This window comes from Collinsella sp. AF38-3AC, assembly GCF_003474365.1.
Taxonomy (GTDB): Bacteria; Actinomycetota; Coriobacteriia; order Coriobacteriales; family Coriobacteriaceae; genus Collinsella.
On the sequence record NZ_QROM01000007.1, the window covers coordinates 57,672 to 104,313 of the forward strand.

The following is a 46,642-nucleotide window of genomic DNA, read 5'->3' on the forward strand; positions in this document are numbered from 1 at the left end:
CCTCCCTGTCATTGAACAACCTTGTCTGAGCCATCATACAGAACACCCACGGCAGCTCTGTCTGCAACGGGTAAAAAGTCATATTGTCCCGAACATGAACGACGCGTGGTCGTGAAGCTTTATCGCTCAGGTCAAATACGCCTGCTAACGACGCTCCTCCGTCGGTGCACCCTCGACGATCGCAATGCCCGCCGATGCACCCAACGCGCTAGCGCCGGCCTCGATGAATGCGCAAGCCTCTTCGTAATTATGAATACCGCCCGCCGCCTTGATTGCCACGGAATCGCCGAGCACCTCGTGCATCAGCCGCACGTCCTCGAGCTTAGCGCCGCCAAAGCTTCTACCAGTCGATGTCTTAAGGAATCCCGGCTTAGCCTCCAGCGCAATCTCACACACACGGTGCTTGGCGGCATCGTCGCCGTCCAGTTTGCACATCTCGACGATCACCTTCTCAGTGATGCCATGCGCGCGACAAAAATCAGCAATGGCAGTCATCTCGCGCTCGATGGCATCAAAATCGCGGTTCTCGACCGACTCCTGATTCAAAACGTAGTCAATCTCGGTAAAGCCGCACGCAGCGTATTCCTCAAACCTCGCAAGCTTCTCCTCAAGCGTCATAGTGCCCTGGGGAAAGTCGATAGCACCGGCAAGGATAATGTCAGAGCCCTCGAGCATTGCGCGACCCGTCTCGTACTCCTGCAGGTTCGCAAATACACAACGGAAGTTGTACTTTAGTGCCTTCTCGACATACTGCTCAAATGTGTCCTCGGGAGCGTCGATATAGTCGATGTATTTATTGATGGGTTTGGCAAGCGTCATGCTGGGCCTCCTTGTTCAGGACCGACAACCGATTTGTGGTTTCACGCGAAATACCACGTCCAATGTACGCCCGATACGCAAGGACAGCGTCCGCATTCCGGCAAGCGGTATGAAATTAGCTGTAGAAGTATATCTACGGAAAGCGAATGGCGCCGCATGCGGATGCCGACAGCAAGACATCCCCCCTCAATACACCCTCATGCCCCTTTACTGTTTGCGACCAGAAATGATGGGCTGCACAGCGTCGTTAGCGGTCGAATTCGACCTCTGACGACGTCACGCGACCCATCGTATCTGGCCGACAACAGAAAAGGGGCCCGTATCCCAACGGATACGGGCCCCTTTCGGCCATGACCTATCTCAGCAACAAAGACTACTTGCGGTGAGCGCGGTAGAACTCGATCGCACTATCTTATCCGAGCCGGGGCACGTTCGCACAGCGCGCGCGTGACGGTTGCAAAACCACCCCATTTGAAACAAACGCAAAAAAGTACTTGCAAAGACACGTTCCGACATATAAGTTGATAAAAGACCGCCGTTGCGGTTTTAAGTAGATCGAGCATATGAAGTTTCAGTTTTTATCGTGTAAGAGAAAGAAGATCGGCAAAGTACAGCCCCAAACGCAATGACAACTTAATGAGGTAACTGCCACATGTGAGGCACCCAGGGCATTGCTGTCTCGATTTTGAGCACGATGCCTTCCGCCTTGCGTGGGCCGTTCCATCCCGCCCCTGCAGCAACTGCCTCACGGGCTCATTGAAAACCGCATAGCACCCCAACGTCAGCACATCACCCACGGCAAGCACATCACTCACGACAACCAACACATCAACAAACAGCACGAACATCAACCGATTGGAGAAGCTATGACAAACCACCACGCCGAAGGCGGCGATAAGAAAAGCATTCTGGATGCCCGCATTGAGCGAGCATATGCAAACGAATATGACGCCGCCTTTGCCGCCGCGACCATCAAGAACTACGCGTCGCTACCGCTCGCGACGATCTTGGCCGACCACCCTCAACTGCTGAAGCGCTGCACAAAGATCATGGGCGACCCCGACATTCGCAAGCTGACAGACCCCTATGCCCCAAAACGCGACAACGATTCGTACGTTCTTACCGTAGGCTGCCTAGCCCATATGCTTACGGCGCTCGACACGAAACTCAAGCTCGAATGGGAACCCGACGAGCGTCATGAACTCGAAAGCAAGCGGAACACCCTGCGCACCGCACTGTTCCTTCCGTTGGACGGCCTCAAGCGCTGCAACGTCGAGCTCAATACACAGGTACGGCAAAAGCCCGGCACCGCGGGGCAGAAAACTCCAAGACCCCATGCGGCCGTCGTCGACCGCAACCGATATAACCGCATGACCGCGCACTTTTCCGCCGAGGGAGCAGCCATAAGGACGCTGATCGACCTGCTGTGCCTCCTGAGCATCAACGAGCTATTTGAGGGCTATCTCGCCCTTGTTCCCGCGACGGCACCCAAGTCGGTAGCAAAGATCATCGAGACCTGCAGACGCCAGTTTGAGCGTCATCGCAATGGCAGCGAGATGAACGCCAGCATCGCGCAGTACTACGCGGCTCATTACAAAAATGACGGATGCACCCCCGTCGAGCATCAGCTGCAGCTCGCCTACACCACGCCCGTCGCAACGCTCTATCGCTTTGGAGCCCTTGGCGCTTGCGAGCCGCACGGACAGGCAGTCTGCCCCGCAACCGAGCTCGATCTTAGGCTCGGACGAACCCTGTAGCCCGCCAGCCCCTCCGCGGGCAACAATCCTATTCCACAACACAACCAACAGAAAGGAGTCCTCATGGACACCAATCATTCCCCCATCATCAGCCCCCTCACCATGCGTGAATCCGCCCGAGGTATCACGCTCACCAGCATTTACGATGAGATGCTCGCCCGTCGCGAGCTCTCCGTCATGGGAAACATCGAAACCCCGATGGCCCACGACCTATGCCAGCAGATCCGCCTGCTCGATGCCACCGACCCCAGCCGCCCCATCACCATATTTGTCGCCAGCGCCGGCGGAAGCGTGCGATCGGGTCTTGCGATCTATGACGCCATGCGCCTCGCATCGTGCCCTATCCGCACCGTCTGCCTGGAATTCGCCGCGTCCATGGGCGCCGTGATCTTTATGGGCGGCGACGATCGCCGTATGGCGCCCCATGCAGAGCTCATGATTCACGACCCGCTGATCCCCCAGGGGGCAGGCGGCTCGGCACTTGCGCTGCAGGAAACCAGCCGGCGTCTCATGCAGACCCGCAAGACCCTCACGCAAATCCTCTCGGACCGCAGCGGCCTCACGCCCAAGCGCATCCAGTCCCTCACTGCAAAAGACACCTACCTTTCGGCCGAGCGCGCCGTCGAGCTCGGCTTTGCCCACGAAATCCTCTCGACCACCAAGGAGGTCGCCCATGTCTAACCTCGCCAGCCGTCTCGCCGCATCTGAGTCCGCATCGTCCACCATCCTCGCCAAGGATCGAACGCTTTCCTGCGACACCCGCCAAACGGGACTCAACAACAACGCACTTGTGATCGGCCCCTCGGGAGCCGGCAAGACCCGAAACGTCCTCAAGCCCAACCTGCTGCAAATGAACGCAAGCTACATCGTGCTCGACACCAAAGGCACGCTCTGTCGCGAAGTGGGACCCGTGCTGGCAGCCCACGGTTACCGCGTGCAATGTCTCAACTTCGCCGACCTCAACACCGTCCCGGCCCTTGCGCCCGGCATCGAGCGCTGCGGCTACAACCCCCTGAGGCACATTCGCCGCAAGGCGGACGGCAGGCCCAACCAGCAGGACATCCTCTCGGTGGCAAAGGCCATCTGCCCCATCGAGGACAACAACCAGCCTTTTTGGGATCATGCGGCGGCAAACCTGCTGTCGTGTCTTGTCGCCTACGTCACCGAACAGCTACCCGCCGACGAGCAGACGATCAGCTCGGTCATCAAGCTGATCGAGCACCTGCAGGACGGTGCCACGGGTCGATTGTTTGACGGCCTGATCACGACCGACCCCCAAAGCTATGCCCTCTCGCTATGGCGGCGCTACGCCATTACGCAAAATGCCGAGCGCATGCACGCGAGCATCGTCGGCATCCTTGCCGAAAAGGTCATGTGTCTGGGATTCGACGGTGCGGCACAGCTCTATCGTGAGTGCCATCAGGTGGACTTCGCTTCCATGGGACACACCCCCTGCGCCCTGTTTGTAACCGTGAGCGATATCGACCGCAATCTCGATCCGCTGACCGGCCTCTTTATTACGCAGGCGTTTATGGGCCTCATTCGCGAGGCCGATAGGCAGCCCGACGGCAGCCTGCCCGTGCCCGTGCGCTTTATGCTCGATGACTTCGCAAATCTGCAGATCCCCCAGATCGACAACGTGCTCTCGATTATCCGAAGCCGCAACATCTGGGCAACGCTGCTGCTGCAGTCGACCAACCAGCTCGATGCGCTCTATGGCGAGGCACGCGCACGCTCCATCATGGGCAACTGCGACACGCATCTGGTGCTGGCGTTCCAGGATCCCGAGAGCGCCCGGGTGTTTTCCGACCGCGCCGACGCACTGCCCAGCACGCTCATGGCGACGCCGATCGATCGCTCGTGGCTCTTTGTGCGCGGCCACACTCCCGAACAGGTCGAGCGCTTTAGGCTCGAAGACCATCCGCTCTACGGGGAGCTGCCCGAGGCGCATCGAGGCCATGTGGAGACCGAGCTCTAGACGCGGGGCCCTCGCAGCACGCGACGCTCCGGCGAAGATCCTTAAAGGCCGTGCGCCCCGGAGCCACGGCAAAGCAAAGGGGCCCGCATCCGATGGGATACGGGCCCCTGACTATAAGGCGCGATGCGTTAACAGCAGCGACTACTTGCGATGCGCGCGGTAGAACTCGATGAGCGCCTGGGTCGAAGCGTCCTGCTCGGCCTTGGCGGCGTCGTCATGGAAGGCCGGGGTAATCTGCTTGGCAAGCTGCTTGCCCAGCTCGACGCCCCACTGGTCGTAGGAGTCGATGCCCCAGACCGTGCCCTCGACAAACGTGATGTGCTCGTACAGGGCGATGAGCTCACCGAGTGCGAACGGGGTCAGCGTGTCGCCGAAGATCGAGGTCGTCGGACGGTTGCCCTCAAAGCAGCGGGCCGGGACGATCTGCTCGGGCGTGCCCTCGGCGCGCACCTCATCGGCCGTCTTACCAAAGGCGAGCGCCTTGGTCTGGGCCAGGAAGTTGCCCAGGAACAGCTCGTGGACATCCTGGCCGCTGTCGGTTGCGGGGTTGGCAGTATTGGCGAAGGCGATGAAATCGGCCGGAACCACCACGGTACCCTGGTGCAGCAGCTGGTAGAAGGCGTGCTGACCGTTGGTGCCGGGCTCGCCCCAGAAGATCTCACCGGTGTCGGAGGTCACGGCGCTGCCGTCCCAGCGGACGTGCTTGCCGTTGGACTCCATGGTGAGCTGCTGCAGGTAGGCCGGGAAACGGTGCAGATACTGGCAGTACGGCAGCACGGCGTGGCTCTTGGAGCCGAAGAAGTTGACGTACCAGACGTTGAGCAGGCCCATCAGCGCGACGGCGTTGTTCTCGAGCGGGGTGTTGCAGAAGTACTCGTCGATGGCGTGGAAGCCCTCAAGGAACTGCTGGAAACGCTCGGGGCCGAGCACGACGATCAGCGACAGGCCCACGGCGGAATCAACGGAGTAACGGCCGCCGACCCAGTTCCAGAAACCAAAAGCGTTGGCGGGGTCGATACCGAAGGCCTCGACCTTATCGAGTGCGGTGGAGACAGCGACGAAGTGCTTGGCCACGGCCTCGGCGTTCTGCTCATCGGAGCCGTCGATGGCGCCCTGAGCCTTGAGCTGCTCGAGCATCCAGGTCTTGACTTCGCGGGCGTTGGTGAGGGTCTCGAGCGTGGTGAAGGTCTTGGAGACGATGATCACGAGCGTGGTCTCGGGATCCAGGCCCTTGAGCTTCTCGGCCTGATCGTTGGGATCGATGTTGGAGATGTAGCGGCAGTCGATACCGGCGTCGGCATAGGGACGCAGGGCCTCGTAGGCCATGACCGGGCCCAGATCGGAGCCGCCGATGCCGATGGACACCAGGTGCTCGATCTTCTTGCCGGTAACGCCCTTCCACTCACCGGAGCGCACGCGCTCGGCGAAGGCATACATGCGATCGAGAACCTCGTGCACGTCGGCGACGACATCCTGGCCGTCGACGATGAGCTGGCCCTTCTCGGTTGCCGGGCGGCGAAGCGCGGTGTGCAGGACGGCGCGGTCCTCGGTGGTGTTGATGTGCTCGCCGGAGAACATGGCGTCACGGCGCTCCTCGAGCTTCACCTCGCGGGCAAGATCGCACAGCAGCTTGACGGTCTCATCGGTCACCAGGTTCTTGGACAAGTCGAAGTGCAGGTCACCGGCATCAAAGCTCAGCTTGTTTACGCGCTCTGCATCGGCAGCGAACCATGCCTTAAGGTCGATACCCTCGGCCTCGAGCTTCTCCTGATGGGCCTCGAGCGCCTTCCAAGCGGCGGTCGACGTAGCGTCGATAGGTGCGGCAACAGTTGCCATAAAGTCCTCCTCAACATACGGGCGCATACCTCCATGCGCCCGGATAATCAGATGCCCCTATTCTAGCGCAGGTCAAGACCGTAATCAGCGAGCGTTGCCAATCCGCCCCCAAACGGCGACCGACCAAAAAGGGACAGGTTTCTTTTGGCAGGTCAAACGCTTTACCTACCAATATTAACCTGTCCCTTCCTGGCAGATATTAGGCCGCGGTGCACACGCTGCCGAGCAACTCGCGAAGAGGAGACCCAATGCCCTCAAGCAGTTCAGGAGCGATAATGGCAAAAACGGGAACCTCGCCGGCTCCCGCGACGGCAGGCACCTTGCCCTCCGAGACAATACATCCATAAGGGACAAAACCGTCTTCGCCGGTATCGAGCGCCGCCATGCGACGCGCGAGTTCGCGCGCAAAGCCGGCAGTATCGGCATCGCCGATCGCCAGGACAAAGTCCACGCCTTCGTCGGTCGCCAGGGCCACGGCTTCGTCGATCAGCTCGTCTCCCCCGTCGCCCTCAACCGAGCCACAGCGAAAAAGCACGCGCTCGAGCAGAGCTCGATCAAGCGAGCCGAGTGCCGCCGAGACAAGCTCATCACGCGTATGCTTGTCACCGCCCAGCACGACCAGCACCTTGGTGCCGCCGTAGTGAGCGACCAATCGTCCACACCAGCGAGCCACGTCTCCATCCGCAACAAGGCGCGTCGGCATACCAAACCCATAATTGACCATCTTTCCCACAACCCTTCCGTGCGTATAGGCGGTATCAATCGTTAGGCTCATGCTACGAAGCGAGGTTTTCCGAGCTGTTTCGCGCTCTTTAGAGCTGCGTTAAAACCCCGATGCAACCGCACGACCATACCTGCCAAAAAGGGACAGGTTTTGACGATGTCCGCGCAAGCGGGTATTATCGAACAGATATTCGATAAGAACATGTGTTTGATGGGAGGGCACGGATGGCGCACGAGCAGCACACCTACATCTGCATCGACCTCAAGACGTTTTATGCCAGCGTCGAGTGCGTCGATCGTGGGCTCGATCCGCTCACCACCAACCTGGTCGTTGCCGACGAATCGCGCGGACGCACGACCATCTGCCTCGCCATCACACAGGCCATGAAAGACCTCGGGATACACAACCGCTGCCGTCTGTTCGAAATCCCCGACGGCATCGACTACATCAAGGCCGTACCGCGCATGCAGCACTACATGGAGGTGTCGGCGCAAATCTACGGCATCTATCTGGAATACGTGAGTCCGCAAGACGTGCACGTCTACTCCATCGACGAATGCTTTATCGACGTGACGCCCTATCTGGACCTCTATCACACCGATGCGGAAGGCTTCGCCTGCATGTTGCGCGACGAGGTCCTGGCACGCACCGGCATCACGGCGACGGTCGGCATCGGCCCCAACCTATTTCAGGCCAAGGTAGCGCTCGACATTACCGCCAAGCACGTACCCAGCCGCATCGGTATACTCGACGACAAGACCTTTCGCGAGGAGATCTGGCCCCATCGTCCCATCACCGATATCTGGGGCATCGGCCCCGGCGTGGCAGCCCGCCTCGAAAAATACGGCGTCTATGATCTGATGGGCGTCGCGGCGCTCGACGAAAACCTGCTCTACGACGAGCTCGGGGTCAATGCCGAGTATCTTATCGACCATGCCTTTGGGCGCGAGCCGACAACCATCGCCGACATCCAGGCTTATCGTCCGCAGGCGACCTCGACCACCACAGGACAGGTGCTCTCGAAGGGCTATGCCTACGAACAGGCCTACACCGTCTTGCGCGAGATGGTCGACAGTGCCGTGCTAGACTTGGTCGATAAGCACGTGGTCTGCGACAGCATTTCGCTCTTTGTGGGTTATGCGAGCGAACGAGCCGACATACGCCGCCTCGACGCCAGCGGTACAGCACAATATGTGGACGGATGCGGGCACTTGCGCTCGAGCACGTCGAGCATCGAACCTACCGCAACCGCCGGCCCCAAGCTCGCGCCCCGTGCGCCCAAGCCCGTCCAGCGCGATGACGAACGGCGCCGCTTGGTGCGCGAAGCGCAGGCAATCGATGGCATCTTTGTGGGAGAGCATGGCGGTAAACCGCGCGGTGGCTATGCCGCACTCTTTGCGCACTCTAACGCCTCGCGAAAGCTTCCCGAGCGCACCAATTCGTTTAAGAAGATCATGAGTTATTTCGATGAGCTCTGGGCGCAGACCGTCGATCCCAAACGACCGGTCAAGCGCATCAACCTGGGATTTGGCAACCTCATGCCCGAGGAATTTGCCACTATCGATCTGTTCAGCGATATCGAGGCCGATGAGCGCGAGCGCGACCTGGCGCGCGCCGTCCTGGCCGTAAAAGGCAAGTACGGCAAGAACGCGCTCGTCAAGGGATTAAGCTTTACCACCGGCGCCACCGCGCGCGAACGCAACGACCAAGTTGGAGGACACCGTGCCTAAACCCAAACAACAGCCCGTGCGCCCGCCGACCGCCTTCGAGCGCCTAGCGGACCCCGAGGGAAGACGTCGCTCCGCCGACCCCAAGCTCACCGCTAACGGCGCCGTCCGTGCCGGCCGGGCCGCGCAGTTTATGCCCTTTGCCGCCCTCACGGGATACTACGAACTCGTGCGCAAGCAGGAAATCACCGTCGAGCAAAAACGTGAGCTCACGGAAGAAAAAGCCCTCGAGCTTTCGCAAAAGCTCGAGGGCCTCAAACGCGGCGACTTGGTGCGCGTCACCTATTACGATACGTACGGCTATCGTAGCCGCACGGGCATTCTCGACGAAGCGTTACCCGCATTCAAGCTGCTCAAACTCAGGGATATCGCCATCAACTTCGACGATATCCAGGACATTGAGCTACGCGGACGAGCCTAGCGACGAGAACGCTTGCGCAAGACGAGAGCAATGCCAAGCACTGCGGCAGCTGCAACCAGCAATCCCAAGACCAGCGTGAGGGTCGAGTCGCCAGCGCGAGGCAGCGAGCCGTCCTTCGGAGTCTTCTTAGCGGTCGTCGTGACGGTGGTCGTGGTGCTGCTCGACTGGTCGTTGCCACCCGTCTGGCTGCCGCCAGGCTGATCGCCGCCACCCGGCTGCGAAGGATCGGTGGGTTCCGTCGGATCCGGAGTACCGGGATCAACCGGATTCTCCGAATTCTCCTTGCGCTGGATCCAGACCTGGCAACCATAGAACGGGTTGGCGGTACCAAGGCATAGACCCTGGTTGGTCACCGCAAAGGTGCGCAGACCATGGTTATACGGATCGTTAAAGCCATTGGTCGTCAGCGTCGTAAAGTTCACGCCGTCCTCGGTCACATACATATCAAAGCCGCGCTCGGCATCGCGCAGGTAACACATGCACGTAAGGACACTCTGCAACTTCTTGAGGTTCTCCTCGCTCAGCAGCTTATCGAGCGCATCCTGAATATCGCTCGGCAGCTCGGTGCCATAGGCATCCTCGTACTGCTGCTTAAGGCTCTCATAGCTATCGAGCATGTCCTGATACTGGTCGGCAAAGGACTTGAAGTACGCGATCTCGCCATCGATCTTCTGGACATAAGCGGCGTCGTCCTCAAAGTCCTGGGACATCGTCGCGGCCTGATCGCAAAGACCGCCCGCGGCATCCTCCAGCGCATCGCTCAGATCGCCAAAGCCCTTAGCAACCTCGGTCTTCTCGTCATCGACATCGACGGCCTTGTTTGAATCATCAACCTCAGCAGCTTCGTTCGAATCATCGACCTCGACGGCCTCGTTTGAATCATCGTCCGCAAGCGTGTTCACGGGAACGATGGGGTCGTCAGGCGATTTCTTGTCGAGCAGGTGATTGAGCAGGTCCCTAAGGCGCTGAACCTGAGAGTCCCACTCCTCGGGCGTCATATCGATAATGTCGCCATTGGAGAACTGGCCGATCGGCTCAAGCAGGCTCGCGGTATCAAAGGTACCGATATACAGCTTGCCGTCGAACTTCTGCATGCGCCAAATGTACTGGTTCTCGTTTCGGCCAAAGCCCGAAGTCAGGCCGGAAATACCGCCCTCGGGGAACATGTCGGTGCGATCGCCAACGACGAGCTCCATGTTCTCGTCCTTGTCCATGCGATAGATGTTAACCGACTGCTCAAGATTGGCATTCACAAACGAGCAGTCAACGCCACCCATGCTGCTCTTGCCGCCCTCTTCGGTGTTGGATTTGTTGAACAGGATGCGCTCGAGGGCAATCTCCTCGTCGTTGTATTCACCGATATAGAGGTAGTCGTTGTAGACGATGAGGTTGGCAGCGCCAGAACGGGTACGGGCAGGATCGATGCCAAAGCAGTACTTTGCACCGTCCGTCTTCTGATCGCCGACAATGGGAGTCCACGAATAGCTGCCGTCGGCATTCTTGTCGCCACGGACCATGGCAAACGACTGCATGGAATTATCATCGGGAGCGTTCTCGGGCGTACCGGTGCAGATGGTCGCATAGAGATGGCCATTGTACGAGACCATATCCCAAATGGCGCCGCCGTAGATGCTGTCCTGATAGCGAATCGCCGGATAGCCAAACAGCGTCTCCGAGTTGGCAATCTCGGTGAAGCTGTCCTGGCCCTTCGAGGGGTCAGACGACGTCAGGATTGTCGACACAAAATTACCGTTCGCGTCTTTACCCACATTACTGATGACGAGCTGGCCATCATGGACGCACATGCCGCGGATACCGGTAGAAATGCCCTGCTTGTAGGCAGCACCGTAATCCTGCATGCTCGAAAGGCCCTGATAGACAACTTTGTACTCATCCGTCTTAGGATCGATCTCGTATACAGCAGGCAGGCCGCCTTTGCCGTCATTGGTCCTGACGCTGCCGCAGAAATAGAGCTTACCCTTATAGCTCACGGCATTGCGGAACAAAGGAGCGACGCCGTTGAGCGATTCAGAGAGTAGCAGCTTGGTCTCACCGGTCTTGGTATTGATCTTGACCAAGATGCCGCCGCTGTCCTTGTCGGCCGTGCCATCCTCCTTCTGCTGTCCATAGAAGAAGGTACCGTTAAACATGGCCTCCAGCGTCAGGCGCATGGTTTCGACATCAAAGGAATCGCCCAGCGTGCTGTTCATGAGCGTCAGCGTGTTGCCCATCGCCGCATAGCAGGTGCCCACATAAAGCCAGTCACCATAGCTCGCAGCCGCCCAAGTGTAGCTCTGGCCGCGATCGCCTTCGTTGTTGGCCGTATTACCATCGGCGCCCGGAACGGCAACGGCACCGTTACCCTGGTAGTCGACGATGCCATCCGGCTGCGACGTTCCTACCGTAGGATGCGAGAGCTTCTCAAAGGAATACCCATTTCCCGCATTGTAGGTAACGGCACCCGATGCGTCTTCGGCGTGCGCCGGCAGCGGCGATACCAAGATAGCGGCAAGCGCTGCCACCAAGCCAAGTGTTCCCACTCGTCTCATAAGGTTATAGCCTCCCCTGTCCTAAAGCCCAGTTTTAGCATTCTTCATTTCTGTCCACGGTTAATTGCAATCTGAGCACAGCAATAATCAGTGTATAAATATACACCTGTAATTTTTTGGACGGGTTCATAGATGCTCGATTGGTAGCGAATTCCGCGCAAACCGTCACCAAACTCCACTTTTGCCGCATCTAAAGGTTATTTTTGCGCAAATTTTTGGATGCCGATAGTCACAATGGGCAGGAGGCTGGTACCCACCGGAGAGGGCAACGCCTACATTTTCATAACGTAATAGCCCGCACCCCTCACCGCCGTCTCGAGTGTGTCGCGATCAACCGGGCGCTTCGAGCGTACGCGTGCCGTGTGGTCCGCATACGTCACCGTTGCCCACACGCCGTCCAGCGCATTGAGGGCATTGGCCACGTTCTGAGCGCAGCCGTCACAGCTCATGCCGCCGATGAGCAGCTCATCGCTATAGGGATAGTGCGATGCATCGGTATCCACCACAACAACCTTTTTGGCCTTCTTGCCGCTCGCACCATCGCTGCAGCAACTCTTCCCGTGTGTCGAAGCGGCAATGCGACGCAGTCCAAAAAACATGCCGACGGCAATGACGGTCAGCACGATGAGATTCGCAGGGTTGAGCAAGTCACTCATGCGTTCCCCTTTCAGTAGCACTATCTAGATACCCCCATGGGGTGTCCTCATCTTAACCCAAAATCATGTCCGTTCGGTCAATTAGTTTTCCTCTTCAAACTTTTTTGTTGACCATGGCTTACTTTCGTGTATAAGTTTTCCTAGGCTAACAGTTTAGATCCGTAAGGAGCGACGTGACTCGAGCCATAGACATCCCAACGTTTCAGGCAGCAGTCGTGCGCAACTGCTCCCCCACGCTCGCGGGCATCAAGCCGGCATCGCTCTTTACCTATCCAGGCACCTACGCCCACGGGGACGGCTCGACCGCAACAGAAACCATCGCAGAACGCCGAGCACGCCTGCTCAACGTTATCGCCCAGTGCAACCGCGAGCTTGACCCGCTTGGCATCCACCTGAGTGTTTTGGTCTGGCGGCCCTGCGGAGCGCTCGTGTACGTGTACCGAGCCAAAAGCCTCACCACCTATTTCGCGGACCCTCGCGCCAAAACGGCGCTCGCCTCGGAAGGCTACGACACGAGAGACCTTTCGACATGCCTTGTGCATTTGGCATCACGCATCACGCTCGCGAGTAATAACGTCGCGGAATGCGCCTGTAGCCAGACTCGATGCGCACTACCCCAGCAAGCTAGCTGCAGCAACGACTGCACCTGCGAGTTTCCGCACGAAATAGGCTACTTCCTAGGATATCCCTACGACGACGTGCACGAGTTTATCGTCCAGCGCGGCGAGAACTATAAGGTCTTTGGGGCCTGGAAGGTCTACGCAAATGTCGAGCAGGCACTTGCGACGTTTGATGCCTACCGCGCCTGCACCCAATACTTCACCTTTGTCTATCAGCAGGGCTACAGCTTGGCGCAACTTGCCCAGGCAACCCGATAGAACATAGAAGCCGTGGCAACCTGCCGCACAACTGAAAGGACTCAACATGAGCAAGATCGCCGTCGTCTACTGGAGCGGCACGGGCAACACCGAGGCCATGGCAAACCTCGTTGCCGAAGGTGCAACCGATGCCGGCGCCGAGGCAGAGGTCATCTCCTGCGCCGACTTCTCCGCAGACAAGGCCGCTGGCTATGACGCTATCGCCTTCGGCTGCCCCGCCATGGGTTCCGAGGAGCTTGAATATGATGAGTTCCAGCCCATGTGGGATGAGGTCAAGGAGACCCTCGGCGACAAGAAGGTCGTCCTCTTTGGCTCTTATTCGTGGGCCGAGGGCGAATGGATGGACAACTGGAAGGCGGACGCCGACGAGGAGGGCGTCAACGTCGTCGATTCCGTCATCTGCTACGACGCCCCCGATGATGAGAGCGAAGCGGCCTGCCGCGCCCTTGGAGCCGAGCTCGCCTAGCGGCAATGAGCTCCGCCCGCAACGCGCATTGCAACAAAACACATTCGCGTCCCAACAAAAACGGGAGCCGGATCACATCCGGCTCCCGTTTTCTGCTATGTCAGTCATATAAAGCGGCTACGAGATATTGCCCAAGAACGCCTTGGTGCGCTCGCTCTTGGGGTGGTCGAAGACCTCGCTCGGCGTACCCTCTTCCACAATGACGCCGCCGTCCATAAAGACGACGCGGTCGGCGACATCGCGGGCAAAGCCCATCTCGTGCGTCACGACGATCATGGTCATACCGTCGTGCGCCAGGTCGCGCATGACGCCCAGAACGTCGCGCACGAGCTCAGGGTCGAGCGCCGAGGTGGCCTCGTCAAAGAGCATCACGTGCGGGTTCATCGACAGGGCGCGGGCGATGGCCACGCGCTGCTGCTGGCCGCCCGAGAGCTGGCTCGGCATAAAGTCGATGCGCTCGGCCAGGCCGACCTTGGTCAGCTCCTCGACGGCGATCTTCTCGGCCTCTTCCTTGCTGCGCTTGAGCACCTTTTGCTGCGCAAGCATGACGTTCTTTTTGACCGACAGGTGCGGGAACAGGTTGAACTGCTGAAACACCATGCCCAGGTGCGTGCGCACTTTGTTGAGGTCGACGCCCTTGGCACACACATCCACGCCCTCGACGACAATCGAGCCGCTCGTGGGATGCTCCAGGCGATTGATGCAGCGAAGCATCGTCGACTTGCCCGAGCCTGAGGGGCCCAAGACCACAACGACCTCACCCTTGTGCACATCCAGATCGATATCGCGCAGGACCACGTTGTCCCCAAAGGCCTTCTGGAGGTTCTTGATGCTGACGACGACCTCGTTCGAGTTATTGGTTTCGCTCATGATAGGACCTCCTTACAGACCGGCGATGTGATCGGCGGGCGTCGCGACAACCTGTCCGGCACTCTTGGTGGGACGCTTCTTTTTGGTTTCGGCCGTCCCCAGAAGCCTCGCCTCAAGACCGCTCACCAAGCGCGCAAGCGGCAGGGTAATGACCAGATAGAACAGGGCGGCAACCACATACGGCGTAATGGAGCCCGTCGTTGCCACGATGGTGCGGGCATTCATGACGATCTCGACCACGCCAACGGCGGCGAGCAGCGACGTATCCTTGTAGAGCAGGATAAACTCGCTGGTCAGCGTAGGCAGGACATTGCGGAACGTCTGCGGAATCATAACGTAGAGCAGCGTCTGGAAGGCATTCATGCCCAGCGAGCGAGCAGCCTCGTTTTGGCCCTTGGGGATCGACTGAATACCGGCACGGAAGATCTCGCACAGGTACGCAGACGAGTTCATGGCCATGACGATAACGCCCAAGACGTAGTCGTCCACCTTGACGCCGGCGAGCGGCAAGCCAAAGAACGCAATGTAGATCTGCAGGAACGCCGGCGTGCCGCGGATGATATTCACGTAGATGCCGGCAAGGCAGCGCAGGATGCGCGACTTGGAGATGCGCATGAGCGACAGCGCAAAGCCAAAGGGAATAGCCAACGGAAATGCCACGAGCACGATCGAGAGCGACATAAGGAAGCCCTTAAAGACGATCGGCAGGCTCTGGACCAAAATGACCGGGTTCAAGAACAGGCGGAGGAACATATTGGAGTTCCACGCCTCGACCCACGGCTGCTCTTTAAGGTCGGCCAAGAAGTTATCGAAGGCCGTCACGCCCTTGATCTCGACGGAAGGAATCTTGGAGACCTTCTTGGTCGAACCATCGGCGAGCGTATAGGTGCCGCTAAAGGCCTCGTCGCCGCCCTCGACGGGGAAGGTCACGCCGTAGACCTCGACGCGAAAATAGCTGCCAGCCGGCGCCGTCTCGCCAAAGTCGATTTTGAGCGTCTGGCCATCAGCCGTGCACGTGGGCTTCATGGGTGTGCGATCCATGAGGTCCTCGCCCGAGAGCATCGTCAATCGCGTGTCATCGGTACCAAACGTCGTGCCGTCGACAAACGTCAGCGAAAGACCGCTCAGCTCCTCGTCGGCATCGGCCTGAACTTCCCAGGTAATGCGTGTCTCGGTGCCGCCGACCACATCGCTGCCCGAACCGGTGTTGGGTCGGGCGGTAATCTTTGCGGTCTCAAGCGCTTGGGCAGTCGAGGGCGCAGATGCCCCCACGCACACCAGCGCGAGCGCCACGGCCATGACACAGGCTAGCTTTTGGAGCAAGGCGGGTAGTGAAGAACGCTGCTCAGCGGCCCCTTTGTTCAGTCGAGACAAGGTGGCTCCTATCGTAGAAGTTGCCGGCAAAAAGAGACGGAAACACTCTCCGTCGAAAGAAGCGCAAAGGCCCTCTCCGCTAAACGGAAAGGGCCCACACGCAATCAAGTATCTGTTTACTTGATGTTGTACTTAGCCATGAGGGCGTCAACGGTGCCGTCGTCGGTCAGGTCCTTGATGGCCTGGTTGATGTCGTCCTTGAGCTTGGTATTGCCCTGGTTGATGGCAATGGCGTACTCCTCGCCGGTGCTGATCTGTTTAACCGTGTGGCAGGTGTTGAACTGCTCGGCGGTCAGCTGGCTCGCAACGGAGCGGTTGGTGACTACGGCATCGCCCTTATCGGACTGCAGGGCGCTGAAGCACTCGGTAGCGTCCTTGTAGGGGACGATCTTGGCCTTGGGGAAGTTCTCCTGGGCAAAGGCCTCGGCGGTCGAGCCAGACTGGACGATAATGGTAGCGTCGGCGTTGTTGAGCTTCTCGCTGTAATTGTCGGCCGTGATGTCGGTGTTATCGACCTTGGTCACGATAGCCTGATCGTCCATGTAGTAGGAATCGGAGAAAGCGACTTCCTTCTCACGCTCGGGCGTGTCGGTGATAGCCGCAATGGAGACGTCATACTTGGTGCCCGAAGCGACGCCGGGGACGAGCGTGTCGAAGTCGTTGTTGACGTACTCGACATCCAGGCCCAGCTTGTCGCCGATAGCCTTGATGAGCTCAAGGTCAAAGCCCTGATAATCGCCGTTGTCATCCTTGTACTCAAACGGAGCGTACTCGGCAGAGGTGCCGACGGTCAGCGTACCGTCCTTGACGAGCGCGTACTCCTTGGAGCCGTCGACCTTCTCGACCTTAGCGTCGTCAGAGCTGCTGGAACCGGCATCAGAACCAGAGGTGGCGTTGGACGAGCCGCAGCCCGTCAGTGCGAGGGCGAGCGCCATGGCGCCCGTGGCGGCAAATGCGCCAAGCTTCTTCAGCTTCATAATCAGTCTCCTTCCAGTGACCCCGTTTGATTCAGAGGTCTGCAAAAACTGTTGGCTATTATGCACCCGCTTGTAGGAATCTGCAATGAGAAAACTGATTGAAACAAGCCCATAACGTGAATGAAACACCCACTTTGTGGCTGTTAATTACTGCGCAAAGACCTTAAGAGTTTTATTTCAGCCGCATAACCTGCAAGTTCGTTCGGTGTCTCCAAAATGAAAGGCAACGCACGCAGACGGTCATTCGATACAATATTCTGCATAACCTGCATACCGCCGCCAAGCTCCTCGCTACCAAGGTAGCCCTTACCGATGCACTCGTGACGATCTTTATGGGCGCCACAGGGGTTCTTCGAATCGTTGATGTGTACGGCACGCAAGCGGTCGATACCCACCACGCGGTCGAACTCGTCGAGTACGCCGTCCAGATCATGGATGATGTCGTAGCCGGCATCGCTCACATGGCAGGTGTCTAGGCAAACGCCCAACTTGACCGACAGCTCGGGGCGTTTGTCGGCAACGCCCTGGATGATGAGCGCCAGCTCCTCAAAGCTACGGCCCACCTCGGTACCCTTTCCCGCCATGGTCTCGAGCAGCACCGTCGTCTGCTGCCCCTCAAACATCACCTGACACAAGGTGTCGACGATCATCTGAATGCCGGCATCAGTCCCCTGCCCCACATGCGCGCCGGGGTGGAAGTTGTAGTAGTTGCCGGGCAGCGCTTCCAGGCGCTGCAAGTCCTCGGCCATTGCCTCCAAGGCAAACTCGCGCGCCCGCTCTTTGGCAGAACAGGGGTTATAGGTATACGGGGCGTGTGCCACGAGCGGACCAAAATCGTTTTGCTCCATAAGCTCGCGCAGGGCTGCCACGTCATCCATGTCAAGGTCTTTCGCCTTGCCGCCGCGCGGGTTGCGCGTAAAGAATGCAAAGGTATTGGCGCCAATGGACAGCGCCGTCTCCCCCATTGCCCGATAGCCCTTCGTCGTGGATAGGTGACACCCGATCGTCAGCATCCCCAGCTCCCCCTCATCAGTTGCGGTGAAATACGGTCTATTGGTGCCTTATTTTGGCGCAAACAGACCGTATTCCACCGCACGTTATAAAAGGGTCATCAGGGGCAAAGGCCTCCAGGCATTCCAAGCGCTGGCGCCATGCCCCCGCGCCCTAAAGTTTCAAACGAATCGCATCGATGATGCGCGCGCAGCGCCGTGTGGCGGCTAGGGACATGATGGGGCTTTCGCGTTTCCCCGCCTGAATGAGCTGCGTCGCATGCGATGTCTCACCGTAAAAATCATCGACCTCAAATGGTGCATCGATTTCGAGTACTCGACCGTCGGAGTACTTCACATGGGCGAGCTCGGGGCGATGGAGACGCTCGATTTCCAACGAGCCCCGCTCACAGGCAATCGTTAAGCGGCTTTCATATGCTGCTTTGCCGTCGCACACCATATGAATGGGTATACCTCCGACGCTCATATGGATCTCGTCGGCCCAATCGACACGGCCGCCTGATACGTCACGCCAGCGAACTTCACGGGACGAAACCTCGCACGCGCCCGCGAGCAAATCCTCAAACCAACCGACCGCATAACAGCCCATGTCATATAGACAGCCGCCCTGCAGCGAATCAAGCAGATAGCCCGAAGGAGACTCGCCGTAATCGAGCTTTTGCACACTTTCAATCGAGACAATACGGCCAAGCTCACCCGACGCAAGAAAGTCTTTCACGCAAGTGCGCATCGGGCAAAACCGATTCTTCATCGCCTCCATAAACAGCACGCCGCGCTCGCGAGAGGTGGAGGCGATCGAGAGAGCCTCTTCCTCACTCAAAACGGCCGGCTTTTCGCACAGCACGGCCTTTCCGGCGCACAGCGCGCGACAGGCCCAACGCGTATGCATGCCATGCGGAAGCGCCAAGTAGATTGCGTCGACATCGGGGTCGGCAATCAGCGCGTCATAAGCCGCATTGCCGTTATCGTCGACCGAGGCATGGCCATGCGCAGCATCGATCGAAAACGCTCGGCAAAATTCCTCGACATGTGCAGGAGTGCGGCCGGCCGCAGCCACCAGCCGTGCCCCGTCGACCTTCTTGAGCGACGATGCAAATCGATGAGAAATGCGCCCAGCGCCCAAAATGCCCCAACGGACCTCACGCGAATCATTACGTAAACCTCGGTCACCCACGATAGTCTCCCATCAGTTGCGGCGAAATAGTTCCTGTTATCGCCCCATTCTGCCGCAAACAGGAACTATTCCATCACAAGATATAAAAGGGTCATGAGGAGCGAGTTTTGCTGAAGACTTTAAGCATGGCCGTTACGGGGCCCGGCTGGAAGCGTCGGCGCACGTCATCGAGACGCTCGGGGATATCGATATGCTGCGGGCAGTGGCGCGCGCATTTGCCGCACTTGACGCAATTGCTCACCAGCTTGGCCTCGCTTGTGCGCACCGCGCTCGCCGTAAAGTACTGCGATAGACCCGTAAACCAGCTGTGCGCATAGCTCGCGTTGTAGGCGGCAAAGCAGCCGGGAATGTTGATACCCTTGGGACACGGCATGCAGTAGCCGCATCCCGTGCAGGGCACACGGTTCGATTTTTCAAACTCCGTCAGCACGCGCGCGATGGCATCGAGCTGAGTAGCTGTCATCGAATCCGGCAGGGCCCGATCGGCCAACACTGCGTTCTCATCCACCTGCACGGTATCGGTCATACCCGAAAGCAGCATCGTCACCTGAGGATGATTCCACACCCACGAAAGACCCCAGGCGGCAGGAGTGCGCAAATGCGGGTCACGGGCACTATCGAGCACGGCGCGGGCCCGCGGCGGCAGTTTACCCGCTAGACGACCGCCCAGCAGCGGCTCCATCACAAACACCGCGAGCCCGCGCTCCGCAGCCGCCATGAGTCCCGCCGTTCCCGCTTGGTAATGCTCGCCGGCATAGTTGTACTGGATCTGGCAAAAATCCCAGTCATATGCGTCAAGCATCGTAAGGAAGTCCGCCGCGCTGCCGTGGTACGAAAAACCAATCTGGCGAATGCGCCCCGCCGCCTTTTGACGCGCGATCCAGTCCTCGATGCCCAACGCCACCACACGTTCCCACTGGGCGGGCGAGGTAATGTTGTGCATGAGGTAATAGTCGATATGTTCGGTCCGCAGGCGGCGCAGTTGCTCGTCGAAGAACCGGTCGAAATCCTCCGCGCATTTGCACGAAGCATGCGGCAGCTTGGTCGCGAGCAAAACCTGGTCGCGTAGGCCTAGGCGCTCAAGCGAAGCGCCCACACAAGCCTCGTTGCCGGGATAGAGATAGGCCGTGTCCAGGTAGTTAATCCCCTGCTCCACCGCACGGGAGATGATGGCGTCGGCGGTCTTCGCATCCGGGCGTCCCGGCGCACCGGGAAACCTCATGCAGCCCAGTCCCAACGCCGAGATACGGTTGCCGCTTTTGGGGTCAACGCGATATTGCACGGCCCCTCCCCTCCCATCGAAGTCCTGACAAGGCGAAACAAACCCGTCACGTCATCGAAACACATCGGAATCGCAATCGAGAACGTATCGTAACGCAGCAGAAATCGAGCTGTCACGGCACCGCTTTAACATCAGCAAAAAGCCCGATGAAAGGAGTCGCCCATGCCCACGCTCGACCTTTGGAACCTCGCATCCCAGCTCAAAAGCACCGATTATCGCTGGGTCGACCTCACCCACACGCTCTCGTGCGACACCCCGCACTGGTTTGGCTTTAAGCCGTTTGAGTCCACCAAGCTCTTCGACTACCTGCCCGACACGCCCGGGGACATGCTCGCGCCCATGCGCTGCTTTCAGTATTCGGTCGCCTCGCAATACGGCACCCACGTCGACGCACCGCGGCATTTCCATGTTGAGGGTCGTTCCCTTGGAGAGATTGAACCCATCGAGTTTATGCATCCGCTCTGCGTGATCGACAAGCACGAGGAGTGCGCCGCAAATCCCGACTTTATCCTGACCATCGAGGACCTCAAAGCCTGGGAGGACGAGCACGGTCGTATTCCCGAGGACGCTTTCGTCGCCTTCCGCTCTGACTGGTCCAAGCTCGCCGACCTCGAAAACAAGGACAAGGACGGCCGGCCCCACTACCCCGGCTGGGATCTCGACGCCATCAAATGGCTTGTAGAAGAGCGCAACATCGGCGCCATCGGTCACGAGCCCGCAGATACCGATCCGGCGACCATCACCACGCGCGAGGACGCCTACCCCTACCCCGGCGAGCAATACATCCTCTCGGTCGACCGCTATCAGATCGAAGTCATGGACCATCTGGACGAGCTTCCCGCCACGGGTGCCGTCATCTTCTGCACCTTCCCCAAGGTCCGCGATGGCGTCGGATACCCCGCCCGCGTCTTTGCGGTCTGCACCGCGGCATAAGCGCACAGCGCAATAGTTTCTTTTTCATAACAGCCGCCCCGCGCACCCACCAATCACCCTGGCAGCATACAATCCATCAGGCGCCCCTTACGCGGGCGCCTTTTATATGGGGAGATGATTCATATGCAGATCAACAAGGTCGCCTTCATCGGCAAGGGCGGTGTCGGCCTACTCTACGGCAGCATGATCGCCCAAGCGCTCGGCAACGACGCTGTTGAATATGTCATGGACGACGCACGCTTTGAGCGCCATGCGGGCGATGCGCTCAATATCAACGGCAAGCCCTGCGCGCTCAAGTCCGTCCGCGCGAGCGAGGCGACGCCCGTCGACCTGGTCATTCTCACTGTCAAGACAACCGGGCTCGATATGGCACTCAAAACCATGGAAAGCGTCGTGGGTCCCGACACGCTGATTGCGTCACTGTGCAACGGCATCACGAGCGAACAAAAGATTGCCGAACGCTTTGGCTGGGAGCACACCGTCCTGGGTATCTGCCAGGGCATGGACGCCGTGTTCCTCAACGGAGAACTCACCTTTACCAACACTGGTGAAATCCGCTTTGGCGCGGCGGCCGACACGGATCCCGCAACCATCACCGCAATCGACGAGCTCTACACGTGCTGCGACATCGCCCATACCGTCGAGAGCGACATTGCGCACCGCATGTGGGCCAAACTCATGCTCAACGACGGCATCAACCAAACCTGCATGGCCTACGGCGGCACCTACGGAAGCGCCACGGAGCAGGGATCCGAGCAGCTCCGCAGTTTTGTCTCCGCCATGCGCGAGACGCTTGCGGTCGCCAACGCCGAGGGCATCGAGCTCACCGAAGCGGATCTGACGCAGATGGTGCACCTCATCGAAGGGCTCGATCCCGTCGGCATGCCCTCGATGGCACAGGACCGCATCGCACGACGCAAGACCGAGGTCGAGGAGTTTGCGGGTACCATCTGTCACCTCGCGGCCAAGCATGATATCCAAGTGCCGCAAAACGAATGGCTCTATTCGCGCATCCGCGAAATCGAGGCCAGCTGGTAGCGCTCGACATACCGCAGCCAACAGACTCAACGGCAAAACCGCCGCAAGGGACATTCCACTTGCGGCGGTTTCCTGCTTCATCTATAGCTAAAACCAGCTTCACGGCTGTTAGAGTTGCGAGCCCCGCATCTCGTCCTCATCCTCACGGCAAAGGACGACGCCGGTGCTTCCCAACGCAGCGACAGCAATCAGGGCCCCCACAACGATAGGAGCAGCTCCGCACAAGCCCTGCATGCCCGCGACAAGCGCGGCTGTAGGACCAAGACAACCCAGTGCAAGTGCAACGGCGGCAATAGCGATATCTCGAGCGTTCATGAGACCACTTCCTCCACGGGAAAGACCTTGCTTCTCATGACTTAGTGTGCCCCGCTCCCATATGCGCGGTGTACTGCCACGGTAAGCGCTCTGTTAACTCAAGCACGCACAAAAAAACGGGCGTCCTTACGTTGCCCTAAAGCTCGGTAAAGACGCCCATCCGCCAAATATCCGTGATGCAGAATAATTACCAACCGGTGTAGTAGTCGGTGGTTCCGGCAGCGCAGCCGGAGTCATAGACCTTGCAATCACCCTTGGAGCCCGTAAAGGTCGAGCCCTGGGCCATATCGCCCGCGGCAACAACGTAATAGCCGTCGGAATCGCGCCAAAAGCCCTCAGAATCCTGAGTCCATTCGCCCGTGCGATAGTGATAAAGCACGTTGCTGCTGTAATAGGTCTCACGACGCCCGTTGTAGTTATTTACACCCGCAGAGCGCGTCAGGCCCGATCCGTTCGCGTAGGACGCGGCAGACGCGTAGGACGGATTGTAACCGGCGTTGTAGTACGAAGCCTGGGCGGCCTCGGCAGCCTCGAGCGCTTCGCACTTGGCATCCTCAAGCGCAGTGCGCAGCTCATCGAGCTCGGTCGACCTGGCGTCGACCTCCCCCATCGTCAAAAGGCTACCCGCACCGTCGATGCAACCCTGCAGCACAGCGCACTCGTCATCGGTGGCATAGTCGCCATACATATTCATAATGATCTGAGCGCGCATCTCCAGGGAATCGCGCTTGGCCTCCATCGAGGCGTTCCACTCCTGCATAGAGCCATAACCATCGCCGCGATAGTCAACGGGCTGTACCAGTGTCGTCTCGGACGGCGCAGATCCAACCGTATCGGACAGTGTTGCGGCGTGGGCATCGGTTGCGCCGGCGCCCACCAAAAGTGCCACGGCCAGAGCGGCGGAAAGGGCGGCGGCTTTCGGTTTTCGTGAATCGATCCTCATGTAGCTGGAAACCTCCGTAGTGCGTTTTTGCTGCGTTTGAGCTGCGTGTGATTCGATCGCGCTGCATAGTACCCCGAGCAAATCGCGACCTGCGGTTTTACTCAAAAGGCGCACGTCAATTGCGTAAAACTCACATCCTCTCAACAGGAGTTTTCCACAACTCGAATGCATAAAGCATGCCAAAAACCCTGTAATAGCGCCTTCCCTATGCGAAAAAGGCGCCTGCGCAACCATTGCTTGCGCAGACGCCTTGAGCAGGCATTTTATGCAGTTATACCCATCGAGTCGCAAGGGGTCCTTGCACAAGTCGCCCTACTCGTCCAGCGCGGCGAAGGCCTGCTTCAGGTCCCAAATGATGTCCTCGGCGTTCTCGGTACCGATAGAAAGACGGATCGTGGAGGGCGTGATGTTCTGCTCGGCGAGCTCCTCAGCAGAGAGCTGGGAGTGCGTGGTGGTAGCCGGGTGCACGACGAGCGACTTGACGTCGGCCACGTTGGCGAGCAGCGAGAACACCTGCAGATGATCGATGAACTTCCAAGCTACCTCCTGGCCGCCCTTGATCTCAAAGGTAAAGATCGAGGCGCCGCCACGGGGGAAGTACTTCTGATAGAGCTCGTGATCGGGGTGCTCAGGCAGGCTCGGGTGGTTCACCTTGGCGACGTGGCTGTCACCAGCCAGGAACTCAACGACCTTCTTGGTGTTCTCGACATGGCGGTCGACGCGCAGCGACAGAGTCTCGGTGCCCTGGAGCAGGACCCAGGCGTTGAACGGGCTGATGCAAGCGCCCTCGTCACGCAGCAGGATAGCGCGGACATAGGTTGCGAAGGCCGCGGGACCGGCAGCCTCGGCAAACGAAACACCATGGTAGGAGGGATTGGGCTCAGCGATCTGGGCGTACTTTCCGCTCGCCTTCCAATCGAAGTTACCGCCGTCGACGATCACGCCGCCCAGCGAGGTGCCGTGGCCGCCGATGAACTTGGTTGCGGAATGAACGACGATGTTGGCACCATGCTCCAGCGGACGGAACAGATACGGGGTGCCGAAGGTGTTGTCGACAACAACCGGCAGACCGTGCTTCTTGGCGATCTCGGAGATGGCGTCGATGTTGGGGATGTCAGAGTTGGGGTTGCCGAGCGTCTCGAGATAGATGACCGTGGTGTTGTCCTTGATGGCACCCTCAACCTCTTCCAGGTTATGGGCATCGACAAACGTGGTCTCGACGCCAAACTGGGAGAGCGTATGCTCCAGCAGGTTGTAGGAGCCACCGTAGATGGTCTTCTGAGCCACCACGTGGTCACCGGCCTGGGCAAGGGCCTGCAGGGTATAGGTGATGGCAGCAGCGCCGGAGGCGACGGCAAGACCTGCCACGCCGCCCTCGAGTGCGGCGATACGGTCCTCGAAGACACCCTGGGTGGAGTTGGTCAGACGGCCGTAGATGTTACCGGCGTCGGCAAGACCAAAGCGGTCGGCGGCGTGCTGGGAGTTGCGGAACACATAGCTCGTGGTCTGGTAGATGGGCACGGCACGGGAGTCGGATGCGGGATCGGCGCTCTCCTGGCCAACGTGCAGCTGCAGGGTATCGAAACCAAAGGTGTGCTCAGGGTTGTTGATGAACTGGCTCATGATAATCTCCTTGATCGAACGAAAGTAAATAAAAAGAGAGAAGTAATTCGCTGTCTCCTGATCACGCCGACGGGCGCAAACAGGAGCCCGGCATTCGTCTTAGCAAGCAATTCATATGCGGGCCTCCTTTCACATCCCGGTTCCGTGGTTGGCTTAATTACCTACCGCCTTTGTGTGTTTTGAATAATACGAGTATCGTCTCCCCGGGTCAATCACTTAAAAGCGCTAATCTGTTATCTGTTTTATAGATAGCAATCGAAAGGACGGGCGCCAATGACCCTCCAGCAGCTTCGCTTTTTGATCGCCGTGGCAGAGTCCGGCTCAATCAACGCCGCAGCTCAGCGCCTTTATACCGCTCAGTCCAACATCTCAAACGCCGTCAAAAGCCTAGAGCAGGAGCTCCATCTGGAGATCTTTACGCGCTCCAGCCGCGGCGTCACGCTCACCAACGACGGCACCGAGCTTTTGGGCTATGCGCGCCAGGTCGTAGAGCAGGCCGACATGCTCGAGGCGCGCTACGAGGACGGCGGCACCCCGCAAGCCCGTCTCGCCATTTCCGCCCAGCACTACGCCTTTTCGGTCGAGGCCTTTGTCAACGTGGTCGAGCGCTGCCGCGACAGCAAGTTCGAGTTCATCATGCGCGAGACCACCACATCGCAGATCATCGATGACGTCCGTGCATTTCGCAGCGATATCGGCATTCTGTATCTGGATGACTTTAATGCCCGCGTCCTGCAAAAGACCTTTACCGACGCCCGCGCGAGCTTCCATCCCCTCTTCGACGCGACGGTCCACGTCTTCGTGAGCGAGCGCCACCCGCTCGCACGCCGCCCTCAGCTGTCCCTTGCCGACCTCACGCCCTATACGCGCTACAGCTTTGAGCAGGGAACCTCAAACTCCTTCTATTACGCCGAGGAACCCTTTAGCTATATCCCTTGCGACCGCAACATACGAATCTCGGACCGCGGAACACTTACTAACTTGCTTATCACGTCGAACGGTTACACTTTGTCGACCGGTGTCCTCTCCAATGAAATGCAGTGGGGTATGGCATCGATCCCGCTGGCAGACGCCCCGACGATGCGCGTGGGCTACATCATGCACGACGAGCGCAAGCCCTCTCCCCTCTTGCAGCAATACCTCGACGAGCTCAACCGCATCATCCATGCCAACTAACTGTCGGAAGACGGGGTAGAAATCGTAGATTGCTAGCCCCCGGCGGGCATGGCGCTACAATGGTCACTCACATGAAACGCACTCAACGAAAGGAAGCCCGTGAAGGTCATCATCTATACCGACGGCTCGGCCCGATCAAATCCGGGACGCGGCGGCTACGGCGCCGTGCTCAAATACACCAACCCCGCCGGCAAGACCTTTACCTCCGAGCTTTCGCGCGGCTACGCCAAGACCACCAACAACCGCATGGAACTCATGGCGGTTATCGTGGCGCTCGAGGCGCTCAACCGCCCCTGCGAGGTCGAGGTCCATTCCGATTCGCAGTACGTCGTCAACGCCTTCAATAAGCACTGGATTGACGGATGGAAAAAACGCGGCTGGAAGACCGCCAACAAGCAACCTGTCAAGAACCGCGATCTGTGGGAGCGCCTGCTCACCGCAAAGAGCAAGCACAAAGTGGAGTTCATCTGGGTTAAGGGCCACGCCGGCCATGAGCTCAACGAGCGCTGCGACGAACTTGCCACCACGGCGGCCGACGGCAGCAACCTCGATATCGACACTGGCTTTAACGAGAGCGACCTGTAACGGCGTTTTCGCACGCTATTTCCTGCCTCCTCGCGCTACACTCATCCTGTAAACCGAACGGCACGAGGGGGATACATGCTGCGCATAGCGACCATCGGCACATCCATGATTACCGACGACTTTATCCAAGTCGTCAACGCCAATGACCAAGCCGCGTTTGTGGGCACGCTTTCACGCGATGCCGATCGCGGTGCTGCCTTTACCGCCGAGCGCGGTGGCGAGCGAAGCTTTACTTCACTCGATGAGCTTGCGGCAGCCGCCGACGTCGACGCCGTCTACATCGGCAGCCCCAATGCGCTCCACTACGAGCAGGCGCTCGCCTGTATCGCCGGCGGCAAGCACGTTATCGTCGAAAAGCCTTTTTGTGCCACCGAGGCGCAAGCGCTCGAGGTCTTTCGCGCAGCCGAGGCGGCGGGCGTCGTAGCCCTCGAGGCCATGCGCCCGCTCCATGACCCTGCTTTCCACGCCGTCGAGGACGCCCTGGGCGAGATTGCGCCCATTCGTCGTGCATCGTTGCGCTTTGGCAAGTATTCTTCGCGCTACAACGAGGTTCTCGCGGGGCGCGCCACCAATATCTTCGACTGCCACATGGCATCGGGTTCCCTCATGGACATCGGCGTCTACACCGTCGAGCCCATGGTCGAGATCTTCGGCATGCCCTCCGGTCTTACGAGCATGACTACTCTGCTCGACCCCACCACGCGACAGCTCACGCACGGCCCCATCGACGGCTGCGGCTCCATTCTCGCCAGCTATGGCGGAGGCCGCATTTCCGTCGAGCTTGCGCATTCCAAGATCACCAACGATCTGCTGCCCTCGCAAATCGAAGGTGAGCGCGGCACCATCCAGATTGATCATCTGTCCACGCCCCGCAACGTACGCATCGACTATCGCGGCGATGTCGTACGCGGCTCGGCGACCGAGGCACCGCGCGAACAGGGCGACAACGGCCGCGTGCTCGACCTGCCCAAATCGTGCAACACTATGGAATACGAACTCGCAGACTTTATCACCGCTATCGGCGGCATCGATAACGTTAAGGAAGAGATTTGGGAGACCCCAGCGGGACGCCACGAGCTTGGCCACTACCGCGATGTCACGCTCGTGTCGCTGCGTATCATGGATGCCGTGCGTCAGCAGGCGGGTATCGCCTTCCCGGCCGACGCAGGCAAGCAGGCCTAGCGATGGGTTTTTTCGACAAGCTTTTCTCGGGCGTCGACGGCGGCGGCCGCGAACCCCAAAAGCCCTCTGGCGTCGAGCTCGAGCTGCGCCGTAGGCTCACCGTACTCGCAAGCGACGAAGCCACTCAAGACGCCCCGCAGCGCTATTTCCTGCGGTGGGAAGGGCGGGTCCAGGGCGTCGGTTTCCGCTTCACCAACACCAACCTCGCGCAGGCGCGCTCCCTCACCGGCTGGGTGCGCAATATGGAAGACGGCTCGGTTGAGATGGAGCTACAAGGCACGCCGGCAAACATCGTGTCTCATCTCGAGGCGCTTCATGCCTCCTACGAGCGCATGGGAACGCGTTTTCGCCTCGTAGACGCCCAGACCCGAGCCCCACTTGCCAATGAAGACGATTTCATTCCTCGTTATTAGTATTGTGTGCTAAATACGGTATCATTTACCTACGACCGTTGATAGAAAAGAGGCGAGGCGTATGGCGGTGCAAAGAAGGAATACCAAGCAGCGAAAGCTGGTTCTTGACGCTGTGCGCCAAAGCTATAACCATCCCACCGCCGACGAAATCTACAACGCCGTACGCGAACAGGATGACAAGATCAGCCGCGGCACGGTCTACCGCAACCTCAATCTCTTAGCCGACGCAGGGGATATTCTCTCTATTAAGACACCGGGTGGGAGCCGCTTCGATCGCACTATCGAGCCGCATGCGCATATCATCTGCACCTCGTGCAGCCGCGTCATCGACGTACCGCTTCCCTTCGATGCCCAGCTCGACGCCAAGGCGTCCGAGCAAATCGGATGGAGCGTCAGCTCGCACTACACCATCTTTGAAGGACTCTGCCCCGACTGCCAGCAGCCTTTGGGACATGCCTTAAAATCCACCTTTCTGCACTCTGCAGCAAAAAAGTAGATTTCTAAGCATGCCACATATATCTACTCGGCGAGCAGGCGGCGCAGCTCCTCTTCGACCGTGCGTACGTAACGGACGCGGTCGTTGATGCCACGCATAGAGGGATTGCAGCTCTCCATCAGATAGGGATGGCCCACGACGTTGAGCATGTCGCGGTCGTTTTCGTTATCGCCAAACGCCATCATCTCATCAGGCGAAATACCCAGGACACGACCGTAATCGGCAAGCGCGGAACCCTTACCCGAACCAAAGCCGATAAAGTCCGTCCACTCGGTTCCCGACGTCATCACGTCGACACGGTCGCTAAAGAGGCGCTCGAAATACTCCAAGGCCGCCGGCTGCTCCACCTCGGGCGTCTGGAAGGCAATCTTAATGACGTCCTCGTCGATGTCCTCGGGACGGTCGACCACCGCCACATCGCAGTGGACCTCATAACGCAGGTGGTCAACAAACGCATCGTTGCCGCTCATGGTGTAGAGGTGCCCCTCGCACGAAAGGGTCACGTCGGCGTGGGGATACGCAACCACGGCATTCGCGATATCCATAGCAAGGCTACGCTCTATGGAACGCTTGACAACGGCATGCCCCTCGTTCATCACCAGGGCTCCGTTTTCGCATACATAGGCGAGCTCATCGGCCACCGGGGCAAACAGATAGCGCAAGCTCGCATATTGACGGCCGCTCGCCGGCATAAACACGATACCGCGACGATGCAGCTCGTCGATGAGCTCAAAGGCCTCGGAACGCGGCTCGCGCTCCCCCGGATGCAGCAACGTGCCATCCAAATCGCATGCAATCAGCTTGATTCCCTCAAGACCCATATGCTTTCCCCAAAGCCTCCTATCAACAGCAAGACGGACCTTGATTGGTCGCCCCTCAAAGCCCGTCTTGCGCATACGCGCGCTTAGCCGCGCGTCTTTTTTACGATGGTAAAGTCGGGAGCCATGCTCACGACGACCTCCGCCGCACTCGATGCAAAGCGCCGGTCCACATCGAGTTCATGGGTAACCACCGAGAGCCGAACGTCCTCGACACCCCGGAGCATGCGGCCCAAAACAGGCTGCACCGGCGTATACATGCGCACGGTATGCTCGTCCGAGTCGCCTCGGAAAAGCGGAGCGTGCATATTGCCGATCTCCCAGCACGCATGCGCGAGCGCAATCGGGTCCATGCGGTCAACTTCGACCAAATAAACCTCGGCGCTGCGCAGGCGCACGACAACCGCCACGGGCACCATGCCCGAACGGTCGATGGCGAGCACGTCGCCGTCGGCAAGACGACCGCCGTCAGCGGAATCCAGCCGAACATCGACCGTGCGCCCCAGCTCCGTCACGCCCGCAAACGCGCATACATCAGCCTGATCCCAATCGAGCAGCAGCTCGTCAGTCTCAAAGACACCGCCCAGCTCCCGACGAAGCAAAAGTTCATAGGACGGGTCGTTGAGATTTCCCAAGCGCTCCGTAGCTACCAGGTCCGCGGGCATCAACTAGTCCTCGACCTCGACGAGCTCGATATCAAAGTTGAGGTCCTTGCCGGCGAGCTCGTGGTTGGCGTCGAGCGTCACGGCCTCGGGCGTTACGTCGATGACCACGGCGGGGACGGGCATACCGCTCGGCGTGGACAGGAAGAGCTTCATGCCCTTCTCGATCTGCTCGATGTCGGGAACCTGTTCGGCCGGGAAGGTCAGAACCATCTCGGGGTTGTGCTCGCCGTAGGCATCGGCAGCAGGAATGTGCACGGTCTTCTTCTCGCCCACCTGCATGTCGACAACAGCGGCGTCGAAGCCCTTGATCATCTGACCGGCGCCGCAGGTGAACTCCAGCGGCTCGCCGCGATCGTAGGAGCTATCGAACTGCGTGCCGTCGTCGAGCGTGCCGCGATAATGGGTCTTGACCTTCTTGCCCTGGTTGGACATGGTAACCTCCGTGTTAAGGGCGGCGCACAACGCGGGCCGCCGTGAACATATGGCGCTAACTATACCCTAGTCATACAATTCAAAGACAGTTTGCAAAGAAACGCTGCAACCGGAGGAACCATGGCATATCCCGTATTCGACCTACACTGCGACACCGCCGACCGCATCGGCTGGGCCACGCTCGATCTCGACCTGCGCTTTACCGCCGGCACCGACGGTTATTTCCCCGGCGACGAAACGCATCCGCAAGATTTCGACCTCATCGAGGGCAACGCCTGCGCCATCTCGCTCGCAAAGATCGGCAACACGCCGTGGGCACAGTGCTTCGCCACGTTTGTCCCCGACGAGATTCCCGCCGCCCACGCAGCGCGTTTCCAGGCGCAGATCATGGCGCACATGAGCGGCCAGGCCATGCTCAATCACGACCGTATGGTCAACGTGCGCAGCGCCGCAGACATTCGCCCCGCGCTCAAAGACGGCAAGGTCGCCTGCATCCATACCATCGAAAACGCCACGTTCTTTGCCGAGGACCCCGCGCTGATCGAAGTGCTCAAGAGCCTGGGCGTACTCATGTCCTCGCTTAGCTGGAACGCGCAGGGACCGCTCGCGAGCGGCCACGACACCCACGCCGGCCTCACCGCCGCCGGCATCGAGGCGCTTACGCAGATGGAGCACGCCGGCATGGTGCTCGACGTCTCCCACCTCAACGATGAGTGCTTTAACGAGGTTGTCGCCCGCGCCACGCGCCCCTTCGTCGCCAGCCACTCCAACTCCCGCACCGTCTGCGGCGTCAAGCGCAACCTCACCGACGACCAGTTCCGCACCATTCGCGACATGGGCGGCATCGTCGGCCTCAACTACTGCAGCGAGTTCCTATCCAACAGCGCAACCGACGAGACCGCCGCGGACGTCACCTTCGACCAGCTGGCGGCGCATATCGAACACTGGCTTGACCTGGGTGGCGAGGACGTCATCGCGCTCGGCGGCGACTGGGACGGCGCCAAGGTACCCGCCTTCCTCTCCGATGCCAGCAAGATGCCAGAATTCCAGAACATGCTCTCCAAGCACTTTGGCAAGACCGTGATGCAGAAGCTCTGCAGCGACAACGCACTTGCCTTCTTTGAGCGTTATTAATTTCACATCCCCTGAGCGGGCCGGCATGCCGAACGGTCGACATGCCAGCCCGTCCCCAATCTGAAGGACCGCTTTTGACGCAGCAGTTTACGATTTCCGTATCCCGACCGGATGGGACGCCCATCCCCGTCGTCGTTACCAAAAAGCGCGTCAAGAACTTCAACCTACGCGTCACATCGAGCGGCGAGGTCCACGCCAGCGCACCGATCGGCGCCAGCCGCGAGCGTATCGAAGCGTTTGTGAAGCGCAACAGCGCCTGGATTATCAGCCGACTTGTCCAGCGCGAGCAACGTCAGGCGACGGCGCGAGAGCCGCTCAGTCCCTCGTCCATCATTGCGCTTTGGGGCAAGCCCATCACGGTACAGGACGCGCTCGATCATAACTTTGCATCACCCGCACCGCGGCCCAAGCAGGCCACCTTCGCAAGCTTTATGGGTGCCGACGAGCCAAGTGGGAGCACACAAGCAAAGCAGCGCACAGCCCTCGACGGCTTAACGCCCGATGAGCTCCAGGCCCGCACCGACCAGCTCTATACGTCCGAAGTCACCGCAGCGTTGCGCGATATTGTGCACGCATACGAAATCGCAATGGGCGTCGCCGTCTCCCGCGCCTCCGTGCGCAGTATGAAGACGCGCTGGGGCTCATGCACACCCAAAACCGCAGCAATTCGCATCGCACGCGAACTTGCCGCCTACCCCATCAAGTGCCTCGACATGGTTGTTGCCCACGAGCTCGTCCATCTACTCGAGCCGAGCCACAACCAGCGGTTCCACACCCTGCTCGACACGTACTGCCCCAACAATAGAGCCCTGTCGCAGCGGCTCAAGCAGCCACCCATAGAGACGTATTAGAACCGGTTAGCGCACGCGCTCGATCTCGACGCCGCAGCTTGCCAGAGGCAGGCCAACAGGAGCCCACGGCTTATCGAGCTTTATGCGCACACCAAGCAGCAGGGGGTAACGACGTAGCAGCATCTGGGCTGTCCCCTCGGCTGCCGCCTCGATGAGCTTAAACGTATGCTCGCGCAGATAGCCATCGACATCGTGGCACACCGAGCCATAGTCAATCGAGGCATCCAGGTTATCGTGCTCCCCCGCCGCGCGCAGGTCGGCATAGAGCACCAGAGAAACGATGAACTTCTGACCCAGCGAGTTCTCCTCGGGATACACGCCATGGTTGGCAAAAACCTCAATGCCGTCAATGACAATACGGTCGGCATGGCGCAGATCGTCATAGCTCACGTGGGGCACCGCCGTTGCGGTGGATATTTCGCCCCGTCCACGGCGGGCGAGCTCGGCACCCTCAACCTTGGTTGCACTCTCGGGCAGTTTCTTGTTACTCATCGCGATCGTCTCCTTCGTTTAGAACCCCGACCGCGCAAACTAACTACACGCGAATCGACAGGTTCTTTTTATCATCGCTCCAGTTGCAAGCATTGCGCGCGGGGCATGCAAAGCAGGCGCGCGACGCTTTGTCGGCTGCATAGAGCAGACGCTCAAGCGGTTGGCTGTTCACGCGCAGCTTTCGATGGCCCAAAATGGCCGTCTTAATGGCTGCGGCATCGGCCGGCTCAAACGCCACGTTATCGGGCATGCCGCCAAGAATTGCATCAGCGACGCGTTCGCTTGCAACATCATGGGATATACCCGATTCGTACTGTTCATCTTTGCCGATATCGTGAAGAAGTGCCGTGGCGTAGATGACCTCGCGGTCAAATTCGAGCTGTTCCTCGAGATCCTTGATCCACATAATGCGAGCGACATCGAGAAGATGGTCAATACCGTGGCGGCAGAAGATGCGCCCCGATTCCAGCTGTGCAATATTGCCCAGGTGCCGCCGGAACAGCCCGTTGGCACAAATGTAATCGATGCGAGGCATGGATCCAAAAGGGGCCAGGCCCGAAGCCATAAAGCCGCGACGCGGCGTCCCCTCATCGGTTTTCGATGTAAAGTCGTTGACGACTCTCATGGCTAGCGGCCCAGCATCCTAAAGAACCGCTCCTCGAGCGCGGGATCGGTCTCAAAGACGCCGCGGCGAGCGAGCGTCACGGTCTTGGTGCCAGGCTTTTGCACGCCGCGCATGGTCATGCACATATGCTCAGCTTCCATGAGCACAATCGCTCCCTGGGGAGCGAGATAATCCATGAGGGCATCGGCAACCTGCGCGCACAGCTGCTCCTGCAGCTGCAGACGGCGGGCGTAGACCTCAACCGTGCGAGCAAGCTTAGAAAGCCCAGCCACGCGACCGTTAGGGATATAGCCGATCGCAGCCTTGCCATAAAACGGCAGCAGATGGTGCTCGCACAGCGAGTAAAACGTGATGTCGCGCTCGATAACCAAATCGTTCGAAGCGACGGCAAAAGTTTTGGACAGATGCTCCTCGGCACTCTGGTCCATACCGCCGGCAATCTCGCCATACATACGGGCAACGCGCGCCGGGGTCTCCAGCAAGCCCTCACGAGTTGGGTCCTCGCCTATGCCCTCAAGCAACAGCTTAATGGCGGCCTCGACTTTTTCCTGATCGACCATCTGGGCCTCACTTTTCCGATTTCACGTTCGCGCTATGGTACCACGCCCTCCGGCATCGACCACAAGCTACATAGTATGGGTCGAATAGACCGGATCATCACGCCAAAGTTCAACCGCATCACAAAGCGCAACGCCCTCGCGCTCAGCACGGGCACGCGTAGCGTTCATATCGATCACACGCTGGTTGCTCGAACCCCTAAAGCGCAATGAGATATCGTACAGATCCTGAACAAACGGGCCATCCACCAACATATCGAGGCAGGCAAGGATACGATCCGTTGCCTCGGTATGGTGGCAACCGCCCGGCATAAGCTCCTCGAGCACGTCGCCGGTAAAACACCAAATGGTCTTTCCTGACCCCGCGGGATAAGCAGCACGAACACGCTCAACAAACTCAACGAGCCCCGCCTGATTCTCGGGCTCCATAGGCTCGCCGCCCAGAATCGTCAGGCCGTCAATAAAGGGATGATCGAGGCTCTCGATAATCTTGTCCTCGACGGCACGATCGAACGGCTCGCCCGCGGCAAAGTCCCACGCGACGGAGTTAAAGCAATTCTTGCACCCACGACGGCACCCGCTCACAAACAGAGAAGTGCGGACGCCTTCCCCATCAGCAATGTCGAAATACTTAATGTTCGCATAGTTCATAGGTAACTCTCCCGGGAGGCCGGGACATATCATCCCGTCCTCAAACATTCTCGGCCTGCGGCCTGCGAAACTGCGGGCGGGACGATATGTCCCGGCCTCATGCAAAGGGTAACTCAATGAACGAAGCGAACATCGAGCATAGGGTTCGAGGTCCAATAAAAACTGGGTTGCAGCTCAACCGTCATCGCAAGCAAAGCGTTGTTGCAAGTCAACTCATTTCCGCTAAGAACTTCGAGGGGCGAGCAGACCGCATGCTGCATCTCAGCTACATCAACTTGGCTGTCCCGTAGCGAGGCCCCGGACCTTTGCTCGATATGAGTTCCGCACGAACAGGAGGCGCCAGTGGCGCCTCCGTCGTGAGCCAGGACTGTCCGAAATAGCGAGTAAAGGTCCGGGGCCTCGCTACGGGACAGCCTGAGATGGTTATTAGAGATGCAGCACGCGGTCGCGGATCTCCTCGGTTCGACCCTGATTCCAGAACTGGGTACCGATGTAGCCGCACGTACGACGGGCGACGTTCATCTTCTCCTGGTCGCGGTTGCCGCAGCTGGGGCACTCCCACACCAGCTTGCCGTCATCCTCGACAATCTTGATCTCGCCATCGTAGCCGCACACCTGGCAGTAGTCGCTCTTGGTGTTGAGCTCGGCGTACATGATGTTGTCGTAGATGTACTGCATCACGCGGATGACAGCCTTGAGGTTGTCCTGCATGTTGGGAACCTCGACATAGGAGATGGCGCCGCCCGGCGAAAGCTGCTGGAACATGCCCTCGAACTTGAGCTTGTCGAATGCGTCGATCTCCTCGGACACGTGGACGTGGTAACTGTTGGTGATGTAGCCCTTGTCCGTCACGCCTGGGATGATGCCAAAACGACGCTGTAGGCACTTGGCGAACTTGTAGGTCGTCGACTCAAGCGGGGTCCCGTACAGCGAGAAGTCAATATCGCTTTCTGCCTTCCACTCGGCGCACTTGTCGTTCATGCGCTGCATGACGGCCATGGCAAAGGGCGTGCCCTCCTTCTCGGTGTGGCTGTGGCCCGTCATGTACTTGACGCACTCATACAGGCCGGCATAGCCCAGGCTGATGGTGGAGTATCCGCCCACGAGCAGTTTGTCGATCGTCTCGCCCTTCTTCAGACGCGCCAGGGCGCCGTACTGCCAAAGAATCGGTGCGGCATCCGAAAGCGTACCCATCAGACGCTCATGACGGCACAGCAGGGCGCGATGGCACAGCTCAAGACGCTCGTCGAAGATCTTCCAGAACTTGTCCATGTCCTGATGCGAGCTCAACGCAACATCGGGCAGGTTGATGGTCACAACGCCCTGGTTAAAGCGACCGTAGTACTTGGGCTTGTTCGGGTCATAGTTTAGCGCGTTGGCCACGTTGTTAAATCCGTTACCAGAGCGGTCGGGCGTCAGGAAGCTGCGGCAACCCATGCAGGTATAGCAGTCGCCGTTGCCCGCGGTCTCGCCCTTCGACAGCTTGAGCTCGCGCATCTTCTTCTCGGAGATGTAGTCGGGCACCATGCGCTTGGCGGTGCACTTCGCAGCCAGCTGAGTCAGGTAGAAGTACGGGGAATCCTCGTAAACGTTATCGTCCTCGAGCACGTAGATAAGCTTGGGGAACGCCGGAGTGATCCACACGCCGGCCTCGTTCTTAACGCCCTCATAGCGCTGACGGAGCGTCTCCTCCACAATCATGGCAAGGTCGTGCTTCTCCTGCGCTGAACGAGCCTCGTTGAGATACATGAAGACCGTCACGAACGGCGCCTGACCGTTGGTGGTCATAAGGGTCACGACCTGATACTGAATTGTCTGGACGCCGCGACGGATCTCGTCACGCAGACGGTCCTCAACAACCTCGCGGACCTTTTCGGGGGATGCGGAAACGCCGAGCTCCTCGAGCTCGCGGGCGACCTCGCCGCGAATCTTTTGACGGCTCACCTCAACAAAGGGGGCGAGATGGGTCAGCGAGATGGACTGGCCGCCATACTGGGAGGATGCAACCTGGGCGATGATCTGCGTCGCGATGTTGCAGGCCGTCGAGAAGCTGTGCGGCTTCTCAATCAGCGTACCCGAGATAACAGTACCGTTCTGGAGCATATCCTCCAGGTTCACCAGGTCGCAGTTATGCATGTGCTGGGCAAAGTAGTCGGAATCGTGGAAGTGGATCAGGCCCTCATTGTGGGCATCCACGATCTCTTGGGGCAGCAGCACACGCTGAGTCAGATCCTTGGAGATCTCGCCGGCCATGTAGTCACGCTGGACGGAATTGACGGTCGGGTTCTTGTTGGAGTTCTCCTGCTTGACCTCTTCGTTGTTGCACTCGATGAGCGACAGAATCTTGTCATCGGTCGTGTTCTTCTGGCGCTTCAGGCTCTGAACATAGCGATAGATGATGTAGTGGCGGGCAACCTCGTAGCAGTCGAGACGCATGATCTCGTCCTCGACCAAATCCTGGATCTCCTCGACCGAAACGGTGTGTCCGGCATTCTCACATGCCTCGGCAACGTTTTGTGCCGCATAAACCACCTGACGGTCGGTTAGACGAGAGCTCTCCTCGACCTCCAAGTTTGCGGCGCGGATGGCATTGACGATCTTTTCGATGTCAAAGACGACCTCGGTGCCGCTGCGCTTGATGATCTTCATCCTCTTGCCTCTTTCGCGTCGTAGTCTCATTGCGCTTCAGAGCCAAACGATGCCCGGCAGGGCGTGCCCCTGTCTTGCGGCGCCGTCGCGCAATCTGTGTTCTCGATAAACCATATGCCTCCATGCGGACATGCCCAGGAGCCGATCAAGCGGCTCGGGGACACGTTCAAAAGAGGCAGTTAAGGCCTTCGTTCTCTGTCCGCCATCTATCATACGACAAAGACGCATCTATATCCTGTATTCTTTTTTTAGATCAAACACAACATATAGTGTTTTAGCAGGTCAAAGCAATTGGTCATTTTGCAGACACATAAATTATGAGGGGCTCTTGGCAAGTCGGTAAAACATTACCAACACGGCTACCTGCATGGCAGTTATAAAACCCCCTTAGTCAAGCCGCCGACAAATCCTACCAAAACCAAGCCGCTCACGCCAAAAGAATCCAAAAGATTATGCTTGACCAACATGTTGCGGTCGAATGCCGGCGGACGGAGTGACAGGACTGCAAACGCTCGGAAGACTGCAGCCCCGGCACCCCGTCCGCCGGCATTCGATAGGCGAGGAACTATTTCTTCTCTTCGCGAGCTGCCATGCGGCCGAGAGCCGCTGTAAAGGGATCGAGCAGCACGCCGGCGATAACCACAAAAGCCCACCCCTTTGTGACAAGACCTGCCCAACGCGCGAAGAACGTACGGCCTTCAATCGTTCCGAATCCTCCCCGGAAGGCAATCTCGCCAAAACCGATTACCATAAAAAGGAGCGTGGCACCGATGACCGTACCGGCGATCTTGTGTGACGCACTCCCCCGCTCAAAACCAAAAAAGTCCAGGCACATACCAACCGTTTTGCCAAACAGCGGGAGTGCGCTCAGAACCTCGGCGATCACCGTGGCCACGATGAGTTGTCCCCAAAAGCCCGTGGGGCTCGTCAGATCCAAGCCGGGCGCCCCTTCAATGATGGGGAGAAACGCGCAGAGCAATAGCGGGTTAAAGAAGCCGTTGAGAATACCGGTAACGCGGTTGACAGGTAATTTCATAGCCGTAAGCCTTTCAAAGTCATTGATAGAAAGAGGGCCGCCGGCATATGTCGGCGGCCCCGATAAAACATGATGTGCGGCAAAGCAACTACTCGAACGGCTACTCCGCCTCGCCGCCGGCCGCCATCTTCTCGGCCTCGGCAAGCTGGGCCGGGGTGAGTTTGCGATACTTGATGGCGCCAAAGACGACACAAGCCGCACAGACGATCATGCCGGCGATGAACTTCTGGTCAATCGTCGCACCAAACGGCGACGTCACGGCCTCAAACACAATGGGAGACAGTGCCATGCCAAAGTTGATGCCGGCCATGCCAATGGCAAGGTTAAACGCACGTCCCTCGGGGGCAGAGTTGCCGGCGGCAAAATTGCCCTCCAGCGGCACGTAGGTCTCCTTGCCTAGCGCAACGACAAAGCCCGCAACGCACAGCACCATAAAGGCGGGCGCAACCAGCGTCAGGCCCAGGCCAACGAGCGTCACGCCCCACGCAATCGGCATAGCCAGGTTCTTAAACTTGGCAAACAGCGGACCGACCAAAAGACCAGCCGCAATACCGGCAACGGTCATAACGGTAGAGGCAAGACCGGCCTCCACGGTACCGCCAAAGCCGCGACCCACAACAAGCAGCGAAACGTTGGAGCTGAAGAGCTGGAACGTGAGTACGAACACAAAGCTCATGAGCGTGATAATCGCGACCTCTTTAGGCATATTGGCAAACACATTGACCTTGCGCTTGGGCTCAAGATGACCCTCGGGAAGACAAACAGCCTCAATCACGATGAAAATGATCATGATGAAGTACGCCGCATAGCTATGAAACCATTCGGCGGAACCCAAAATACCGGACACCATGGTCCAGATAATGCCGCCAAGAGCAACAAAGGTGGAGTAGATGCCCATGACAAACGAACGCTGCTTTCCGCCAAAGTAATCCGCGATAAGAGCGTCCGTTGAATTCTGCACGGCACCGAGACCAAGGCCCATGACAGCAGAAGCCGCTAAGACTTGGCCGAGCGAGTCGTGGAACACCAGCACCGAGACGCCTGCCAGCATCACGATAACGTGACCGACGAGCGTCGTCTTCTTCTTGGACACGCGCGAAGCGAGCTGGGAAGACACGAGCATGGCGGACAGCGCCATCATCAACGGGATGATGCCGATAATCATCTGAACGGCAGCGATGTTCTCGTTGGGAAACGCCGCCGCGACAGAGGCCACGATGGGGACGGGCACCAACATGCCCATAATGCACATGGCGGCAGCATAAATGCCCACCAGGTACTTGATCTTGCTTTTATCCATGATCCATCCTTACACTTAAAGAAAAGGGTCGGAGCGGCCAGGCATCACCAGCGGCCGCCCCAAACACAGCACTATTAGTCGTTGAATCCGGTGAACACGGGTTCTCCGCTGTACACGAGCGCTTCCTCGACACCATCGAGCACGCGGCAAGCGCCAGACGCCATCGCCTCGAGCTCAAACTCGCCGGGATAAGCCGACACGGGGGCGATCCAAGAGCAGCATTCCTCAATCGAGGCAACGAGCTCCTTGCTGTGGACCATGCCACCTCCGAGCAAGATGCCGTCGACGTCGCCCTTCAGCACACAGGCCATCTCGCCAATCCACTTGCAGATTTGGTAAACCATTGCATCCCAGGCGCGAGCTGCAGCCTTATCGCCCGCAGCGGCACGCTCGCACACCTCGATGGCATCGGAGGTACCCAAAAGATCGACAAAACCGCCGGTCTTCATGCAATGGGCACGGGCGACATCAAGGCCGTGTTCCGCGGTGTACTTTGCGACCTCGATCGCGGGAACCGATCCGCAGCGCGTCGGTGCCATGGGGCCCTCGCCGCCGACGATGTCGTTGCCGTCCACCATCTTGCCCTTAAGATGAGCCGAGATAGAGATGCCGCCGCCGATATGGCAAACGATGAAGTTGCACTCATCATAGGGGCAACCGAGCTTTGCCGCATGGCGGATGGCGGTCTCTTTGAGATTAAGGGCGTGCAGATGCACGTTTCGATACACGCCCTTAATGCCCGTCATACGTGCGAGGTCGCACAGCTCGTCAGTATCGGGAGGATTCACCACAAAGGCGGGCTTGCCACATTTCACGGCAAATTCGTAGGCAATCTGGGGTCCCAGCTGCGCCGGGTGTTGAATGCCATTTGCGCCAACGCGAGCATGCTCGAGCATGACCTCATTGATGGCATACGTACCACCGGGCAGCGAAAGCAAGCCACCGCCGCGACCGACAAAAGCATCAAAGACCTCGAGCTTTAGGCCCGCCTCCTCCAGTGCCCCGAGAATCAGATCGCAGCGATACGGCATCTGAGCCGAAACCCCGTCGAATTGGGCAAGGTCCTTCGCATCGTGCGCAACGTTCTTACTGAGCTTGCACTCATCGCCCTCAAAAACGCCCACCTTCGTGGAAGTGGAACCCGGGTTGATTACCAGGATGCGCCAGGGAGTCTTTTTATCGGACATACCTTAAGCCTCCTTAAGCGCCTGAGCGCGCACGCAGCTCATCACCACGTTGCCGACGATCTCATCGACGGGCGCAGAGCGCGAGCAATCGCACACGATCTTCTTGAAGCCCTGAAGCATGGGACCGTAAGCATTGGCGCCGGTCAGATTCTGGATGATCTTGACGCCGATATTGCCCACGTTGATATCGGGCCAGATGACCACGTTGGCTTGGCCCGCAACAGCGGACTCACGATGCACCTTCTTGGCCGCAACCTTGGGGTTAATTGCCGAATCAAACTGGAACTCGCCGTCGATGGCAAGATCGGGACGGCGATCGTTGGCAATCTCGCGAGCACGGCGCACTTTGTCGACAAGTTCATTGTCCATCGAACCGTCAGTCGAATGCGAAAGCAACGCGCAACGGATATCCCATCCGGTCAGAGAGCGCACCGTCTCGCTCGACGAAATCGCGATCGAGGCAAGCTCCTCGCTCGTGGGGTCAACGCAAACGGCAGAATCGCCAAAAGCCAAAAGGCCACCTTCGCCGCCGTTCCAGTTGGGAATGTCGGCGATACCGCACGAGCTCACAGTGTCCACCCCGTCAGCAAGACCGACGATGGCCTGACCCGCCAGGATGATATCGCCCGTAGCGTTATCGATACCGGCGAACATAACGTCGACATCGCCGAGCACCTGCAAAATCAGGGCGCGCTCAAGCGGACGCGTCATACGGCGCGCAGCGCCCTTGGGCTTAAACTTGCAATCCGGATGAGAAAGGTAGCGCTCGCAACAAGCGGCGTTCGCCTCCTCGTCGGTCACATCGACAATCTCGATGCCGTCAAGGGAGATACCACGCTCGTCGGCAAGCTCCTTGAGCTTACCGCCGTCGCCAACCAGCACGCATTCGGCAAGATGCTCGGCGGCGATCTTTGCGACCGCCTGCATCATGGTCTCGTTTTCGCCCTCGGGAAAAGCAACGCGCATAGGCTTGGCGGCAGCCTGCTCGCGCAGGGTCTGCATCAGGTCCATGGCAGTTACTCCATCTCTTCGGCAGTGCGCTCGATAAGCTCGCCGATGGTCTTCATGACCATGACCTCGCGAACGGGAACCTCGGCATCGAGCTCGTTCTCGATCATGGACGTCAGGGCGATCATCTTCATCGAACCCTTGCCCAGGGTCTCGAACGTCGTCTCGGGGGTCACATCGCCGTCATAGTTGTAGGCGGACTTGGCAAAATCGCAGATCTGCTGAGTGAGTTCTTCGTTCATGGCAAAGCCTTTCTAAGATAAAAAAGAGGGGCGACCACGGCGGGCTGGAGACATGGGTCCCGCCGTGGCCTAAGAGAGGAATCGAATTGTTACAAGGGTGAAAACTTAGTCGTCAAGCTCGAACGTAAGCTCCTTGTAGCCCGGACGGTCGATGACCTTGGCATGGACGCCAACGGTCTCGCCCGCCATGAGTTTGGCGCGAATCTCGGGGGCCTTCTTCTTGGTAATGCCGTAGATGACGTAGGTGTACTGAGAACCCTCGTCGATATCAACGGCGCCGTAGGCGTACTTGCCATACTCCTTAAGGTAGGGCTTGTCGTTCTGCGGACCAGGCAAGGTAAAATCGATCAGATGGCCGTGACCGGAAACCTGGACCCAATCGGTCTTGTGATAGCCGCAGGCATTGCAGGCAAGGTGGGGCGGAAACTCGACGGCTCCGCACTCGGGGCATTGGCGCGCCCAATAGATGCCCTCTTCAAGACCCGTGTAGAACTTCTTGACCACGGGCTCCATATCTTTGAGTTGCATGAGAATACTCCTTATGGGAAATCGAAAACCGCGGTCGCTTAGGCGACGGTACGAAGAATCTGGCAGCGCACGTTCTGAGAACCGCCAAAACCGCGCAGGAACGCCGTCTCGGGAACCTTCTTCATCTGGGTAGCACCGGCGACGCCACGCATCTGCTTGACGGCCTCAACGATATCGGCGATGCCGGATGCACCATGGGCGTGACCGAAGTTGCAACGACCACCGTGCGGGTTGATGGGCTTATCGCCGTCAAAAGCGGTGCGACCATCGATCGCGTACTTCCAAGCCTCGCCGCGCGGAATATAGCCGCACTCCTCAGCCGAGACGATCTCGGAAGCAAGGAAGAAGTCATTGCACATAAACAGGTCGATCTCGTCGGGGCTCACGCCGGTAAGGTCGTAGACCTGCTTGGCGGCAAGCTCGGTAGCCCAGTGCTCGTTGTGAAGCAGGCCGGCCTCGACCGCAGAAGCGCCCGTACCCAAAACCTCAATAGGCGCATACGGCACGCCCATGGCCTTGGCCTTCTCCGTGGGCATCACGACAACAGCTGCGGCACCGTCGCATTTCTTCTCAAAGCCGGTAACACGCAGGTACTGCGTAACGCGCGGGTTATACATGCTCTTGAGATACTCGTCGGCGGTATCGAACCCGGCTGCCTTCGCGTCCTCCTCGACCGTAGTCTCGTACCAGGCAAGGGGATTCAGGACGGCACCGCGGCGAAGGCTCTTGGTAAGGCCGTTCAGGGCGTCATCAATCTGATCGGCGGTAAGGTCGTACTGCATCGAATACTCGTTGATCCAGTTGTCGAACGACACGCCAAAGGCGCCGTCGAGCGGGCGACCATACGCGCGGTCATAGATCTTATCGAGCGAGGGAATCATGACGTCGAGCGTAAAGTCCTGACGAATATGGGAGGGCATATGCTCGACGGGAAGAGTCGAAGCCAAATCGCAGGCACCCGTAAGGACAACGTCGTAAGCACCGGAAGCAACCGCCATCACGGCCTGCTCAAGGGCGACGTAACCCGTGCAGCAAGCCTCGGAATGATGGACGGAGCCCTTGGCACGAACGCCAAACCAATCGGCAACCTGCATGTTGGGGGTAATGCAATCGCCAACGAGATACGGATTGGCGCTGCCGTGATAGAAAAAGTCGATATCGCGGGGCTCAAGACCGGCATCGGCAATTGCCTCGAGGGCCGCATAGCCAAACGCCTCGCCCTCGCCAATACCCTGGGTCTCGGGATGCTCCTCAAAATCCTTGAACGGGGTGCAGCCCACGCCTACAATCGAGACGCTGCGCATGTTCTTTCCGAGCGTAACCACTGAATATCACATCCTAATCATGTGAAGGTGTACGGAGTGATGGCGCAGTCCGGCCGCGAGCGAAGGTGAGAGAGCGCTCGCGGCTTTTCTGTGCCGTCACACGTTGAACTACTGCAGTGGTTCTTTTGAACGTAGCTTTAGTTTATGAGGGGTTAAACGAGACACGTGAGACAAAAAGCCCCGATGTGTCCCATCATATGGGACGCATCGGGGCTAAGCGTTCCAAATAGCAGATAAACGGACTCGTATTATTTGAGCTAATGATCAGAGATATCTAAAACTCGACCTGAATACAACCGTTTATCCCCAAATATCGACCGCTCACGCGACTGGCCTTTCAAAATCGGGAATACGTGGGTGTTGATGACGCGATGCATCGTCGACAAAGAGCGGTGCGTAGAACATGCGATTGAGGGCGGCGGCAACGGTGCGCGCCTCAAGGTCGGGCCGGGCCTCGAGCCAATACTGAATGAGGTTATGGTGGCCCGCAAGCGCAAATGCTAGATACAGGTCGAGGTCCGTTTCATCGGAAAATGTCGAGCGAAGCCGATTGCGAAAATAGTCATGCATAAAGATCGTTGCCTTGTGAGCAAACACGGGGTCGCCGTTATCGCTGTTAAGCGCCAAAACTTTCGAGCGATTAGTCTTGAGGATCTCCATGCGCTTGATCATCGTGGGCGTAGGGTCCAGCTGCGCATCGCCAAAGCGAGCCTCCAGCGCAACATCATTGATGTCCTGCATATTCTGGAGCAGCTCATCTTCAAAACGTTTAACCACATCATCGACAGAGCGATAACAGCGATAGAACGTCGATTTGGATGTATGGGCAAGGCGAAGTACCTCGGCCACCTTAATCGACTGCACCGGAGTTGTCGCCATAAGTTCAAAGACGGCATCCTCGATCCGTGAAGCAATATCGTTTTGAGCGTTCAGTGACATGGCGGCCTTCCCTATTGGCGATTGGCTCCTATGCTACCCGAAAGGCATGCTCCTTGACGACGATACGAGGCTTAGAGCGTGCCGCACAAGAGATGAGACAGCGACCGTATGTCACCGACGAAGTATTCCATCCGCCGGGCATGCCATCTTTGCGAGGGTCAATCGAAAACCCCACGCCTTCAGCCTTGAGGATGGCCTCGATGCTCGTCCACGTCTGACTCATGCGAAGATTGCGTTCTTGCAAATTGGGAGCAGCGTTAATCCACGCGCGCTCGTCATCGTTCACCATACGCCCAACCGCAACGGGAGCAATCTCATCGATCGCCTCGATATCCACGCCAATAGGTCCTCCAACCGACCGAGCAACATCGGAAACAGCGAGGACAACCATGCCTCCACCATGTGAAATGGAAATAGAGGGTGCCTCCCCATCCGCAAGCTCGATCTTGCCGAAAGCAGAACGCGCAAGCTGGGTGTCGTCGAAGACACCCAGGGCGTCGCGAAGCAGCAGACCCACGCCTGCAGCTTCCCTCCGAGACGCAATTGGGAGATCCCCGTTGGAAGCACGTAAGGCATAGCGTCCCGCGATTAATGCCATATCAACGGTCTCGCCGAGATCGATCGCAGAAACATCAACGAGATGTACGGTTATATTCAAAATGGTCAACCCCCACTCGATTGAGATGACAAGGCTAAACAGACGCTCAGAACCGCTCTTTCATGAATCGAGGTACCTTTTGCCGGCGATTTGGCGACCCATTTGGCGACCAAAACAAAACAGCCCAGAGGACATAGCCTCTGAGCTGCGAACATTTGGTGGGCGTTAGAAGATTTGAACTTCTGACCTCTTCCGTGTCAGGGAAGCGCTCTCCCCCTGAGCTAAACGCCCAAATGGAGCGGACAACGGGGCTCGAACCCGCGACCCCAACCTTGGCAAGGTTGTGCTCTACCAACTGAGCCATGTCCGCCTGCGAGGATTTAATATACGGGATGATCCACCC

General features: G+C 58.6%; 48 protein-coding genes and 2 tRNA genes. 17 read left to right on the forward strand and 33 right to left on the reverse strand.

Going from position 1 to position 46,642, the window contains the following annotated elements; genetic code table 11:
* Positions 1 to 144: 144 nt before the first annotated feature.
* On the reverse strand, positions 145 to 819 hold the full coding sequence (gene deoC / locus DW029_RS06000) for a deoxyribose-phosphate aldolase (protein WP_117743505.1): 675 nt from the start codon (positions 817 to 819) through the stop codon (positions 145 to 147).
* 866 nt (positions 820 to 1,685) lie between these two features.
* On the opposite strand from deoC, the gene DW029_RS06005 reads away from it, so the two are divergent.
* From DW029_RS06005 to DW029_RS06015, 3 genes are all read left to right on the forward strand, one after another.
* Positions 1,686 to 2,576 (forward strand): hypothetical protein, encoded by an 891-nt coding sequence (locus tag DW029_RS06005; RefSeq protein WP_118273480.1) that lies wholly within the window; start codon positions 1,686 to 1,688, stop codon positions 2,574 to 2,576.
* Positions 2,577 to 2,639: 63 nt separating this feature from the next.
* Positions 2,640 to 3,257: an ATP-dependent Clp protease proteolytic subunit gene (locus DW029_RS06010; RefSeq protein ID WP_022094432.1), complete on the forward strand. Its 618-nt coding sequence runs from the start codon at positions 2,640 to 2,642 to the stop codon at positions 3,255 to 3,257.
* Positions 3,250 to 4,554: a VirD4-like conjugal transfer protein, CD1115 family gene (locus tag DW029_RS06015; RefSeq protein ID WP_118345550.1), complete on the forward strand. Its 1,305-nt coding sequence runs from the start codon at positions 3,250 to 3,252 to the stop codon at positions 4,552 to 4,554. The genes DW029_RS06010 and DW029_RS06015 overlap by 8 nt, the downstream gene beginning before the upstream one ends.
* A gap of 141 nt (positions 4,555 to 4,695) precedes the next feature.
* Here the strand turns inward: DW029_RS06015 and pgi are convergent, their stop codons facing one another.
* Positions 4,696 to 6,390, reverse strand: coding sequence for a glucose-6-phosphate isomerase (gene pgi / locus DW029_RS06020; RefSeq protein WP_118345572.1), 1,695 nt, complete (start codon positions 6,388 to 6,390; stop codon positions 4,696 to 4,698).
* Positions 6,391 to 6,589: 199 nt separating this feature from the next.
* The gene (locus DW029_RS06025) at positions 6,590 to 7,114 is read right to left on the reverse strand and encodes an iron-containing alcohol dehydrogenase (RefSeq protein ID WP_233543822.1); all 525 of its coding nucleotides are present in this window, start codon (positions 7,112 to 7,114) and stop codon (positions 6,590 to 6,592) included.
* Positions 7,115 to 7,338: 224 nt separating this feature from the next.
* Between DW029_RS06025 and DW029_RS06030 the strand changes: the two genes are divergently transcribed.
* Together DW029_RS06030 and DW029_RS06035 are read left to right on the forward strand one after the other, a co-directional pair.
* Positions 7,339 to 8,844 (forward strand): DNA repair protein, encoded by a 1,506-nt coding sequence (locus DW029_RS06030; RefSeq protein WP_118345552.1) that lies wholly within the window; start codon positions 7,339 to 7,341, stop codon positions 8,842 to 8,844.
* Positions 8,837 to 9,262 carry a hypothetical protein gene (locus tag DW029_RS06035; protein WP_233543818.1) on the forward strand — a complete coding sequence of 142 codons (426 nt, stop codon included), beginning with the start codon at positions 8,837 to 8,839 and terminating at the stop codon, positions 9,260 to 9,262. The genes DW029_RS06030 and DW029_RS06035 overlap by 8 nt, the downstream gene beginning before the upstream one ends.
* Here DW029_RS06035 and DW029_RS11475 read toward each other — a convergent pair.
* The gene (locus DW029_RS11475; RefSeq protein ID WP_195362247.1) at positions 9,259 to 11,811 is read right to left on the reverse strand and encodes a hypothetical protein; all 2,553 of its coding nucleotides are present in this window, start codon (positions 11,809 to 11,811) and stop codon (positions 9,259 to 9,261) included. The two genes, DW029_RS06035 and DW029_RS11475, sit on opposite strands and share 4 nt — an antisense overlap.
* A 272-nt stretch (positions 11,812 to 12,083) precedes the next feature.
* The gene (locus DW029_RS06045; protein ID WP_118345553.1) at positions 12,084 to 12,467 is read right to left on the reverse strand and encodes a heavy-metal-associated domain-containing protein; all 384 of its coding nucleotides are present in this window, start codon (positions 12,465 to 12,467) and stop codon (positions 12,084 to 12,086) included.
* 173 nt (positions 12,468 to 12,640) lie between these two features.
* Between DW029_RS06045 and DW029_RS06050 the strand changes: the two genes are divergently transcribed.
* Both DW029_RS06050 and DW029_RS06055 read left to right on the forward strand, forming a co-directional pair.
* On the forward strand, positions 12,641 to 13,345 hold the full coding sequence (locus DW029_RS06050) for a DUF3793 family protein (protein WP_118345554.1): 705 nt from the start codon (positions 12,641 to 12,643) through the stop codon (positions 13,343 to 13,345).
* A gap of 46 nt (positions 13,346 to 13,391) precedes the next feature.
* On the forward strand, positions 13,392 to 13,811 hold the full coding sequence (locus DW029_RS06055; protein ID WP_006234379.1) for a flavodoxin: 420 nt from the start codon (positions 13,392 to 13,394) through the stop codon (positions 13,809 to 13,811).
* Positions 13,812 to 13,928: 117 nt separating this feature from the next.
* On the opposite strand, the gene DW029_RS06060 is transcribed toward DW029_RS06055, so the two are convergent.
* The 6 genes from DW029_RS06060 to DW029_RS06085 all read right to left on the reverse strand — a co-directional run bounded on the left by DW029_RS06060 (position 13,929) and on the right by DW029_RS06085 (position 20,498).
* Positions 13,929 to 14,681, reverse strand: a complete 753-nt coding sequence (locus DW029_RS06060) for an amino acid ABC transporter ATP-binding protein (protein WP_006234381.1) — start codon at positions 14,679 to 14,681, stop codon at positions 13,929 to 13,931.
* A gap of 12 nt (positions 14,682 to 14,693) precedes the next feature.
* A complete protein-coding gene (locus DW029_RS06065; RefSeq protein WP_233543819.1) occupies positions 14,694 to 16,055 on the reverse strand; it encodes an ABC transporter permease subunit in 1,362 nt (453 codons plus the stop codon).
* A gap of 116 nt (positions 16,056 to 16,171) precedes the next feature.
* Positions 16,172 to 17,032 (reverse strand): ABC transporter substrate-binding protein, encoded by an 861-nt coding sequence (locus tag DW029_RS06070; protein ID WP_118345556.1) that lies wholly within the window; start codon positions 17,030 to 17,032, stop codon positions 16,172 to 16,174.
* A gap of 143 nt (positions 17,033 to 17,175) precedes the next feature.
* Positions 17,176 to 18,045: a deoxyribonuclease IV gene (locus DW029_RS06075; protein ID WP_118345557.1), complete on the reverse strand. Its 870-nt coding sequence runs from the start codon at positions 18,043 to 18,045 to the stop codon at positions 17,176 to 17,178.
* Between the two features lie 151 nt (positions 18,046 to 18,196).
* Positions 18,197 to 19,216 carry a Gfo/Idh/MocA family protein gene (locus DW029_RS06080; protein ID WP_118099024.1) on the reverse strand — a complete coding sequence of 340 codons (1,020 nt, stop codon included), beginning with the start codon at positions 19,214 to 19,216 and terminating at the stop codon, positions 18,197 to 18,199.
* 91 nt (positions 19,217 to 19,307) lie between these two features.
* On the reverse strand, positions 19,308 to 20,498 hold the full coding sequence (locus tag DW029_RS06085; protein ID WP_117763790.1) for an aldo/keto reductase: 1,191 nt from the start codon (positions 20,496 to 20,498) through the stop codon (positions 19,308 to 19,310).
* A gap of 162 nt (positions 20,499 to 20,660) precedes the next feature.
* Here DW029_RS06085 and DW029_RS06090 point away from each other — a divergent pair, with 162 nt between their 5' ends.
* Positions 20,661 to 21,431 carry a cyclase family protein gene (locus DW029_RS06090; RefSeq protein ID WP_118099025.1) on the forward strand — a complete coding sequence of 257 codons (771 nt, stop codon included), beginning with the start codon at positions 20,661 to 20,663 and terminating at the stop codon, positions 21,429 to 21,431.
* Between the two features lie 123 nt (positions 21,432 to 21,554).
* A complete protein-coding gene (locus DW029_RS06095) occupies positions 21,555 to 22,469 on the forward strand; it encodes a ketopantoate reductase family protein (protein ID WP_233543820.1) in 915 nt (304 codons plus the stop codon).
* A gap of 108 nt (positions 22,470 to 22,577) precedes the next feature.
* Here the strand turns inward: DW029_RS06095 and DW029_RS06100 are convergent, their stop codons facing one another.
* The 3 genes from DW029_RS06100 to DW029_RS06110 all read right to left on the reverse strand — a co-directional run bounded on the left by DW029_RS06100 (position 22,578) and on the right by DW029_RS06110 (position 25,350).
* Positions 22,578 to 22,784, reverse strand: a complete 207-nt coding sequence (locus DW029_RS06100) for a hypothetical protein (protein ID WP_118345559.1) — start codon at positions 22,782 to 22,784, stop codon at positions 22,578 to 22,580.
* A gap of 187 nt (positions 22,785 to 22,971) precedes the next feature.
* On the reverse strand, positions 22,972 to 23,727 hold the full coding sequence (locus tag DW029_RS06105; RefSeq protein ID WP_118345560.1) for a hypothetical protein: 756 nt from the start codon (positions 23,725 to 23,727) through the stop codon (positions 22,972 to 22,974).
* A gap of 312 nt (positions 23,728 to 24,039) precedes the next feature.
* A complete protein-coding gene (locus tag DW029_RS06110) occupies positions 24,040 to 25,350 on the reverse strand; it encodes an O-acetylhomoserine aminocarboxypropyltransferase/cysteine synthase family protein (protein WP_118345561.1) in 1,311 nt (436 codons plus the stop codon).
* A gap of 273 nt (positions 25,351 to 25,623) precedes the next feature.
* Here DW029_RS06110 and DW029_RS06115 point away from each other — a divergent pair, with 273 nt between their 5' ends.
* The 5 genes from DW029_RS06115 to DW029_RS06135 all read left to right on the forward strand — a co-directional run bounded on the left by DW029_RS06115 (position 25,624) and on the right by DW029_RS06135 (position 29,202).
* Entirely contained in the window at positions 25,624 to 26,526 is a 903-nt protein-coding gene (locus DW029_RS06115; RefSeq protein WP_118345562.1) for a LysR family transcriptional regulator, read from the forward strand.
* A gap of 99 nt (positions 26,527 to 26,625) precedes the next feature.
* A complete protein-coding gene (gene rnhA, locus DW029_RS06120; RefSeq protein ID WP_117564440.1) occupies positions 26,626 to 27,111 on the forward strand; it encodes a ribonuclease HI in 486 nt (161 codons plus the stop codon).
* 75 nt (positions 27,112 to 27,186) lie between these two features.
* Positions 27,187 to 28,293: a Gfo/Idh/MocA family protein gene (locus DW029_RS06125; RefSeq protein WP_118259084.1), complete on the forward strand. Its 1,107-nt coding sequence runs from the start codon at positions 27,187 to 27,189 to the stop codon at positions 28,291 to 28,293.
* Between the two features lie 2 nt (positions 28,294 to 28,295).
* Positions 28,296 to 28,706, forward strand: coding sequence for an acylphosphatase (locus tag DW029_RS06130; RefSeq protein WP_118345563.1), 411 nt, complete (start codon positions 28,296 to 28,298; stop codon positions 28,704 to 28,706).
* A 61-nt stretch (positions 28,707 to 28,767) separates the two neighbouring features.
* Positions 28,768 to 29,202: a Fur family transcriptional regulator gene (locus tag DW029_RS06135; protein ID WP_199582569.1), complete on the forward strand. Its 435-nt coding sequence runs from the start codon at positions 28,768 to 28,770 to the stop codon at positions 29,200 to 29,202.
* A gap of 23 nt (positions 29,203 to 29,225) precedes the next feature.
* Here the strand turns inward: DW029_RS06135 and DW029_RS06140 are convergent, their stop codons facing one another.
* The 3 genes from DW029_RS06140 to DW029_RS06150 all read right to left on the reverse strand — a co-directional run bounded on the left by DW029_RS06140 (position 29,226) and on the right by DW029_RS06150 (position 31,117).
* On the reverse strand, positions 29,226 to 30,023 hold the full coding sequence (locus tag DW029_RS06140) for an HAD-IIB family hydrolase (RefSeq protein WP_158572623.1): 798 nt from the start codon (positions 30,021 to 30,023) through the stop codon (positions 29,226 to 29,228).
* Between the two features lie 83 nt (positions 30,024 to 30,106).
* Entirely contained in the window at positions 30,107 to 30,685 is a 579-nt protein-coding gene (locus tag DW029_RS06145) for an urease accessory protein UreE (RefSeq protein WP_118345565.1), read from the reverse strand.
* A 3-nt stretch (positions 30,686 to 30,688) separates the two neighbouring features.
* Positions 30,689 to 31,117 carry a peptidylprolyl isomerase gene (locus DW029_RS06150; protein ID WP_117735322.1) on the reverse strand — a complete coding sequence of 143 codons (429 nt, stop codon included), beginning with the start codon at positions 31,115 to 31,117 and terminating at the stop codon, positions 30,689 to 30,691.
* 120 nt (positions 31,118 to 31,237) lie between these two features.
* Between DW029_RS06150 and DW029_RS06155 the strand changes: the two genes are divergently transcribed.
* Positions 31,238 to 32,251 (forward strand): dipeptidase, encoded by a 1,014-nt coding sequence (locus DW029_RS06155; RefSeq protein ID WP_117735323.1) that lies wholly within the window; start codon positions 31,238 to 31,240, stop codon positions 32,249 to 32,251.
* A gap of 74 nt (positions 32,252 to 32,325) precedes the next feature.
* The gene (locus DW029_RS06160; protein WP_158572624.1) at positions 32,326 to 33,102 is read left to right on the forward strand and encodes a M48 family metallopeptidase; all 777 of its coding nucleotides are present in this window, start codon (positions 32,326 to 32,328) and stop codon (positions 33,100 to 33,102) included.
* Positions 33,103 to 33,108: 6 nt separating this feature from the next.
* Here the strand turns inward: DW029_RS06160 and folB are convergent, their stop codons facing one another.
* The 4 genes from folB to nrdG form a co-directional block, all read right to left on the reverse strand.
* Entirely contained in the window at positions 33,109 to 33,594 is a 486-nt protein-coding gene (folB, locus tag DW029_RS06165) for a dihydroneopterin aldolase (protein WP_118345567.1), read from the reverse strand.
* A gap of 43 nt (positions 33,595 to 33,637) precedes the next feature.
* Complete coding sequence (locus tag DW029_RS06170) at positions 33,638 to 34,219, reverse strand: HD domain-containing protein (protein WP_199582572.1); 582 nt, start codon at positions 34,217 to 34,219, stop codon at positions 33,638 to 33,640.
* 2 nt (positions 34,220 to 34,221) lie between these two features.
* Positions 34,222 to 34,779: a GTP cyclohydrolase I FolE gene (gene folE, locus DW029_RS06175; protein ID WP_022094399.1), complete on the reverse strand. Its 558-nt coding sequence runs from the start codon at positions 34,777 to 34,779 to the stop codon at positions 34,222 to 34,224.
* Between the two features lie 66 nt (positions 34,780 to 34,845).
* The gene (gene nrdG / locus DW029_RS06180; protein WP_118345568.1) at positions 34,846 to 35,427 is read right to left on the reverse strand and encodes an anaerobic ribonucleoside-triphosphate reductase activating protein; all 582 of its coding nucleotides are present in this window, start codon (positions 35,425 to 35,427) and stop codon (positions 34,846 to 34,848) included.
* A 116-nt stretch (positions 35,428 to 35,543) separates the two neighbouring features.
* Here nrdG and DW029_RS11255 point away from each other — a divergent pair, with 116 nt between their 5' ends.
* Complete coding sequence (locus DW029_RS11255; protein ID WP_158572625.1) at positions 35,544 to 35,717, forward strand: hypothetical protein; 174 nt, start codon at positions 35,544 to 35,546, stop codon at positions 35,715 to 35,717.
* A gap of 136 nt (positions 35,718 to 35,853) precedes the next feature.
* On the opposite strand, the gene nrdD is transcribed toward DW029_RS11255, so the two are convergent.
* The 12 genes from nrdD to DW029_RS06240 form a co-directional block, all read right to left on the reverse strand.
* A complete protein-coding gene (gene nrdD / locus DW029_RS06185) occupies positions 35,854 to 38,076 on the reverse strand; it encodes an anaerobic ribonucleoside-triphosphate reductase (protein WP_118273470.1) in 2,223 nt (740 codons plus the stop codon).
* Positions 38,077 to 38,641: 565 nt separating this feature from the next.
* On the reverse strand, positions 38,642 to 39,112 hold the full coding sequence (locus tag DW029_RS06190) for a hypothetical protein (protein WP_117763796.1): 471 nt from the start codon (positions 39,110 to 39,112) through the stop codon (positions 38,642 to 38,644).
* A 100-nt stretch (positions 39,113 to 39,212) separates the two neighbouring features.
* The gene (locus DW029_RS06195) at positions 39,213 to 40,412 is read right to left on the reverse strand and encodes an MFS transporter (RefSeq protein ID WP_117743879.1); all 1,200 of its coding nucleotides are present in this window, start codon (positions 40,410 to 40,412) and stop codon (positions 39,213 to 39,215) included.
* Between the two features lie 74 nt (positions 40,413 to 40,486).
* Positions 40,487 to 41,599, reverse strand: coding sequence for a butyrate kinase (gene buk, locus DW029_RS06200; RefSeq protein ID WP_117735331.1), 1,113 nt, complete (start codon positions 41,597 to 41,599; stop codon positions 40,487 to 40,489).
* A gap of 3 nt (positions 41,600 to 41,602) precedes the next feature.
* The gene (locus tag DW029_RS06205) at positions 41,603 to 42,610 is read right to left on the reverse strand and encodes a phosphate acyltransferase (protein WP_117735332.1); all 1,008 of its coding nucleotides are present in this window, start codon (positions 42,608 to 42,610) and stop codon (positions 41,603 to 41,605) included.
* A 5-nt stretch (positions 42,611 to 42,615) separates the two neighbouring features.
* A complete protein-coding gene (locus tag DW029_RS06210) occupies positions 42,616 to 42,849 on the reverse strand; it encodes an acyl carrier protein (protein ID WP_055251381.1) in 234 nt (77 codons plus the stop codon).
* A gap of 105 nt (positions 42,850 to 42,954) precedes the next feature.
* Complete coding sequence (locus DW029_RS06215) at positions 42,955 to 43,377, reverse strand: Zn-ribbon domain-containing OB-fold protein (protein ID WP_117583871.1); 423 nt, start codon at positions 43,375 to 43,377, stop codon at positions 42,955 to 42,957.
* 38 nt (positions 43,378 to 43,415) lie between these two features.
* Positions 43,416 to 44,702 (reverse strand): thiolase family protein, encoded by a 1,287-nt coding sequence (locus DW029_RS06220; RefSeq protein WP_233502238.1) that lies wholly within the window; start codon positions 44,700 to 44,702, stop codon positions 43,416 to 43,418.
* A 321-nt stretch (positions 44,703 to 45,023) separates the two neighbouring features.
* Positions 45,024 to 45,641: a TetR/AcrR family transcriptional regulator C-terminal domain-containing protein gene (locus tag DW029_RS06225; protein WP_117735333.1), complete on the reverse strand. Its 618-nt coding sequence runs from the start codon at positions 45,639 to 45,641 to the stop codon at positions 45,024 to 45,026.
* A gap of 28 nt (positions 45,642 to 45,669) precedes the next feature.
* A complete protein-coding gene (locus DW029_RS06230; protein ID WP_158550239.1) occupies positions 45,670 to 46,158 on the reverse strand; it encodes a 4'-phosphopantetheinyl transferase superfamily protein in 489 nt (162 codons plus the stop codon).
* A gap of 297 nt (positions 46,159 to 46,455) precedes the next feature.
* A tRNA-Val gene (locus tag DW029_RS06235) sits at positions 46,456 to 46,530 on the reverse strand.
* Positions 46,531 to 46,533: 3 nt separating this feature from the next.
* Positions 46,534 to 46,609: transfer RNA gene (locus tag DW029_RS06240), tRNA-Gly, on the reverse strand.
* Between the last annotated feature and the right edge of the window lie 33 nt (positions 46,610 to 46,642).

What these genes read in the sequence shown, in the direction of transcription:
- DW029_RS06025 (WP_233543822.1), bottom strand. Translation starts at nt 7,114, where the DNA reads ATGGTCAATTATGGGTTTGGTATGCCGACGCGCCTTGTTGCGGATGGA.
- DW029_RS06070 (WP_118345556.1), bottom strand. Translation starts at nt 17,032, where the DNA reads ATGAAGCTGAAGAAGCTTGGCGCATTTGCCGCCACGGGCGCCATGGCG.
- DW029_RS06170 (WP_199582572.1), bottom strand. Translation starts at nt 34,219, where the DNA reads ATGAGAGTCGTCAACGACTTTACATCGAAAACCGATGAGGGGACGCCG.
- DW029_RS06130 (WP_118345563.1), top strand. Translation starts at nt 28,296, where the DNA reads ATGGGTTTTTTCGACAAGCTTTTCTCGGGCGTCGACGGCGGCGGCCGC.
- DW029_RS06005 (WP_118273480.1), top strand. Translation starts at nt 1,686, where the DNA reads ATGACAAACCACCACGCCGAAGGCGGCGATAAGAAAAGCATTCTGGAT.
- DW029_RS06225 (WP_117735333.1), bottom strand. Translation starts at nt 45,641, where the DNA reads ATGTCACTGAACGCTCAAAACGATATTGCTTCACGGATCGAGGATGCC.
- DW029_RS06110 (WP_118345561.1), bottom strand. Translation starts at nt 25,350, where the DNA reads ATGAGCCAGTTCATCAACAACCCTGAGCACACCTTTGGTTTCGATACC.
- DW029_RS06095 (WP_233543820.1), top strand. Translation starts at nt 21,555, where the DNA reads ATGCAGATCAACAAGGTCGCCTTCATCGGCAAGGGCGGTGTCGGCCTA.
- folB (WP_118345567.1), bottom strand. Translation starts at nt 33,594, where the DNA reads ATGAGTAACAAGAAACTGCCCGAGAGTGCAACCAAGGTTGAGGGTGCC.
- DW029_RS06190 (WP_117763796.1), bottom strand. Translation starts at nt 39,112, where the DNA reads ATGAAATTACCTGTCAACCGCGTTACCGGTATTCTCAACGGCTTCTTT.
- DW029_RS06145 (WP_118345565.1), bottom strand. Translation starts at nt 30,685, where the DNA reads ATGCCCGCGGACCTGGTAGCTACGGAGCGCTTGGGAAATCTCAACGAC.
- DW029_RS06135 (WP_199582569.1), top strand. Translation starts at nt 28,768, where the DNA reads ATGGCGGTGCAAAGAAGGAATACCAAGCAGCGAAAGCTGGTTCTTGAC.
- DW029_RS06100 (WP_118345559.1), bottom strand. Translation starts at nt 22,784, where the DNA reads ATGAACGCTCGAGATATCGCTATTGCCGCCGTTGCACTTGCACTGGGT.
- nrdD (WP_118273470.1), bottom strand. Translation starts at nt 38,076, where the DNA reads ATGAAGATCATCAAGCGCAGCGGCACCGAGGTCGTCTTTGACATCGAA.
- DW029_RS06210 (WP_055251381.1), bottom strand. Translation starts at nt 42,849, where the DNA reads ATGAACGAAGAACTCACTCAGCAGATCTGCGATTTTGCCAAGTCCGCC.
- nrdG (WP_118345568.1), bottom strand. Translation starts at nt 35,427, where the DNA reads ATGAACTATGCGAACATTAAGTATTTCGACATTGCTGATGGGGAAGGC.
- DW029_RS06015 (WP_118345550.1), top strand. Translation starts at nt 3,250, where the DNA reads ATGTCTAACCTCGCCAGCCGTCTCGCCGCATCTGAGTCCGCATCGTCC.
- DW029_RS06125 (WP_118259084.1), top strand. Translation starts at nt 27,187, where the DNA reads ATGCTGCGCATAGCGACCATCGGCACATCCATGATTACCGACGACTTT.
- DW029_RS11255 (WP_158572625.1), top strand. Translation starts at nt 35,544, where the DNA reads ATGAACGAAGCGAACATCGAGCATAGGGTTCGAGGTCCAATAAAAACT.
- DW029_RS06140 (WP_158572623.1), bottom strand. Translation starts at nt 30,023, where the DNA reads ATGGGTCTTGAGGGAATCAAGCTGATTGCATGCGATTTGGATGGCACG.
- DW029_RS06030 (WP_118345552.1), top strand. Translation starts at nt 7,339, where the DNA reads ATGGCGCACGAGCAGCACACCTACATCTGCATCGACCTCAAGACGTTT.
- DW029_RS06045 (WP_118345553.1), bottom strand. Translation starts at nt 12,467, where the DNA reads ATGAGTGACTTGCTCAACCCTGCGAATCTCATCGTGCTGACCGTCATT.
- DW029_RS11475 (WP_195362247.1), bottom strand. Translation starts at nt 11,811, where the DNA reads ATGAGACGAGTGGGAACACTTGGCTTGGTGGCAGCGCTTGCCGCTATC.
- DW029_RS06150 (WP_117735322.1), bottom strand. Translation starts at nt 31,117, where the DNA reads ATGTCCAACCAGGGCAAGAAGGTCAAGACCCATTATCGCGGCACGCTC.
- DW029_RS06075 (WP_118345557.1), bottom strand. Translation starts at nt 18,045, where the DNA reads ATGCTGACGATCGGGTGTCACCTATCCACGACGAAGGGCTATCGGGCA.
- DW029_RS06105 (WP_118345560.1), bottom strand. Translation starts at nt 23,727, where the DNA reads ATGAGGATCGATTCACGAAAACCGAAAGCCGCCGCCCTTTCCGCCGCT.
- DW029_RS06090 (WP_118099025.1), top strand. Translation starts at nt 20,661, where the DNA reads ATGCCCACGCTCGACCTTTGGAACCTCGCATCCCAGCTCAAAAGCACC.
- folE (WP_022094399.1), bottom strand. Translation starts at nt 34,779, where the DNA reads ATGGTCGATCAGGAAAAAGTCGAGGCCGCCATTAAGCTGTTGCTTGAG.
- DW029_RS06055 (WP_006234379.1), top strand. Translation starts at nt 13,392, where the DNA reads ATGAGCAAGATCGCCGTCGTCTACTGGAGCGGCACGGGCAACACCGAG.
- DW029_RS06010 (WP_022094432.1), top strand. Translation starts at nt 2,640, where the DNA reads ATGGACACCAATCATTCCCCCATCATCAGCCCCCTCACCATGCGTGAA.
- buk (WP_117735331.1), bottom strand. Translation starts at nt 41,599, where the DNA reads ATGTCCGATAAAAAGACTCCCTGGCGCATCCTGGTAATCAACCCGGGT.
- pgi (WP_118345572.1), bottom strand. Translation starts at nt 6,390, where the DNA reads ATGGCAACTGTTGCCGCACCTATCGACGCTACGTCGACCGCCGCTTGG.
- DW029_RS06215 (WP_117583871.1), bottom strand. Translation starts at nt 43,377, where the DNA reads ATGCAACTCAAAGATATGGAGCCCGTGGTCAAGAAGTTCTACACGGGT.
- DW029_RS06195 (WP_117743879.1), bottom strand. Translation starts at nt 40,412, where the DNA reads ATGGATAAAAGCAAGATCAAGTACCTGGTGGGCATTTATGCTGCCGCC.
- DW029_RS06205 (WP_117735332.1), bottom strand. Translation starts at nt 42,610, where the DNA reads ATGGACCTGATGCAGACCCTGCGCGAGCAGGCTGCCGCCAAGCCTATG.
- DW029_RS06115 (WP_118345562.1), top strand. Translation starts at nt 25,624, where the DNA reads ATGACCCTCCAGCAGCTTCGCTTTTTGATCGCCGTGGCAGAGTCCGGC.
- deoC (WP_117743505.1), bottom strand. Translation starts at nt 819, where the DNA reads ATGACGCTTGCCAAACCCATCAATAAATACATCGACTATATCGACGCT.
- DW029_RS06155 (WP_117735323.1), top strand. Translation starts at nt 31,238, where the DNA reads ATGGCATATCCCGTATTCGACCTACACTGCGACACCGCCGACCGCATC.
- DW029_RS06060 (WP_006234381.1), bottom strand. Translation starts at nt 14,681, where the DNA reads ATGAGCGAAACCAATAACTCGAACGAGGTCGTCGTCAGCATCAAGAAC.